This window comes from Streptomyces sp. NPDC051218 (assembly GCF_044455475.1).
GTDB lineage: Bacteria > Actinomycetota > Actinomycetes > Streptomycetales > Streptomycetaceae > Streptomyces.
In genome coordinates this window covers 452,576-510,246 of sequence record NZ_JBITEU010000006.1, presented here as the reverse complement: position 1 = coordinate 510,246, position 57,671 = coordinate 452,576, and the positions used below count along the sequence as shown (strand labels likewise).

The 57,671-nt window shown below is 71.0% G+C and carries 46 protein-coding genes and 2 pseudogenes (2 of these 48 running past the window's edge); 34 read left to right on the top strand and 14 right to left on the bottom strand.

What is annotated here, in order from left to right; translation table 11 throughout:
* Together ACIBCK_RS21045 and ACIBCK_RS21040 are read right to left on the bottom strand one after the other, a co-directional pair.
* Nucleotides 1-820, bottom strand: partial view of a PucR family transcriptional regulator gene (locus ACIBCK_RS21045; protein ID WP_399392247.1) — the 5' portion only. 818 nt of this gene lie to the left of the window's left edge; the window shows 820 of its 1,638 coding nt (coding positions 1-820); the start codon lies at nucleotides 818-820; the stop codon falls past the left edge of the window.
* A 212-nt stretch (nucleotides 821-1,032) separates the two neighbouring features.
* A complete protein-coding gene (locus ACIBCK_RS21040) occupies nucleotides 1,033-2,838 on the bottom strand; it encodes a glycoside hydrolase family 15 protein (protein ID WP_399392244.1) in 1,806 nt (601 codons plus the stop codon).
* Between the two features lie 430 nt (nucleotides 2,839-3,268).
* On the opposite strand from ACIBCK_RS21040, the gene ACIBCK_RS21035 reads away from it, so the two are divergent.
* The 11 genes from ACIBCK_RS21035 to ACIBCK_RS20985 all read left to right on the top strand — a co-directional run bounded on the left by ACIBCK_RS21035 (nucleotide 3,269) and on the right by ACIBCK_RS20985 (nucleotide 16,028).
* Nucleotides 3,269-4,933: a CTP synthase gene (locus ACIBCK_RS21035; RefSeq protein ID WP_399392322.1), complete on the top strand. Its 1,665-nt coding sequence runs from the start codon at nucleotides 3,269-3,271 to the stop codon at nucleotides 4,931-4,933.
* 86 nt (nucleotides 4,934-5,019) lie between these two features.
* The gene (locus tag ACIBCK_RS21030) at nucleotides 5,020-5,646 is read left to right on the top strand and encodes an NUDIX hydrolase (protein ID WP_367040430.1); all 627 of its coding nucleotides are present in this window, start codon (nucleotides 5,020-5,022) and stop codon (nucleotides 5,644-5,646) included.
* A gap of 169 nt (nucleotides 5,647-5,815) precedes the next feature.
* Complete coding sequence (locus ACIBCK_RS21025; RefSeq protein WP_399392242.1) at nucleotides 5,816-7,924, top strand: tetratricopeptide repeat protein; 2,109 nt, start codon at nucleotides 5,816-5,818, stop codon at nucleotides 7,922-7,924.
* Nucleotides 7,925-8,068: 144 nt separating this feature from the next.
* The gene (gene ald, locus ACIBCK_RS21020) at nucleotides 8,069-9,184 is read left to right on the top strand and encodes an alanine dehydrogenase (protein ID WP_399392320.1); all 1,116 of its coding nucleotides are present in this window, start codon (nucleotides 8,069-8,071) and stop codon (nucleotides 9,182-9,184) included.
* Between the two features lie 324 nt (nucleotides 9,185-9,508).
* Nucleotides 9,509-10,711 carry a ParA family protein gene (locus tag ACIBCK_RS21015; protein WP_399392240.1) on the top strand — a complete coding sequence of 401 codons (1,203 nt, stop codon included), beginning with the start codon at nucleotides 9,509-9,511 and terminating at the stop codon, nucleotides 10,709-10,711.
* The gene (locus ACIBCK_RS21010; protein WP_399392238.1) at nucleotides 10,696-11,292 is read left to right on the top strand and encodes a hypothetical protein; all 597 of its coding nucleotides are present in this window, start codon (nucleotides 10,696-10,698) and stop codon (nucleotides 11,290-11,292) included. The genes ACIBCK_RS21015 and ACIBCK_RS21010 overlap by 16 nt, the downstream gene beginning before the upstream one ends.
* A gap of 18 nt (nucleotides 11,293-11,310) precedes the next feature.
* Nucleotides 11,311-12,267, top strand: coding sequence for a segregation and condensation protein A (locus tag ACIBCK_RS21005; protein WP_399392236.1), 957 nt, complete (start codon nucleotides 11,311-11,313; stop codon nucleotides 12,265-12,267).
* The gene (gene scpB / locus ACIBCK_RS21000) at nucleotides 12,264-12,929 is read left to right on the top strand and encodes an SMC-Scp complex subunit ScpB (RefSeq protein WP_399392234.1); all 666 of its coding nucleotides are present in this window, start codon (nucleotides 12,264-12,266) and stop codon (nucleotides 12,927-12,929) included. The genes ACIBCK_RS21005 and scpB overlap by 4 nt, the downstream gene beginning before the upstream one ends.
* 10 nt (nucleotides 12,930-12,939) lie before the next feature.
* Complete coding sequence (locus tag ACIBCK_RS20995; RefSeq protein ID WP_399392232.1) at nucleotides 12,940-14,166, top strand: pseudouridine synthase; 1,227 nt, start codon at nucleotides 12,940-12,942, stop codon at nucleotides 14,164-14,166.
* 129 nt (nucleotides 14,167-14,295) lie between these two features.
* Nucleotides 14,296-15,024 carry an NUDIX hydrolase gene (locus ACIBCK_RS20990; protein ID WP_399392231.1) on the top strand — a complete coding sequence of 243 codons (729 nt, stop codon included), beginning with the start codon at nucleotides 14,296-14,298 and terminating at the stop codon, nucleotides 15,022-15,024.
* Entirely contained in the window at nucleotides 15,021-16,028 is a 1,008-nt protein-coding gene (locus tag ACIBCK_RS20985; protein WP_399392229.1) for an ADP-ribosylglycohydrolase family protein, read from the top strand. Before ACIBCK_RS20990 ends, ACIBCK_RS20985 begins: the two co-directional genes overlap by 4 nt.
* On the opposite strand, the gene ACIBCK_RS20980 is transcribed toward ACIBCK_RS20985, so the two are convergent.
* Nucleotides 16,025-16,564 (bottom strand): DNA polymerase beta superfamily protein, encoded by a 540-nt coding sequence (locus ACIBCK_RS20980; protein ID WP_399392227.1) that lies wholly within the window; start codon nucleotides 16,562-16,564, stop codon nucleotides 16,025-16,027. The two genes, ACIBCK_RS20985 and ACIBCK_RS20980, sit on opposite strands and share 4 nt — an antisense overlap.
* A 337-nt stretch (nucleotides 16,565-16,901) precedes the next feature.
* Between ACIBCK_RS20980 and ACIBCK_RS20975 the strand changes: the two genes are divergently transcribed.
* From ACIBCK_RS20975 to der, 6 genes are all read left to right on the top strand, one after another.
* The gene (locus tag ACIBCK_RS20975) at nucleotides 16,902-17,375 is read left to right on the top strand and encodes a YidB family protein (RefSeq protein WP_399392225.1); all 474 of its coding nucleotides are present in this window, start codon (nucleotides 16,902-16,904) and stop codon (nucleotides 17,373-17,375) included.
* A 143-nt stretch (nucleotides 17,376-17,518) separates the two neighbouring features.
* Complete coding sequence (gene aroH / locus ACIBCK_RS20970) at nucleotides 17,519-17,881, top strand: chorismate mutase (protein ID WP_367040418.1); 363 nt, start codon at nucleotides 17,519-17,521, stop codon at nucleotides 17,879-17,881.
* A complete protein-coding gene (locus ACIBCK_RS20965) occupies nucleotides 17,878-18,963 on the top strand; it encodes a prephenate dehydrogenase (protein WP_399392223.1) in 1,086 nt (361 codons plus the stop codon). The genes aroH and ACIBCK_RS20965 overlap by 4 nt, the downstream gene beginning before the upstream one ends.
* A 112-nt stretch (nucleotides 18,964-19,075) precedes the next feature.
* Entirely contained in the window at nucleotides 19,076-19,777 is a 702-nt protein-coding gene (gene cmk, locus ACIBCK_RS20960) for a (d)CMP kinase (RefSeq protein ID WP_399392221.1), read from the top strand.
* Nucleotides 19,735-20,421, top strand: a complete 687-nt coding sequence (locus ACIBCK_RS20955; protein WP_399392219.1) for a lysophospholipid acyltransferase family protein — start codon at nucleotides 19,735-19,737, stop codon at nucleotides 20,419-20,421. The genes cmk and ACIBCK_RS20955 overlap by 43 nt, the downstream gene beginning before the upstream one ends.
* 70 nt (nucleotides 20,422-20,491) lie before the next feature.
* The gene (gene der, locus ACIBCK_RS20950) at nucleotides 20,492-21,964 is read left to right on the top strand and encodes a ribosome biogenesis GTPase Der (protein WP_399392217.1); all 1,473 of its coding nucleotides are present in this window, start codon (nucleotides 20,492-20,494) and stop codon (nucleotides 21,962-21,964) included.
* Between the two features lie 91 nt (nucleotides 21,965-22,055).
* Here der and ACIBCK_RS20945 read toward each other — a convergent pair whose 3' ends face one another.
* Complete coding sequence (locus ACIBCK_RS20945) at nucleotides 22,056-22,355, bottom strand: hypothetical protein (protein WP_399392216.1); 300 nt, start codon at nucleotides 22,353-22,355, stop codon at nucleotides 22,056-22,058.
* A gap of 181 nt (nucleotides 22,356-22,536) precedes the next feature.
* On the bottom strand, nucleotides 22,537-23,343 hold the full coding sequence (locus ACIBCK_RS20940) for a hypothetical protein (RefSeq protein WP_399392214.1): 807 nt from the start codon (nucleotides 23,341-23,343) through the stop codon (nucleotides 22,537-22,539).
* Between the two features lie 526 nt (nucleotides 23,344-23,869).
* Between ACIBCK_RS20940 and ACIBCK_RS20935 the strand changes: the two genes are divergently transcribed.
* Together ACIBCK_RS20935 and ACIBCK_RS20930 are read left to right on the top strand one after the other, a co-directional pair.
* Nucleotides 23,870-24,517, top strand: coding sequence for a transglycosylase family protein (locus tag ACIBCK_RS20935; protein ID WP_399392213.1), 648 nt, complete (start codon nucleotides 23,870-23,872; stop codon nucleotides 24,515-24,517).
* A gap of 120 nt (nucleotides 24,518-24,637) precedes the next feature.
* Entirely contained in the window at nucleotides 24,638-25,555 is a 918-nt protein-coding gene (locus tag ACIBCK_RS20930; protein ID WP_399392211.1) for a transglycosylase family protein, read from the top strand.
* Here ACIBCK_RS20930 and ACIBCK_RS20925 read toward each other — a convergent pair.
* Genes ACIBCK_RS20925 through ACIBCK_RS20915 form a run of 3 tightly spaced genes read right to left on the bottom strand, consistent with a single transcriptional unit; the run spans nucleotide 25,530 to nucleotide 30,254 of the window.
* Nucleotides 25,530-26,249: an ATP-binding cassette domain-containing protein gene (locus ACIBCK_RS20925; protein ID WP_399392210.1), complete on the bottom strand. Its 720-nt coding sequence runs from the start codon at nucleotides 26,247-26,249 to the stop codon at nucleotides 25,530-25,532. The genes ACIBCK_RS20930 and ACIBCK_RS20925 overlap by 26 nt on opposite strands.
* Nucleotides 26,246-29,713, bottom strand: coding sequence for an ATP-binding cassette domain-containing protein (locus tag ACIBCK_RS20920; protein WP_399392208.1), 3,468 nt, complete (start codon nucleotides 29,711-29,713; stop codon nucleotides 26,246-26,248). Before ACIBCK_RS20920 ends, ACIBCK_RS20925 begins: the two co-directional genes overlap by 4 nt.
* Before the next feature lie 4 nt (nucleotides 29,714-29,717).
* Entirely contained in the window at nucleotides 29,718-30,254 is a 537-nt protein-coding gene (locus tag ACIBCK_RS20915; protein ID WP_399392207.1) for a hypothetical protein, read from the bottom strand.
* 112 nt (nucleotides 30,255-30,366) lie between these two features.
* Between ACIBCK_RS20915 and ACIBCK_RS20910 the strand changes: the two genes are divergently transcribed.
* The 4 genes from ACIBCK_RS20910 to ACIBCK_RS20895 all read left to right on the top strand — a co-directional run bounded on the left by ACIBCK_RS20910 (nucleotide 30,367) and on the right by ACIBCK_RS20895 (nucleotide 34,317).
* Nucleotides 30,367-30,942, top strand: a complete 576-nt coding sequence (locus tag ACIBCK_RS20910; protein ID WP_399392205.1) for a hypothetical protein — start codon at nucleotides 30,367-30,369, stop codon at nucleotides 30,940-30,942.
* On the top strand, nucleotides 30,917-32,197 hold the full coding sequence (locus ACIBCK_RS20905) for an ABC transporter substrate-binding protein (RefSeq protein WP_399392203.1): 1,281 nt from the start codon (nucleotides 30,917-30,919) through the stop codon (nucleotides 32,195-32,197). Before ACIBCK_RS20910 ends, ACIBCK_RS20905 begins: the two co-directional genes overlap by 26 nt.
* 165 nt (nucleotides 32,198-32,362) lie before the next feature.
* Entirely contained in the window at nucleotides 32,363-33,643 is a 1,281-nt protein-coding gene (locus ACIBCK_RS20900; RefSeq protein ID WP_399392202.1) for a glycosyltransferase family 4 protein, read from the top strand.
* Nucleotides 33,640-34,317 (top strand): hypothetical protein, encoded by a 678-nt coding sequence (locus ACIBCK_RS20895; RefSeq protein WP_399392200.1) that lies wholly within the window; start codon nucleotides 33,640-33,642, stop codon nucleotides 34,315-34,317. The genes ACIBCK_RS20900 and ACIBCK_RS20895 overlap by 4 nt, the downstream gene beginning before the upstream one ends.
* Here ACIBCK_RS20895 and ACIBCK_RS20890 read toward each other — a convergent pair.
* Nucleotides 34,272-35,540, bottom strand: a pseudogene (locus ACIBCK_RS20890) (cbb3-type cytochrome c oxidase subunit I); the annotation flags it as partial. The gene ACIBCK_RS20895 and the pseudogene ACIBCK_RS20890 overlap by 46 nt on opposite strands.
* Before the next feature lie 427 nt (nucleotides 35,541-35,967).
* On the opposite strand from ACIBCK_RS20890, the gene ACIBCK_RS20885 reads away from it, so the two are divergent.
* Nucleotides 35,968-36,183, top strand: a complete 216-nt coding sequence (locus tag ACIBCK_RS20885; protein ID WP_367040399.1) for an I78 family peptidase inhibitor — start codon at nucleotides 35,968-35,970, stop codon at nucleotides 36,181-36,183.
* 126 nt (nucleotides 36,184-36,309) lie between these two features.
* Here the strand turns inward: ACIBCK_RS20885 and ACIBCK_RS20880 are convergent, their stop codons facing one another.
* Together ACIBCK_RS20880 and ACIBCK_RS20875 are read right to left on the bottom strand one after the other, a co-directional pair.
* On the bottom strand, nucleotides 36,310-37,323 hold the full coding sequence (locus tag ACIBCK_RS20880; RefSeq protein ID WP_399392198.1) for a phosphatase PAP2 family protein: 1,014 nt from the start codon (nucleotides 37,321-37,323) through the stop codon (nucleotides 36,310-36,312).
* Between the two features lie 238 nt (nucleotides 37,324-37,561).
* The gene (locus ACIBCK_RS20875) at nucleotides 37,562-38,722 is read right to left on the bottom strand and encodes a glycosyltransferase family 39 protein (RefSeq protein ID WP_399392196.1); all 1,161 of its coding nucleotides are present in this window, start codon (nucleotides 38,720-38,722) and stop codon (nucleotides 37,562-37,564) included.
* Between the two features lie 230 nt (nucleotides 38,723-38,952).
* Between ACIBCK_RS20875 and ACIBCK_RS20870 the strand changes: the two genes are divergently transcribed.
* On the top strand, nucleotides 38,953-40,578 hold the full coding sequence (locus ACIBCK_RS20870; protein ID WP_399392195.1) for an MFS transporter: 1,626 nt from the start codon (nucleotides 38,953-38,955) through the stop codon (nucleotides 40,576-40,578).
* 113 nt (nucleotides 40,579-40,691) lie between these two features.
* A complete protein-coding gene (locus tag ACIBCK_RS20865) occupies nucleotides 40,692-41,888 on the top strand; it encodes an acyl-CoA dehydrogenase family protein (protein WP_399392193.1) in 1,197 nt (398 codons plus the stop codon).
* A gap of 13 nt (nucleotides 41,889-41,901) precedes the next feature.
* On the opposite strand, the gene ACIBCK_RS20860 is transcribed toward ACIBCK_RS20865, so the two are convergent.
* A complete protein-coding gene (locus tag ACIBCK_RS20860; protein WP_367040391.1) occupies nucleotides 41,902-42,345 on the bottom strand; it encodes a cell division protein SepF in 444 nt (147 codons plus the stop codon).
* Between the two features lie 290 nt (nucleotides 42,346-42,635).
* On the opposite strand from ACIBCK_RS20860, the gene ACIBCK_RS20855 reads away from it, so the two are divergent.
* The 6 genes and pseudogenes from ACIBCK_RS20855 (at nucleotide 42,636) to adhE (ending at nucleotide 51,235) form a co-directional block, all read left to right on the top strand.
* On the top strand, nucleotides 42,636-43,904 hold the full coding sequence (locus ACIBCK_RS20855) for a DUF5685 family protein (protein WP_399392191.1): 1,269 nt from the start codon (nucleotides 42,636-42,638) through the stop codon (nucleotides 43,902-43,904).
* An 18-nt stretch (nucleotides 43,905-43,922) separates the two neighbouring features.
* Nucleotides 43,923-44,729, top strand: coding sequence for a DUF1684 domain-containing protein (locus tag ACIBCK_RS20850; protein WP_399392189.1), 807 nt, complete (start codon nucleotides 43,923-43,925; stop codon nucleotides 44,727-44,729).
* Nucleotides 44,730-44,985: 256 nt separating this feature from the next.
* Nucleotides 44,986-45,885, top strand: a complete 900-nt coding sequence (locus ACIBCK_RS20845) for a S1 family peptidase (protein WP_399392188.1) — start codon at nucleotides 44,986-44,988, stop codon at nucleotides 45,883-45,885.
* 233 nt (nucleotides 45,886-46,118) lie between these two features.
* A complete protein-coding gene (locus ACIBCK_RS20840) occupies nucleotides 46,119-47,042 on the top strand; it encodes a slipin family protein (protein WP_399392186.1) in 924 nt (307 codons plus the stop codon).
* 274 nt (nucleotides 47,043-47,316) lie between these two features.
* Nucleotides 47,317-48,402, top strand: a complete 1,086-nt coding sequence (locus ACIBCK_RS20835) for a S1 family peptidase (protein WP_399392185.1) — start codon at nucleotides 47,317-47,319, stop codon at nucleotides 48,400-48,402.
* Nucleotides 48,403-48,605: 203 nt separating this feature from the next.
* A pseudogene (adhE, locus tag ACIBCK_RS20830) lies at nucleotides 48,606-51,235 on the top strand (bifunctional acetaldehyde-CoA/alcohol dehydrogenase).
* 18 nt (nucleotides 51,236-51,253) lie between these two features.
* Here the strand turns inward: adhE and ACIBCK_RS20825 are convergent.
* Nucleotides 51,254-52,399: an AAA family ATPase gene (locus ACIBCK_RS20825; RefSeq protein WP_399392183.1), complete on the bottom strand. Its 1,146-nt coding sequence runs from the start codon at nucleotides 52,397-52,399 to the stop codon at nucleotides 51,254-51,256.
* Between the two features lie 67 nt (nucleotides 52,400-52,466).
* Nucleotides 52,467-53,522, bottom strand: a complete 1,056-nt coding sequence (locus ACIBCK_RS20820; protein WP_399392181.1) for a DUF3533 domain-containing protein — start codon at nucleotides 53,520-53,522, stop codon at nucleotides 52,467-52,469.
* A gap of 175 nt (nucleotides 53,523-53,697) precedes the next feature.
* On the opposite strand from ACIBCK_RS20820, the gene ACIBCK_RS20815 reads away from it, so the two are divergent.
* Together ACIBCK_RS20815 and ACIBCK_RS20810 are read left to right on the top strand one after the other, a co-directional pair.
* Nucleotides 53,698-57,141 carry a DNA polymerase III subunit alpha gene (locus ACIBCK_RS20815; protein WP_399392179.1) on the top strand — a complete coding sequence of 1,148 codons (3,444 nt, stop codon included), beginning with the start codon at nucleotides 53,698-53,700 and terminating at the stop codon, nucleotides 57,139-57,141.
* On the top strand, nucleotides 57,138-57,671 hold the 5' portion of the coding sequence (locus ACIBCK_RS20810; protein WP_399392177.1) for a DNA polymerase thumb domain-containing protein. Its footprint extends 441 nt past the window's final position; only the first 534 of its 975 coding nucleotides appear in the window; the start codon lies at nucleotides 57,138-57,140; its stop codon lies beyond the right edge, outside the window. The genes ACIBCK_RS20815 and ACIBCK_RS20810 overlap by 4 nt, the downstream gene beginning before the upstream one ends.

Below are 57,671 nucleotides of genomic sequence, written 5' to 3'. Positions count from 1 at the left end.
GCCTGGCCTGCATCAGGACCACCGCGAGCGAGCCCGCGGCCCGCTCAGCCGCGATCCGGTGCACCGGAAGCAGCGCGGACTCCACGGCGAGCAGCACGAGCCGTGCGCGCACCGAGCCCGAGCCGGGGCCGCCGCCCGGTACGTCGACGAGCAGCGCACCCGCGGGCGGGCCGTCCTTGTGGTGACCCCGCAGCCCCTCCCACACCTGGAGCGGATCGGCACACTCCGTGCCCGCCCCGGCTGCGTACAGGAGCTGTCCGTCAGCCGTCTCCAGGAACACCGGGTTGCCGCTGAACTCCGCCAGGACGGCCAGGACTTGGGGGACGCCGCCCCCGCCGAGCAGTGCCTCCGTGCAGCGTCGGTGGACTTCCTCGGCCTGCTGGAGGAGCGCGTAATGACCGTTGACGATCTCGGTGTGGACCTCTTCGGTGACCGTCACGAAGGGCACCTCGCGGTGCAGCTGCACCAGCGGAAGACCCGCCGCCCGAGCCGTCTCCACTATCGCCGCGGGCAGCCGTGCGAAGCGCGGGCCCAGCTCGACGACGAGCGCCGCGATGCCCCGCTCGGCGAGCTTGCGCACGAAGACACGCTGCTCGGCGGGGCGTGCGCCGAGGCCGAGCCCCGTGGTCAGGAGCAGTTCGCCGCCCTTGAGGAGCGAGGCGATGTTCGGCACCTCGCCCGCGTGCACCCACCGCACCGTGCGCTGCAGCCGCTCGGCACCCGCGACCACCTCCGGGAGCCCGCCGCGCAGACCCGGAAGTTCCAGGGCCCGCTGCACGGTGATGCCGCCCTGAGTGCCCTGCGTGCCCTGACTTTCCATGGGGCGGACGGTACCTGCGCATACGTGCCGGGAACATCTCCGACCCGTTACGGGAATGATCTGATCCGCTCATACCCCGACAACTCGTCGCCCCGGAACGTCAATTGCGTCACGGCCCGCCGCATGTGGCGTACGTCACGCAAAACGGACGGCGACGGGGAACCCGTCGCCGTCCGGACCTGGGCCCTCGCCCAACCGCCAACCGATAACCGCTATCCGCCGTACGCCCCGCTGGCCGTCAGCCGCAGTGCCGTGTCGATCAGTGGCACGTGGCTGAACGCCTGCGGGAAGTTGCCGACCTGGCGCTGCAGCCGCGGGTCCCATTCCTCGGCGAGCAGCCCGAGGTCGTTGCGGAGCGCGAGGAGCTTCTCGAAGAGCTTGCGGGCCTCGTCCACCCGGCCGATCATCGCGAGGTCGTCCGCCATCCAGAACGAACAGGCCAGGAAGGCGCCTTCGTCACCCTCGAGCCCGTCCACGCCCGCGGCGTCGCCGGTGGTCGGGTAACGCAGGATGAAGCCGTCCGACGTCGAGAGCTCCCGCTGGATCGCCTCGATCGTGCCGATCACCCGCTTGTCGTCGGGCGGCAGGAAGCCCATCTGCGGGATGAGCAGCAGCGAGGCGTCCAGCTCCTTGGAGCCGTACGACTGCGTGAACGTGTTCCGCTCCGGGTCGTAGCCCTTCTCGCAGACGTCCCGGTGGATGTCGTCGCGCAGGTCGCGCCACTTGTCCAGGGGGCCGTCCGCGTCACCGGACTCGATGAGCTTGATCGTGCGGTCCACGGCGACCCACACCATCACCTTGGAGTGCACGAAGTGGCGGCGCGGGCCGCGCACCTCCCAGATGCCCTCGTCCGGCTCGTCCCAGTGCGTCTCCAGATAGCGGATCAGCTTGAGCTGGAGCAGTGAGGCGTAGTCACTGCGGGCCAGGCCCGTCATGTGCGCCAGGTGCAGGGCTTCGGTGACCTCGCCGTACACATCGAGCTGGAGCTGGTGCGCCGCGCCGTTGCCGGCCCGGACCGGTGTCGAGCCCTCGTACCCCGGCAGCCAGTCCAGCTCGGCCTCGCCGAGCTCGCGCTCGCCCGCGATGCCGTACATGATCTGCAGGTTCTCGGGGTCGCCCGCCACCGCGCGCAGGAGCCACTCGCGCCAGGCACGGGCCTCTTCGCGGTACCCGGTGCGCAGCAGCGAGGAGAGCGTGATGGCGGCGTCGCGCAGCCACGTGTAGCGGTAGTCCCAGTTGCGGGAGCCCCCGACGTCCTCCGGCAGCGACGTCGTGGGCGCGGCGACGATGCCGCCCGTGGGGGCGTACGTCAGGGCCTTCAGGGTGATCAGCGAGCGGACCACGGCCTCGCGGTACGGGCCGTGGTACGTGCAGTGGTCGACCCACTCCCGCCAGAAGTCCTGCGTGGCCGCGAGGGCGTTCTCGGGCTCGGCGGGCGGCGGCGGCTCCTTGTGCGAGGGCTGCCACGAGATGGTGAACGCGACCCGTTCACCGGGCGAGACGGTGAAGTCCGCGTACGTCGTGAGGTCCTTGCCGTAGGTCTCGGCCGACGTGTCGAGCCATACGGAGTCGGGTCCGGCGACGGCCACCGTGCGCTCGTCGACCTTGTGCACCCAGGGCACGATGCGGCCGTAGCTGAAACGCATCCGCAGGGCGGAGCGCATCGGCACCCGGCCGCTGACACCCTCGACGATCCGCACCAGCTGCGGGGCGTCCGTGTCGCGCGGCGGCATGAAATCGGTCACGCGGACCGTGCCGCGCGGGGTGTCCCACTCGGATTCCAGGATCAGCGAGTCGCCGCGGTACGTGCGCCGCGCGGCGGTCGGCGGTGGTGCGTCGGGGCTGTGAGCGGGCCCGAGACGCCAGAATCCGTGCTCCTCCGTGCCGAGCAATCCGGCGAAGATGGCGTGCGAGTCGAAGCGGGGCAGGCACAGCCAGTCGACTGTGCCGTCCCGGCAGACCAGGGCAGCGGTCTGCATGTCTCCGATGAGTGCGTAATCCTCGATGCGCCCGGCCACGTGCATCTCCAGTCAAACGGCCACGTCGCCCTCTCGGGGGCGCTCGCTCTACGGTCAAGGCTTCGCTGTAAAACGAACTGCGCGAGCCTCTTGTTCCGGGGAACGGTACGGGGGTGATTGCCGTTAGTCGGACCGGCTCGGCAGCGAGTGTCCGAGCAGGATACGACGCACCTAGGTGATCTGCGCGCCGCTCCTGGCAACCAGCCTGCGCCGAACGGGTGAGCACCGGGTGAGGGCCAGGTGAGGGAGGTGTGACGTGGGCACCCGTGCGTGGCCGGAAGCAGCCTCGTCCCGTCGCTGATACCCTGGTAGCCCGTGAGCCGGTGGTCATTGAACCCCCGAACCGCAGCGACGGCACCTCCCCAGAATCCCCGGTGAGGGTGCCGGTACGCACCCTCCAGACCGCGACCACGGGAGCCCCCTCTTGGCCATGCAGCCTAAGTCCACGACGACCAAGCACATCTTCGTCACCGGGGGTGTCGCCTCTTCCCTCGGCAAAGGTCTGACTGCCTCGAGCCTGGGTGCGCTCCTCAAGGCGCGCGGCCTGCGCGTCACCATGCAGAAGCTCGACCCGTACCTGAACGTCGACCCCGGCACGATGAACCCCTTCCAGCACGGCGAGGTGTTCGTCACGAACGACGGCGCCGAGACGGACCTGGACATCGGTCACTACGAGCGCTTCCTCGACGTCGACCTCGACGGCTCGGCGAACGTCACCACCGGCCAGGTCTACTCGCAGGTCATCGCCAAGGAGCGGCGCGGCGAGTACCTCGGCGACACGGTGCAGGTCATCCCGCACATCACGAACGAGATCAAGCACCGCATCCGCCGTATGGCCACCGATGACGTTGACGTCGTCATCACGGAGGTCGGCGGCACGGTCGGCGACATCGAGTCCCTGCCGTTCCTGGAGACCGTCCGTCAGGTCCGCCACGAGGTCGGCCGCGACAACGTCTTCGTCGTGCACATCTCGCTGCTTCCCTACATCGGGCCGTCCGGTGAGCTCAAGACCAAGCCGACCCAGCACTCGGTCGCGGCGCTGCGCAACATCGGTATCCAGCCGGACGCCATCGTGCTGCGCGCCGACCGTGACGTGCCGACCGCCATCAAGCGCAAGATCTCGCTGATGTGCGACGTCGACGAGGACGCGGTGGTCGCCGCCATCGACGCCAAGTCGATCTACGACATCCCCAAGGTCCTGCACACCGAGGGCCTCGACGCCTACGTGGTGCGCAAGCTCGACCTGCCCTTCCGCGACGTGAACTGGACCCAGTGGGAGGACCTCCTGGACCGGGTGCACAACCCGGACCACGAGGTCACGATCGCGCTGGTCGGCAAGTACATCGACCTGCCCGACGCCTACCTCTCGGTGACCGAGGCCCTGCGCGCGGGCGGCTTCGCCAACCGCGCCCGCGTCAAGGTCAAGTGGGTCACCTCCGACGACTGCAAGACCCCGTCGGGCGCCGCCAAGCAGCTCGGCGACGTCGACGCGGTCTGCATCCCCGGCGGGTTCGGCGACCGCGGCGTGACCGGCAAGGTCGGCGCCATCACCTTCGCCCGCGAGAACAAGATCCCGCTGCTCGGCCTCTGCCTGGGCCTGCAGTGCATCGTGATCGAGGCCGCCCGCAACCTCGCGGACATCCCCGACGCCAACTCCACGGAGTTCGACTCCGCGACCTCCCACCCGGTCATCTCGACCATGGCGGAGCAGCTGGACATCGTCGCCGGTGAGGGCGACATGGGCGGCACGATGCGCCTGGGCATGTACCCGGCGAAGCTCGCCGAGGGCTCCATCGCCCGTGAGGTGTACGACGGCAAGGAGTACGTCGAGGAGCGGCACCGTCACCGCTACGAGGTGAACAACTCCTACCGCGCCGAGCTCGAGAAGAAGGCCGGCATCCTCTTCTCCGGCCTGTCCCCGGACGGCAAGCTCGTCGAGTACGTCGAGTACCCCCGCGAGGTCCACCCCTACCTGGTCGCCACCCAGGCGCACCCGGAGCTGCGCTCGCGCCCGACCCGCCCGCACCCGCTCTTCGCGGGCCTGGTGAAGGCCGCGGTCGCGAGGCAGGAAGAAGCACGCCAGACGGGTAAGTAACACAAGAGCGATACGGTTGCCGGGGTACGGGCCTTATGAGGCGCGTGCCCCGGTTTCTGTTTGCACGTGTGGGAGGACAGGGCGACATGACGATCAAGGACACCGCCGAGGAGTGGCAGGTCACGGCGACGAAGACGCCCTTCGTGGGGAACAAGACCTCGGTTCGCACCGACGACGTGGTCATGCCCGACGGGTCCGTCGTCCACCGTGACTACCAGGTGCACCCCGGCTCCGTCGCGGTGCTCGCCCTGGACGACGAGGGCCGCGTCCTGGTCCTGAGCCAGTACCGCCATCCCGTCCGCCACAAGCTGTGGGAGATCCCGGCGGGTCTGCTCGACATCCCCGGTGAGAACCCCCTGCACGCCGCCCAGCGCGAGCTCTACGAAGAGGCGCACGTCAAGGCCGAGGACTGGCGTGTCCTGACCGACGTCTACACCACCCCCGGCGGCTGCGACGAGGCCGTGCGCATCTTCCTCGCGCGCGACCTCTCCGAGGCCGAGGGCGAGCGCTTCGAGGTCTCCGAGGAGGAGGCCGACATGGAGCTGGCGCGCGTACCGCTCGAAGAGCTCGTACGGGGCGTGCTCGCCGGAGAGCTGCACAACAACTGCCTCGTCGTGGGTGCCCTTTCGCTGACCGCCGCGCTGAGCGGTGACGGTGTCGACGCGCTGCGCCCCGCCGACGCGCCCTGGCCCGCGCGCCCCTTCGAGGCCTGACAGGCCGCGCCCTGCGCCATTGGAGTCCCCGGTGTGACGATCTGCTGATCCGATCGGGGGACCTGTGCGCGCCGCTCGCCGGGGGAGGGGGCAGGGCCTGAACTAGGCTCTGGAAGCGTCCCGACCGGATTCCCGGCGGGTTCGCGCGCAGGCGGACGGAGCATGGCCCGTGACGGATCAGGCGGTCGACACGGACGGTTCGGCAGCGGGCGGCGCGGTGCCGCGGCCCGCTCCGGCCCAGACCTCCGAGGGCGGTCAATTCGTCGGCCGTCGCAGGGAGTTGAAAGAGCTCCGGGCCGACATCGACCGCGCGGGGCTCGACACCATCTCGGGCCGCAAGGCGCCTCGGGCACGCGTGCTCCTCATCGCGGGCCGCCCCGGCTCGGGGCGTACCGCGCTCGCCGAGGAGCTCGCGCGGCAGGTCGCCGACGACTACCCCGACGGGGTGTTCCGGGCCCAGCTCACCGAACCCGACGGCGCGCGCGTGCCCACGGAACGCACCGCACGGGAGCTCCTCGACGCCCTCAAGGTCCCGGCGCCTGCGGGAGCCGACGAGGACGAGCTCGCCGAAGTGCTCCGCGAGGCCCTCTCGGGGCGCAGGGCCCTGTTGCTCCTCGACGACGCCGCGGACGCCGAGCAGGTCGACCCGCTGCTCCCGGACGCACCCGAGTGCCTGGTCGTCGCCGTGTCCCAGGGCCCGCTCACCGGCATCCCGGACGTGCGGCCGTGCACGCTGGGCGGCTTGGACACCGCCGCGGGGGTCGAACTGCTCTCCCGCGCGGCGGGCCCGGTGCGCATCACGGTCGACCCGCGCTCGGCGGAGAGCCTGGTCGAGGCGTGCGCCGCGCACCCCGCATCCCTCGTCCTGGCCGGCGGCTGGCTCTCCGGGCGGCCCAAGGCGGCCGTGGCCGACCTCGCCAAGCAGGTGCACGAGCGGCCCGACGACGACTCGGCGCCCGGCGCGCTCTCCCGGATGTTCCAGCTCTCGTACACCTCGCTGCCCGGGGCGGCGGCGCGGATACTGCGCTACCTCTCGCTCGCCCCCGCGGGGTACGTCGACCCGCACACCGCGTCCGCGCTCGCCGGCTGCTCGGTCTCCGCCGCCCGCACGACCCTGGACGACTTCGTGAAGCTCGGCCTGGTCAGGGCCGTGGATTCGTCGCTTCCGCAGTACGAGGTGCCGGCCTGCCTGGTGCCGCTGCTGCGCGCACGCACCGAGAGCCAGGACCGGGCCGCCGAGGTGCAGCTCGCGCGGGCCAGGATGCTGGAGCGGACCGTGCGCCTCCTGCAGTCCTGCCGGGCGATCACGGAGCCGGACAGCTCCGGGGCCCGCAAGAAGCTCGCGGGCCTGCCGCGGGCCCTGCGCTTCCCCCATCCCGGCGCCGCCGCCGAGTGGCTGCACGTCCGGCAGCCCGCCCTGCTGGCCGCGGCCCGCCTCGCGGTCGCCGACGGGGAGCTCGACACCCTCGCGCGACGCCTGATGGCCGCGCTGACGCGGGCCCTGGTGGCCCACCGGGGCACGGAGGACGCGGCTCCCGAGCTGTACGGCATCCACCGCCTCGTCCTGGACGTCGCAGAGCGCCGGAACCTGCCCCGCGAGAAGGCGGCGGCCCTGCTGAATCTCGCGGATCTGGACGCGAGGACGGGACGTACGCACGAGGCGCTGGTGCGCTATCGGCTCGCTCTGGACGCCGGACGGGAAGCAAATGATCCGTATGCGACCGGCCGGGCGATGGAATCCGTAGGCGGTGCCCACCAGGAGCTGGGGGACTGGTCGCGGGCCTCGGACTGGTTCGGCCGCGCCCTCGCCCACCGGCTCGCGCGGGGCGAGCGCACCGACGCCGCACGGCTCCACGGCCGCATCGCGACGGCGCACACCTACGCGGGCCGCTACGGAGAGGCGCTGCGCAACTGGAGCTCGGCCGTCACCGGGTACCGCAAGGTCGGTGATGTGGCGGGCCAGGCAAGGGCGTTGAGCGAGCTGGCGCGGGTGCAGGAGTACGCGGGGCGGCCCGAGGAGTCGCTGCGCACCTGCCAGGAAGCCGGCGAGTGGGCGCGGCAGGCCGATGACGTACGCCTTCAGGCGGCCCTGCAGCTCAGGCTCGCCGACACCCTGGACCGGCTCGGGGACCCGGCGGCCGCCCGGCTGCACCGCAGTGCGGCCGAGCGCATGCTGGGAACGGAGGCCGAGGAGGTCAGGGGCCCCGCAGCGAACGATTCAAAGGAAGGATCCGGGGCTTCCGCCTGCGAAATCCGTAGCGCTTCCGCAGAAGATTGATGCATTGAAAGGCTAGACAGCGAGAAGTCCTTCATTAGACTGGCTCCGCCGCGTACTTCCGTGGTGTCTCCGATGCGCCCTCTTGTGTATCGGTATGTAGCGCATTGCCCGAAGAACCCCTGAGCCAAGAGGACCGTGATCGACGTGAAGGTCGGCATCCCCCGCGAGGTCAAGAACAACGAGTTCCGGGTGGCCATCACCCCCGCCGGTGTGCACGAGCTGGTGCGCCACGGCCACCAGGTCGTCATCGAGCGGAACGCCGGTGTCGGCTCCTCGATCACGGACGCGGAGTACGTCTCCGCGGGCGCGGTCATCCTGGACACCGCCGACGAGGTCTGGGCCACCGCCGACCTCCTCCTGAAGGTCAAGGAGCCCATCGCGGAGGAGTACCACCGCCTCCGCAAGGACCAGACCCTCTTCACCTACCTGCACCTGGCCGCCTCCAAGGAGTGCACGGACGCGCTCCTGGAGTCCGGCACGACGGCCATCGCGTACGAGACCGTCGAGACCGCCAACCGCGCGCTCCCGCTGCTCGCCCCGATGTCCGAGGTCGCGGGCCGTCTCGCCCCGCAGGTCGGCGCCTACCACCTGATGGCCGCCCAGGGCGGCCGCGGTGTCCTGCCCGGCGGTGTCCCGGGTGTCGCGGCCGGCAAGGCCGTCGTCATCGGCGGTGGCGTCTCCGGCTGGAACGCCGCGCAGATCGCCATCGGCATGGGCTTCCACGTGACCCTGCTCGACAAGGACATCAACAAGCTCAAGGAGGCGGACAAGATCTTCGGCACGAAGATCCAGACCGTCATCTCCAACGCCTTCGAGCTCGAGAAGGCCTGCCTCGACGCCGACCTCGTCATCGGTGCCGTTCTCATCCCGGGCGCCAAGGCACCGAAGCTCGTCACCAACGAGCTCGTGTCGCGCATGAAGCCGGGAAGTGTCCTTGTCGACATCGCGATCGACCAGGGCGGTTGCTTCGAGGACTCGCACCCGACGACGCACGCCGAGCCGACCTTCCCGATCCACAACTCGGTGTTCTACTGCGTCGCCAACATGCCCGGCGCGGTGCCCAACACGTCGACGTACGCGCTGACCAACGCGACGATGCCGTACATCGTCGAGCTGGCGAACCGCGGCTGGGCCGACGCGCTGCGCCGCGACAAGGCGCTCGCCCTGGGCCTCAACACCCATGACGGCAAGGTCGTTTACAAGGAGGTCGCCGAGTCGCACGGCCTCGAGCACGTCGAGCTGGAGACGCTCCTCGGCTGAACCTGACCGCTTTCGTCAACGAAAGTCGTCAATCTCACGCCCACGGCCGGACCTTGAGAGGGGTCCGGCCGTATGCGTATGTCCGTGGACATGGTCAACTCGCCTTGAACGTAACCCTTTAACCGATTCGCACACCCCGGAAATGTGCCAACGGCACCCCGCGCGCCCTTGACATGGGGGCGTTCGATTGCCGACACATCGGGCCGGGTCCGGCGGATTGTGTTGCTGCGGACCGGTGACACGCCATAGAGTCGCCAACCGTCGGCATGGTGCCACGCTGACCTATCGAGAAATTTCCTGGTCACCAAGGAGGTAAGACGACTTGTGAATGAGTCGACATTTGCTCCCGGGGGTGGTCAACCAGGAACCTCTGAGCGGGGCCAAGGACCCGTGGGGCTCGAGGCTGTCGGCTCCGTCGCTGTCCGCACCTTCGCAGCCCGCCAGAACCCCCAGCAGGTACAGCCGACGGGGACGACCCAGTCGACATCGTCTGCAACCCAGAGCATGGATGGCCATCACGTGAACGCCATGGCCGGCGACCGGAGTGGCGAGAACACCACCCACACCCAACTCGCCGACTACGAGGAACTGCCCCAGGGGCACTTCTACGACCCTGACGCCGAGTACGAGCCCGATCCCGAGTACGCGGCCACGCTGGCCCCGGACGCGGCCCGTCAGCGCCGTGAGCGCATCGGTCCCACCGGACGCCCGCTGCCGTACTTCCCGATTCCGGGTCCGCTGACCGACCACGGTCCCGCGAAGATCATCGCGATGTGCAACCAGAAGGGCGGCGTGGGCAAGACGACGTCGACCATCAACCTGGGTGCCGCGCTCGCGGAGTACGGACGCCGGGTCCTGCTGGTCGACTTCGACCCGCAGGGCGCCCTCTCGGTGGGCCTCGGGGTGAACCCGATGGAGCTGGACCTGACGGTCTACAACCTGCTCATGGAGCGGGGCATGTCGGCCGACGAGGTGCTGCTGAAGACGGCGGTCCCGAACATGGACCTGCTGCCCAGCAACATCGACCTGTCCGCCGCCGAAGTGCAGTTGGTGAGCGAGGTCGCGCGCGAGTCCACGCTGCAGCGGGCGTTGAAGCCGCTGATGCAGGACTACGACTACATCGTCATCGACTGCCAGCCCTCGCTCGGCCTGCTCACCGTGAACGCCCTGACGGCGGCTCACAAGGTGATCGTGCCGCTCGAGTGCGAGTTCTTCGCGCTGCGCGGTGTGGCCCTGCTCACGGAGACCATCGAGAAGGTCCAGGAACGGCTCAACCCCGACCTGGAGCTCGACGGCATCCTGGCCACCATGTACGACTCCCGCACGGTGCACAGCCGTGAGGTGCTCGCGCGGGTGGTCGAGGCCTTCGACGATCACGTGTACCACACGGTGATCGGACGCACGGTCCGCTTCCCGGAGACCACGGTCGCCGGTGAGCCGATCACGACGTACGCATCGAACTCGGTCGGCGCGGCCGCTTATCGCCAGCTCGCCAGGGAGGTGCTCGCCCGGTGTCACGCCGAGTGAGTCTGCCGGGGGCCGACGAACTGTTCCGTACGACCGGGGGGATGGCGCTGACGTCGTCGTCCCCGCGACGCCAGGCGAACGGCGAGCCGCGGGTGCCCGCGCCCGCGGGCGAGAGCGACGAGACCGCCGCCGGTGACGCACATGGCACCGCTCCGTCGGGAGACGGCGGCGGCGCCGAACACGGCACCGCCGACGCGGAGTCGGGGGAGTCCCGCAGCCGGTCGGCCGGCGCCGATGCCGAGAAGGACGGGCGCCGTTCCGTCCAGGGGCAGGAGGACGCCGCCGCACAGAGTGGCGGCGGCCGGTCCGCGAACTCCTCCTCCACGGCACAGGCGCGGCGACGTGCGCGGGCTGCCAACCGGCGGCCGAGCGGACGCGAGCGGCACGACGAGAAGATCACCGTGTACGTGTCCGCCGAGGAACTGATGGACCTGGAGCACGCGCGTCTGGTGCTGCGGGGCGAGCACGGGCTCGCGGTCGACCGCGGGCGCATCGTCCGCGAGGCGGTGGCCGTCGTCCTCGCGGATCTCGAGTCGCGCGGGGACGCGAGCATTCTCGTACGACGGCTTCGCGGGCGGTAGCGGTAGCGTTCCCGCCTGATGGCCACGACTGACGACTCCGCACCGCCTGCCCCTCGCCGCGCCCTGGGGCGGGGCCCAGGGGCGGCTCCCGCGGAGCCCGAACCGGAGCCTCGGTCGGCCCCCGAGCCGGAACCGGAAGCGCCTCCCGAGCCCGACGACGGGCGGTTCAAGGTCCGGCTCGCCAACTTCGAGGGTCCCTTCGATCTGCTGCTCCAGCTCATCTCGAAGCACAAGATGGACGTCACCGAGGTCGCGCTGTCCACGGTGACCGATGAGTTCATGGCGTACATCCGTGCCATGGGCCCCGACTGGGACCTGGATCAGACCACCGAGTTCCTCGTGGTCGCCGCCACCCTGCTCGACCTCAAGGCGGCCCGTCTGCTGCCGACCGCCGAGGTCGAGGACGAGGCGGATCTCGCGCTGCTCGAAGCGCGGGACCTGCTCTTCGCGCGGCTGCTGCAGTACCGCGCGTACAAGCGGATCGCCGACATCTTCAGCGAGCGGCTCGACGAGGAGGCGCGGCGCTACCCGCGGACCGTCGGCCTGGAGGCCCACCACGCGGAGCTGCTCCCCGAGGTCGTCATCAGCATCGGCGCCGAGGGCTTCGCCCGGCTCGCCGTGAAGGCGATGCAGCCCCGGGCGAAGCCCCAGGTGTACGTCGACCACATCCATGCCCCGCTGGTCTCCGTGCAGGAGCAGGCGGGTCTTGTCGTGGCCCTGCTGCGGGAGCGGGGCCAGGCCAGCTTCCAGGCGCTCGTCGAGGACGCGGGGGACACCCTCACCGTCGTGGCCCGTTTCCTGGCGCTCCTGGAGCTGTACCGCGAGAAGGCCGTGGAGCTGGACCAGGAGACCGCCCTGGGCGAGCTGATGGTGCGGTGGACCGGCGGGGACGGTGACGGGGAGCCGACGGTGACCGACGAGTTCGACCGCGCGCCCGAGGTGACGGGTGAGACGAGTGAGGAGACGGCCACATGAGCCCCGACAGCACGACGAGCCCCGCGGGCGATCTGGCGGGCGCCCTCGCCGATCTGGAGCTGCGGCCCGCCCTGGAGGCCGTCCTCATGGTCGTCGACGAACCGGCCACCGAGGAACACCTCGCCAAGATCCTCGACCGGCCACGGCGGCAGGTCGCCGACGCGGTGCGCGAGCTGGCCGACGAGTACACCGTGCAGAAGCGTGGCTTCGAGCTGCGGCTCGTGGCGGGCGGCTGGCGGTTCTACACCCGGCCCGAGTACGCCGCAGCCGTGGAGCGTTTCGTGCTCGACGGGCAGCAGGCGAGGCTCACCCAGGCGGCCCTGGAGACCCTCGCGGTCGTCGCGTACCGCCAGCCGGTCAGCCGTTCCCGGGTCTCCGCGGTGCGCGGAGTGAACTGTGACGGCGTGATGCGGACGCTTCTCCAGCGGGGTCTGGTGGAGGAGGCGGGCGCGGAACCCGAAACAGGTGCGATCCTGTACAGGACGACGAACTACTTTCTGGAGCGGATGGGCCTGCGTGGCCTTGACGAGCTCCCGGAGCTCGCGCCCTTCCTCCCCGAGGCGGAGGCGATCGAGGCCGAGACGCTGGAGGGTGTTCCGTCGTTCGACCCGGACGCGCCTGATGCGCCGGGTGACGAGTACGCCAAGGGCACGGACGACTAACGGAAATTTGATGCGAAGCAGCAACGGCAGGAACAGCAGCGGAAACAACGGCGGGAGCCGTGGTGGCAACAGCGGCAGCCGTGGCAGCAGCGGTGGACGCCCCAGCGGCGGCGGTCGCGGGAGCGGCGGCGGCCGCCCGACCGGCGGTGGCCGGGGCAGCGGTGGCGGTGGCGGCCGCGATTACCGGGGTTCCGGTAACAGCCCCGACCGGCAGGGTCGCGGCGCCGGTGGCGCGCGCGACGACCAGGCACCCAAGCGCGAGAGCAAGCCTCGTCCCGAGGAGCGTCGCTACGACGTGGGCGGCGACGCCTCCAGGAAGGGTCGCGGCGCGGCTGCTCGTGGTGGCGCCAAGGGCGGCCCCAGGGCGCCTCAGGGCTCCGACCGGGGCACGCGGCGCGGAGCGGGAGCTCCCGCCACGTCCCGTGAGTACGACGCACGGCAGGAAGAGCGCAACCGCGAGCGGTACGCGGGCAAGCCGAAGGCGAGCCCGCCCAAGACCTTCCCGGGCGCCGAGCAGGAGGGCGAGCGGCTGCAGAAGATCCTCGCCCGCGCCGGCTACGGCTCGCGCCGTGCCTGCGAGGAGCTCGTCGAGCAGGCCCGTGTCGAGGTCAACGGCGAGATCGTGATGGAGCAGGGCCTGCGGGTCCAGCCGGAGCGGGACGAGATCAAGGTCGACGGCCTGACGGTCGCGACCCAGTCGTACCAGTTCTTCTCGCTGAACAAGCCCGCCGGTGTCGTCTCCACCATGGAGGACACCGAGGGGCGGCAGTGCCTGGGCGACTACACGAACAACCGCGAGGCGCGGTTGTTCCACGTCGGGCGACTCGACACCGAGACCGAGGGCGTCATCCTGCTCACCAACCACGGTGAGCTGGCCCACCGCCTCACGCACCCGAAGTACGGCGTGAAGAAGGTCTACCTCGCGCACATCGTGGGCCCGATCCCGCGTGACCTGGGCAAGCGGCTCAAGGACGGCATCGAGCTGGAGGACGGGTACGCCCGCGCCGACCACTTCCGCGTCGTCGAGCAGACCGGCAAGAACTACCTGGTCGAGGTGACGCTGCACGAGGGCCGCAAGCACATCGTGCGCCGCATGCTCGCGGAGGCCGGCTTCCCGGTCGACAAGCTGGTGCGGACGTCCTTCGGGCCGATCACGCTCGGCGACCAGAAGTCGGGGTGGCTGCGCAGGCTGTCCAACACCGAGGTCGGCATGCTGATGCAGGAGGTCGACCTCTAGGCCAACCCCTGAGGTCAGCTGAGGCGGCCGGTCCCTGCGGAAGCAGGGACCGGCCGCCTTTTGCGTATTGCCGGTCCGACCCTCCTCCCTTTATAGTCGTACTGACCATTAAGGGAGGGGTGGGGGGTCATGCAGGGCTACGACAAGTACGCCTTCGAACCGTTCGCCGTCACCGTCGACCTCGCCGTCTTCACCGTCCGCGCGGGCCGCCTGCACGCACTGCTCGTGGAGCGCGGCCAGGAGCCGTACGCCGGACGCTGGGCGCTGCCCGGCGGATTCGTGCTGCCGGACGAGTCCGCGGAGACCGCGGCGGGACGCGAGCTCGCCGAGGAGACCGGCCTCACCGGCAGCGCCGGACTCCACCTGGAACAGCTGCGCACCTACAGCGAACCGGACCGCGACCCGCGGATGCGCGTCGTCTCGGTCGCCTTCGCGGCCCTCGTCCCCGATCCGCCCGCGGTCCGCGCCGGCAGTGACGCGGCCCGCGCCGAGTGGCTGCCCCACGGCACTCAGGGGCCGCTCGCCTTCGACCACGACCGGATCCTGGCCGACGCCCATGACCGTGTCTGCGCGAAGTTCGAGTACACCGGCCTCGCCACCGCCTTCTGTCCACCCGAGTTCACGCTCGGCGAGCTGCGGCAGGTCTACGAGACGGTGTGGGGCGCCGAGCTCGACCCGGCCAACTTCCGCCGCAAGGTGCTCGGCACGTCCGGCTTCGTCGAGGCGATCCCCGGTGCCGCGCGCCTGACGGGCGGGCGGGGCAAACCGGCGGCCCTCTACCGGGCGGGCCCGGCCACCGCCCTGCATCCGCCCCTGCTCCGTCCCTCGACCGTTCCCTCGGAAGGAAAGCCCTCATGAAGCGTGCCGCCACCGGATCCCTCATAGGCCTCGCCCTGGGGGACGCGCTCGGCTTCCCGACCGAGTTCAACGACGTGCCGTCGATCCTCGCCAAGTGCGGGCCCTGGCGGGAGATGGGGCTTCCCCGGCCCGCGATCGTCACGGATGACACGCAGATGACGCTGGCGCTCGGCCGCGGCCTGCGTACCGCCATGGACCGAGGACTGCTCGGCCCCAAGCGGCTGGAACGGCCGGTACGCGAGGAGTTCGTGGACTGGTACCAGTCACCGGAGAACAACCGCGCGCCGGGGAACACGTGCCTCGAGGCCTGTTACCTGCTGAAGAGCGGTAAGCCGTGGGAGGAGGCGAGCCAGCTGCACTCCAAGGGCTGCGGCGCCAACATGCGCGTCGCGCCGATCGGGCTCGTCCCGGCTCTGAGCGACGAGCAGCGGGCGGGCGCGGCCCAGTTGCAGTCCGCGCTCACCCACGGCCACCCCACGGCGCTCGCCGCGTCGGACCTCACGGCGCACGCCGTACGGCTGCTCGCGGAGGGCGCCGAGCCGACGGGACTGGTCGGGCTGCTGCGTTCCTACGCCTACGAGAACCGGGAGACGTACCACGGGCGTTGGCTCGGCGAGCTGTGGACGCGGGGTGACGACCCGACGCCGGGGATGTTCATCGCCCGTGGTTGGGACGAATGCCTCGCCGTCCTCGAACGCCTGGAGGCCGCGCTGCGGGACACCAACCCGGAGACGGACCCCTGCCTGGCCACCGGCGCGGGCTGGATCGCCGAAGAGGCGCTCGCCACGGGGCTGCTGTGCTTCCTGCAGTTCGTGGACGAACCCCTCACCGCCCTGCGCAGGGCCGCCTGTACCTCCGGTGACTCCGACTCCATCGCCTGCCTGGCCGGCGCCTTCGCGGGTGCCCACCTGGGCGCGGACGCGTGGCCCGCCGAGTGGGCCGAGCGGATCGAGTACCGGGGGGAGTTGCTGGAGCTGGGGGCGCTCTGGGACGGGGACGCCTAGGCCGCGACTGCCGACGCCCGCCGTACGCGGAACAGGAAGTCCGCCACGCGGTCCTGGTCCGGTTCGGCGGGGAGCGGGGTGCGTGGTGCCGCCTCTTCGGCCTCCGCCGCCAGGCGGCGCATCCAGGACTCGACCTCCCGCCAGGACACCTCGCCGCGCTTGACCGCGAGCAACGGCTCGCGCTGGTCGCCGACATCGAGCGTGAGCTCGCCGGTGCGCAGGAGGTCGCGGCAGCTCGTCAGGAGGCGCAGGAGGTGCATGGCGTGCTTCCAGCGGGGGGCGCCGTGCAGGCGTACGTCCGCCTCCAGCCTCTTGTGCTGGCCGAGCGCGTAGCCGACGAACGTGGTGTGGGCCCGGCGGGAGAGGAAGGCCTCGCGCAAGGCCAGCTCGCAGAAGCGTTCCACCTCCCAGCTGAACTGCTCGTCCGCCGGTCCTTCCACGTGCGTGGGCGGCTTCTCAAAGTGCCAGAAGAGCGGGGTGGGGGCCAGGAAGATGCCCCTGCGGTCGGTGTCGCTGCCGTCCGTGGGGCGGTGCATGCCGGGAGCGTACGGCCGGGGGCTAGCCGCGCGTGATCGAATTTCCGGTGACCTGGATGTTCCGCGGGGCGAGTGGGCGCGGTGCCGGGCCGTCCGCGACCGAGGCGTCCGCCACGCGGTACTTGCTGCCGTGGCAGGCGCAGTTGAACGGCCTCCCCCGAGGCGTGGGCCTTGCCGGCCCCTCCATGCAAGCGGACCCGCGCCCCCGGCGTCCATAGGTGAACGCCCACCAATCGGCCCAAGTGGCGACAGAGGGCGATTCGGGCGACATTGTCATGGTCTGAGGTCCGCGCCCCTCCGAGGCGCCGACCCGGCCACTCACTCGAAAGGCGCGACCATGGCGGGTAACGATCTGGGAAGCCTTCTCGGCGGTCTCCTCGGCGGCGGTCAGGGCGGTCAAGGCGGCTCCGGAGGCGGCAACGTCCTCGGCTCGCTGCTCGGCGGCCTGCTGGGCGGCGGCGCCGGTGGCGCAGGCGGTGCAGCCAGCAGTGGCGGCGGGCAGGGCGGTTCCGCGGGAGGCAACCCGCTGGGCGGCATCCTCGACATGATCAAGAACTCGGGCCTGGTCAGCCAGGACCAGCTGGACTCCTGGGTCGGCAAGGGCGACAACCAGCCGCTGAGCCCGGACCAGGTCAAGCAGTCCGTCCCCGACGAGACCCTGGACAAGGTCGCCACCGACGCGGGCGTCAGCCGCGACGAGGCCGCCGACCAGATCGCCCAGCAGCTGCCCCAGGCCGTCGACAAACTGACCCCGCAGGGGCAGGTACCGACGGGCTCCCTGGAGGACATCATCAAGGAGCAGAAGCTCTGACCCCACGGTGCTCCCCACCCCGGTGAGGCACCCTGAGGCACGCGGCGTCCGTCTCGGCAGGCGGGCGCCGCGCACTCGTCCCCCGGGCCCTGACTACCCTTGTCGGTACATCAGTCGTACGTACGCGAGCGAGGAGCAGCACTGTGGCGGTACGAGCGGTCCGGGGCGCCGTCCAGTTGGAGCGGGACGCGGCCGACCACATGGACGAGCAGGTCAGCGAGCTGCTCACCGCCATCCTTGAACGGAACGCGCTGACTCAGGAGGACCTGATCAGCATCTGGTTCACCGCGACGCCCGACCTGCACAGCGACTTCCCCGCGGCGGCCGCGCGCAGGCTCGGCATCGTGGACGTCCCGCTGATCTGCGCGCAGGAGCTGGAGATCGAGGGAGCCATGCCGCGGGTCGTCCGCGTCCTCGCGCACATCGACTCCCCCAAGCCCCGCGCCGAGATCACCCACGTCTACCTCGGCGCCGCGGCCACCCTGCGCAAGGACATCGCCCAGTGAGAACCGCCCTCGTCATCGGCACCGGCCTGATCGGCACCTCCGCCGCCCTGGCCCTCGCATCGCGCGGCGTGACCGTGCACCTCGCCGACCACGACCCCGGGCAGGCCCGCACGGCCGCCGCGCTCGGCGCGGGCACGGACGAAGCCCCCGAGGGCCGGGTCGACCTGTGCGTCGTCGCCGTGCCGCCCGCGCACGTCGCGGCGACCCTCGCCGACGTCATGCGGCGCGACGTGGCCCGCGGCTACCTCGACGTGGCGAGCGTCAAGGGCGGCCCGCGCCGGGAGCTCGAAGCCCTCGGCATCGACCTCACCCCGTACATCGGCACGCACCCCATGTCCGGGCGCGAGCGCAGCGGCCCGCTTGCCGCCACCGCCGACCTCTTCGAGGGACGGCCCTGGGTCCTGACGCCGACCCGCGACACCGACACCGAGGTCCTCAACCTCGCCCTTGAGCTGGTCGCCCTGTGCCGCGCGGTGCCGGTCGTCATGGACGCCGACGCGCACGACCGTGCGGTCGCGCTCGTCTCGCACATGCCGCACCTGGTCTCCAGCATGGTCGCCGCCCGCCTGGAGAACGCGGAGGAGACGGCGGTGCGCCTGTGCGGACAGGGCATCCGTGACGTCACGCGCATCGCCGCGTCGGACCCGCGGATGTGGATCGACATCCTGTCCGCCAACCCCGGGCCCGTCGCCGACCTGCTGTCCGCCGTCGCCACCGATCTCGACGAGACGGTGACGGCGCTGCGCGCGCTGCAGTCGGCGGACGACGCGAAGCGGCGCGAGGGCGCCTCGGGCGTCGAGAGCGTGCTGCGGCGCGGGAACGCCGGGCAGATCCGGGTGCCGGGCAAGCACGGGTCCGCCCCGACGGCGTACGAGGTCGTCGCGGTGCTCATCGACGACCAGCCGGGGCAGCTGGCCAAGATCTTCGCCGACGCCGACCGGGCCGGGGTGAACATCGAGGACGTCCGTATCGAGCACGCGACAGGGCAGCAGGCGGGCCTCGTGCAGCTCGTCGTGGAGCCCAAGGCGGTCCCGGTGCTCAGCGCCGCGCTGCGGGAGCGGGGCTGGGCGATCCGGCAGTGAAGGCCCGGGGCATCCGGCAGTAAGAGGTGTGCGCGGGAGCCAGTAACCTTGTGCGGGGCGTGTCCGCGCCCCGCTACCCCGCCCCCGCGTCCTGAGAGAGGTTTCGCACCCCGTGGAAACCGTGGAAACCGCCGGTCCGGCGCCCGCAGCAGTGATCGTCGCCATCGACGGGCCCTCCGGCACGGGCAAGTCGAGCACCTCCAAGGCCGTCGCCGCCCAGCTCGGCCTCAGCTACCTGGACACCGGTGCCCAGTACCGCGCGATCACCTGGTGGATGGTGCACAACGGCATCGAGCTGACGGACCCGACCGCCATCGCCGCGGTCGCGGGCAAGCCCGAGATCATCTCCGGCACCGACCCGCTCGCCCCGACCATCACGGTCGACGGCACGGACGTCGCGGGGCCGATCCGCACCACCGAGGTCACCTCGAAGGTCAGCGCCGTCAGCGCCGTCCCCGAGGTGCGCGCCCGCATCACGGAGCTGCAGCGCACCATCGCCGCCTCCGCCGAGAAGGGCATCGTCGTCGAGGGGCGTGACATCGGCACGACCGTCCTGCCCGACGCCGACCTGAAGATCTTCCTCACGGCCTCGCCCGAGGCCCGCGCCGCCCGCCGCAGCGGCGAGCTCAAGGGCGCCGACGTCGCCGCCACGCGTGAGGCGCTCATCAAGCGGGACGCCGCCGACTCGAGCCGCAAGACGTCCCCGCTGGCCAAGGCCGGCAACGCCGTCGAGGTGGACACCACCGAGCTCACGCTGCAGCAGGTCATCGAGTGCGTCGTCACCCTCGTCGAGGAGAAGCGGGCGGCGAAGTGACCGCGGCGCCGTCGGAACGGGGTGCGGAGGTCGGCCGCCGCATCGGCGTCGGCCTCATGTACGGCCTGTGGAAGCCCCGCGTCCTCGGCGCCTGGAAGGTTCCCGTGAGCGGCCCGGTGATCCTGGCCGTGAACCACTCCCACAACGTCGACGGCCCGATGGTGATGGGCACGGCCCCCAGGCCGACGCACTTCCTCATCAAGAAGGAAGCGTTCATCGGCCCCCTGGACCGCTTCCTGCTCGGCATCGGGCAGGTGAAGGTGGACCGTGAGATCGCCGACCGCACGGCGATCACCCGGGCGCTCGGCGTACTCGACCATGGCGGCGTCCTCGGGATCTTCCCCGAGGGCACCCGGGGCGAGGGAGACTTCGCATCGCTGCGCGCCGGCCTCGCGTACTTCGCCGTACGGAGCGGGGCGCCGATCGTCCCGGTCGCTGTTCTGGGAAGCACGGAGAAGCGCGGACGGTTGTTGAAGGGGCTGCCCCCGCTGCGCAGCAGGGTCGACGTCGTCTTCGGCGACCCCTTCGAAGCGGGCGACGACAGCGGTCGGCGTACGCGCAAGGCGCTTGACGAGGCGACCGTGCGCATCCAGGAGCGGCTCACCGCGCACCTGGCGGACGCCAGGCGCCTGACCGGGCGCTGAGCGAGACTTTCAGTAGTGGGCGCCTCCGAGGCGGGCCACCGATCACGAATACGACAGAGGTACGGACTTCATGAACGACCAGATCCAGCCCGAAGGCTCGGCTGAACACGAGCACGGGGCGCTTGGCGACGCCGAGTACGCGGAGTTCATGGAGCTCGCCGCGGAGGAAGGCTTTGATCCCGAGGACGTCGAGGGTGCGATCGACGCGGCGGGCCACGGCCCGCTGCCCGCCCTCGCGGTGATCGGCCGCCCGAATGTCGGCAAGTCGACCCTCGTCAACCGCATCATCGGCCGCCGCGAGGCCGTCGTCGAGGACCGCCCCGGCGTGACCCGCGACCGCGTGACGTACGAGGCCGAGTGGGCGGGCCGCCGCTTCAAGCTCGTCGACACCGGCGGCTGGGAGCAGGACGTCCTCGGTATCGACGCGTCCGTGGCCGCCCAGGCGGAGTACGCGATCGAGGCCGCCGACGCGGTCGTCTTCGTCGTGGACGCCACGACCGGCGCCACCGACACGGACGAAGCCGTCGTACGCCTCCTGCGCAAGTCCGGCAAGCCCGTCGTCCTGTGCGCCAACAAGGTCGACGGCCCTTCCGGCGAGGCCGACGCCACCGCCCTGTGGGCGCTCGGCCTCGGCGAGCCGTACCCCGTCTCCGCACTGCACGGCCGCGGCACCGGCGACATGCTGGACGCCGTGCTCGAAGCGCTGCCCGAGGCGCCCGAGCAGTCCTTCGGCACCGCCATCGGCGGCCCGCGGCGCATCGCGCTCATCGGCCGGCCGAACGTCGGCAAGTCCTCGCTGCTCAACAAGGTGGCGAACGAGAACCGTGTGGTCGTCAACGAGATCGCGGGCACCACCCGTGACCCGGTCGACGAACTCATCGAACTCGGCGGCGTCGTCTGGAAGTTCGTGGACACCGCGGGCATCCGCAAGCGCGTCCACCTCCAGCAGGGCGCCGACTACTACGCGTCGCTGCGCACGGCCGCCGCCGTCGAGAAGGCGGAGGTCGCGGTCATCCTGATCGACGCCAGCGAGTCGATCAGCGTCCAGGACCAGCGCATCGTGACGATGGCCGTCGAGGCGGGCCGCGCCATCGTCGTCGCGTACAACAAGTGGGACGCCCTCGACGAGGAGCGCCGTTACTACCTGGAGCGGGAGATCGAGACCGAGCTCCTCCAGGTCGCGTGGGCCCCCCGCGTCAACGTCTCCGCCGAGACCGGCCGCCACATGGAGAAGCTCGTCCCGGCGATCGAGACGGCACTCGCGGGCTGGGAGACGCGCGTCCCGACGGGCCGCCTGAACGCCTTCCTCGGTGAGCTCGTGGCCTCCCACCCGCACCCGATCCGCGGTGGCAAGCAGCCCCGCATCCTCTTCGGCACGCAGGCGGGCACGAAGCCGCCGCGGTTCGTGCTGTTCTCCTCCGGCTTCATCGAGCACGGCTACCGCCGCTTCGTGGAGCGCAGGCTCCGTGAGGAGTTCGGCTTCGAGGGCACGCCGATCCACATCTCGGTGCGGGTGCGCGAGAAGCGCGGCCGCAAGAAGTAGGCACGGAGGGACCGATGGGCCGGGCCCCGCCTTCGAGGAGAAGGCGGGGCCCGGCCCATCGGCGTGGGGCGCCGGTGGCGCGGGTGTTGGCTCAGAGCCCCCTGCGCGGCCCCGGCGGAAGTGCCGCGGGGAACTGCTGGTGCACCGTGCCGTGCTGCTCGTGGCCGTAGCGGGTGACGTGCAGCTGGCCGAAGGTGTTGTGCCGGGGGTCGTGCCGGTCACCGACACGGTGCATGCCGTAGGGCGAGCTGCCGAACGACATGAACCCCAGATCCTCCTCGCCGGTCCGGTCTCCCGGAAGGGCCTTGAACGACCTGCGGTACTCCGAGTAGAGCGCGTCGTAGATCGGTGTGGCCGAGTGGTCGCCCCCCGTGTCCTGCGGTGAACGCATGGAGGGGATGGGGGTCTGGTAGGCCGGCCGGGGGCGGGAGGGGTCGTATGTGTGCACGTATGTGCCAACGACCCCGTGCTCCTACGGATGCGGGGGCCGCGCCGCTTTCACGGGGCGCCGGGAGCGTGACCGGCGCAGTCGTGCCGCGGAGCGGGGCGGCGGCGCGGCCCCCGCACGGGGCTCAGGTGCCCGCGAGCGGCATTGATGCCGCGACGAGCCGGCCGTGCGTCGCCGCCTTGTCCAGGGCGTCGCGCAGCAGGTCCTCGCGGGGCTGGCGGCCGATGGAGCCGACCGGGCCCGCGAACAGGAGCACCATCTGGAGCTTGTTCGCCGCGGACCGCCAGGCCTCGGTGACCTGGAGCGGGTGGTGCGCCTGCCACCAGGCGACGGGGGCGCCGCCGCCCGCGCCGGGCTGGAGCACGGCGTGCAGCTGGCCCGCGGCGAGCAGCACCGACCAGCCGTGCAGCACGGGGGGCACGGTGTCGAGCGAGGCCGCGGGTGTGAAGCCCTGCTCGACCAGGAGCTGCAGGAAGTCGTCGCCGCCGCCGGGAGCGGAACCCGGGCGCGCGATGGCGCCGGTCGGCTCGACGACGAGGGCGGGCCGCAGCTCACCCTCGATGAGTACGAGACCGCTGGTCACGCCGAGGACCGCCTGGTCGGGCACTCCTTCGCCGGGGCCGGGTCCCGCGACACCGGCGAGGCCGGTGCCCTCCTCACCGGTGATGGAGCGCACGGCACCCTGGAGCTGCTCCTCGGAGACCTGGACGATCTGGGAGGGCAGGCAGGTGGCGTGGGCGAAGGCGAGCACGGCGGTCTCGTCGCCGATGAACAGGACCGTGCTGGTGCGTTCCTGCTCCGTGTCGCCCGGGGTTCGGCAGGACGTGCAGTCGTAACTGCCCGGGGCGTTGTCTCCGGCGAGCAGCCGGTCGGCTTCTTCGTCGCCGATCTCGGCGCGTACGTCGTCGCCGACGTCGAGCATGCGCGGCACGGGGGGCTCCTCGGAATCGTTGCGTGCGGACCGGGGGTGCCCGGCTCATAAGGAGACAACGGGCGATCAGTGGCGCAAGTCACGCGCGAAGGCGAACGGAATCGAACCATCCACAGCGGAGGGTGAGTTGCCCGACGGAACCCGTCACTCCGCGCCAATGTCTTCTGGGTATAGGCAAGTTGGGCCGGTGAGGTGAGTCACAGATCGTCGTGACGACAGGTCGACAAATCATGAAATCAGTGAATTAAGTGGCTGGCCTGAATTCGCTGCTACTTCGGGTAACGCCCAACTAGCCTGGAATGACAAGGAGTTGGTTGTTCTCGGGGCGAGCAGGCACCTAGATTCCACCGCCGTGTGCAGCGAGCACCGCTCGGGTACGTCCGCCGGCCGCACCAGGCAGCCAGCTCAAGCACCACGGCACGAACGTGCCGAACTCCGGCGGACGGGGTGAGCGGGCCTCCGGCGTCAGATGCGCGAGGAGGTCCGGGTCACCTGGGGGAGCCCGGGTCCTTCGAGAGGGATCTACATGTCCGCACATCCCAAGCGCGTTCGCAGGACGGCAGTGATCGGCGGGGCGGCGTTGCTCGCCCCGCTGGGACTGCTCACCGCCACCGGCCAGGCCGGAGCGGCGGACAGCGGAGTGTGGGATCGCATCGCTCAGTGCGAGAGCGGCGGAAACTGGAGCATCAACACCGGGAACGGCTACTACGGAGGACTCCAGTTCTCCGCGTCCACCTGGAGCGCGTACGGCGGAGGCGCTTACGCGGCGACCGCCGACAAGGCGTCCAAGGCGCAGCAGATCGCTGTCGCCACGAAGGTCCAGCGCGCCCAGGGGTGGGGCGCTTGGCCCTCCTGCTCGGCGCGGGCAGGCGCATCCGGCGGCGCGCCGGGGGCGGCAGCGGCTCCGGCGGCTCCCAAGGCTGCCGAGGCACCCAAGGCGGCCAAGGCTCCCAAGGCGGCTGGGCGGCAGCCCGTCGCCGAGCCGCGGAAGCAGGCGCCGGGTCATGCCGACCGGAGCTCGGGGCGCGGTGACTACACCGTTCGGCAGGGGGACACCCTCAGCCGGATCGCCGCCGCGCACGGCGTCAGCTGGCGGAAGGTGTACTCCGCCAACAAGGCGGTCATCGGCGGGGATGCCAACGTGATCCTCCCCGGGCAGCGCCTCGATCTCTGAGCGCCGCGGCATCAGGGGCGCGGTCCCGCTCGGTCGTCCGACCGGGTGGGGCCGCGCCCGTGGCGGCGCGGCACGGCTCCGTGCCGCGACCGGGCTGCCTAGCGTGGCCGGATGTATCCGATGCCGATCAAGAGTCTTCGGTCGCTGTGGCCCGCTGGTCTGGTCGTCGCCGCTGTCTCCTCGCTGCTGCTGCCGGTATCCGCGAACGCCGCTCCGGCCCCACCGCGGCCCCTGCCCGGATCCGTCTCCGGGGCGTACGACTGCTCCAGGACCGAGGGGGCGTGGAGCTGCCTCGCCAAGTGCGAGAGCACGAGCCGGTGGAACGCGAACACGGGGAACGGCTTCTACGGGGGCCTGCAGTTCAAGCAGTCCACCTGGGAGGAGTTCGGCGGGCTCAAGTACGCGCCGCGCGCCGATCTCGCCACCAAGGCGGAGCAGATCAAGGTTGCCGAGAAAGTGCTGCGGGTCCAGGGCTGGAAGGCCTGGCCCGTGTGCTCCAAGAAGATCCCCAAGGAGGTCCGCGAGGGCTGGGGGAACTGGGGGATCGTGCATGTCGTCAAGGCGGGGGAGACGCTGAGCTCCATCGCCCGCCGCTACGACGTCAAGGGCGGCTGGAAAGCCCTGTATCAGGCCAATCGCAAGGAGGTCGGGGGCAAACCCGACCGGCTGGCCATCGGCACGGAGCTGGTCATCCCGAAGAAGGGGGCGAAGGGGTCGGGGGCGGCGGAGGGGAAGAAGCCGTCGAAGCCGTCGAATCCGTCGAAGCAGCCGAATCCGTCGAAGCAGCCGAATCCGTCGCCGTCGCCGGAGTCGTCGAAGCCGCCGGTGACGCCGGAGCCGTCGCCGTCGCCGGAGTCTGCTGAGCCTGGTGAGTCGTCGAAGCCGAGCGCTTCGTCGAAGCCGAGTGCTTCGGCGGAACCTGGTGCGTCGGAGAAGCCGGGTGAGCTGGGTGAGCCGGTTGCGACCGCGGAGCCCGAGGGCTCGGCTGGGCCGGTCGAATCTGGGGAGTCGGCTAAGCCTGTGGCTCCGGTCGGCTGAGTTCGCTTGCCTCGCCGCTGAAGACGACCGCGCCACGGCGCAGTTCGTGCACCACCACTGCCGTCCGGCCCGCGTGTTCGCGCAGGCCGGGCGGCAGTCGTTGTTCCGCGGTCAGGACGCAGGTGGGCCGGCTTCGTGTGCTCAGGGCGATGAGGAGGTCGTACGTCCGGGTCGCGACCGCCGGGGACATGCCCTGGGTGGGTTCGTCGATCAGGATCACCTGGGTGTGAGGGCCGGGGCCGGGGCCGGCCGTCAGGAGGGCGCGGGAGAGGGCGAGCATGCGTTGTTCGCCGCCGGAGAGGGTGCCCGCGGGGCGGGGGAGCAGGGGGCGCAGCTCGGGGTACGCGTCCAGGGCCGGGGTGGTGTCGGGGTGGGGCGCGGGGGCGCAGAGGCGGAGGTTCTCGGCGACGGTGAGGTGGCCGAACACCGCCTGGCCGTCCGGTACGAAGCACAGGCCCCGCCGTGCGCGTTCGTGAGCGGTGAGCCGGGTGACGTCCGTGCCGTCCCAGGTGACGGTGCCGGTGGTGAGGGGGGCTGTGCCGGCCAGGGCGCGCAGGGCGGTGGTGCGGCCCGAGCCGTTGCGGCCCAGGAGGACGGTGAGGCCCGGGGAGGGGGCGGCGAGGGTCACGCCGTGCAGGGCTTCGAGGGGGCCGTAGTGGACCCGGGCCCGGTGGAGTTCGATGCCGGTTCTCATGGGGCCGCCCGGTGGAGGACTTCGGTCGGTGGGCCCGATGTGATGATGCGGCCCGCCGCCATGATGTGCACGGTGTCGGCCAGGTCCGCGATGAGGTCGATGTCGTGCTCGACCACGAGGAGAGCCATGCCGTCGGCGGCCAAGGCGCGCAGGACGCGGGCCAGGGCGGCCACTTCGGCGGTGTCCAGGCCTGCTGCCGGTTCGTCCAGGAGGAGGGTGTGGGGCCGGCCTGCGAGGGCTCGGGCCAGTTCCACGCGTCTGAGGGTGCCGGTGGGGAGGTCCGCGGCGGGGTGGTGGCGGGTTGCGGTGTGGTGCAGGTCGAGGAGGTGGAGGGCTGGGGTGGTGGTGTCCTGGGGGTGCTTCGTGCGGGCTTGTTCCGCGCCCACTTGGACGTTTTCCGTGATGGTCAGTGACGGGAACACAGCCAGTTGCTGGAAGGTGCGGGCCACGCCGAGGCGGGTTCGGGTGTGGGCGGGGGTGCGGGTGATGTCGTGGCCGTCGTAGGTGATGCGGCCCTTGTCGGGCCTGAGGGTGCCGGCGAGGCAGTGGAAGAGGGTGCTTTTGCCTGCGCCGTTGGGTCCTACTACGGCGGTGATGGTGCCTCGGGGGACGGAGAGGTTCACGTCGTCCAGGGCGGTGAAGCCGTCGTAGGTGGCGGTGATGTGGTGGGCCGTCAGGGGGTGCGGGGGTTGGTGGCGGGGTGCGTCTGGGGGCGGGACTTCTGTTGCTGCTGGGTACGGGTACGGGTACGGGTGCGGGTGCGTGGTGCTGTGCTGGGGTTCGGTCTCGCTAGGGTTCGGGGGCAGGTGCGGGTGCGTGGTCTTGCGCCGGGGTTCTGTTGGGGGCGGGGCCGCGCCGGTATGTCCGTCCTCGCTATCGTCCGGTGGCCGCTGGGTTACTTCGGCTCCGGAGCGCCGCGAACCGTGCTCCGGGCAGACATACCGGCACGTCCCCTCAGGCAGCGACGGCGTCTGCACGCCGTCCCCCATTTCGCCGCGGGAAGAGCGTCCGGTCCGCGTTCGCCGACGCAGCAGCCAGGTGAACCTTGCCCGTCGGCTGTGGGGCGAGCGTTCGGCCCCCGCCCGCCAACGCAGCGGCCCGGTGAGTCCTGCCCCTCGGCTGCGGGGCGAGTGTTCGGTCCCCGCCCGCCAACGCAGCAGCCGGGTGAGCCTTGCTCGTCGGTTGTGGGGCGGGCGTTCGGTCCGCGTTCGCCGATGCAGCAGCCGGGTGAGTCCTGCCCGTCGGCTGTGGGGCGAGTGTTCGGTCCGCGTTCGTCGACGCAGTAGCCGGGTGAGTCCTGCCCCTCGGCTGTGGGGCGAGCGTTCGGTCCCCGCCCGCTGACGAAGCGGCCCGGTGAGCCCTGCCCCTTGGCTGCGGGGCAAACGTTCGGTCCCTGCCCGCCAGCGCAGCAGCCAGGTGAGTCCTCCCCCTTGGCTGTGGGACGAACGACCGGACCCCGCCCGCCAGCGAGACAGCCAGGCGGGGCCTACCCTCCCGCTGCTGGGCAACCAAACGGGCCCCACCCACCCGCCACGGGGCAATCGGGTGGGTGGGTGGGAGGGCTTGTTCGGCCAGGGGTGGATGCGGGGTGATCGGGTGGGTGGGCGGGGGAGCGTGTTCGTTGTGGTGAGGGTGCGGGGGGAGCCGGGGGTCAGGACGCTGCGGGTCCGGAGGCCCAGCGGCGTCAGGGAAGGACGGCGTAGGCCCCCGGCGGCAGCCGGCCCGCGGCCCAGCAGGACCGCGAGGACACCGATCAAGGCCGCCGCCACCCCGCCCCGCGCCCCCGCGTCCAGGCCCACCAAAAGCGAAGCCGCAACCAACGCGCCCAGCAGGCTGTCCGCGCCGAGGACCACCACCGCCGCGAACCAGAGCAGCCCCCGCACGGGGTCGTACGCGGCGGGGTCGAAGGCCCGTAGGCCCATGCCCAGCATCCCGCCCCCCAGGGCGGCAAGACCCGCGCCGGCCACGAACACCGTGAGCTTCAGGGAGCGTACGGACACACCCGCGGCCGCCGCCCCCGCCTCGTGATCCCGCATCGCGGCAAGGGCGCGACCCACCCGGCCCCGGCGCATGCTGAACGCGAAGAGCAACGCCGCGGCGAGCAGGACCAGTTCGAGGACGTAGTACGCGCGGTCGCTGTCGAAGCCCGCCGGACGGTCCAGGGCGAGGCCCGACGTGGCGTACGGCTGGGCGAAGACGAACCGGCTGACGCCGACACCGACCGCGAACGTCGCGAGCGCGAGCGCCAGGCCGCGGCGGCTGATCGCGGGCCAGCCGGTGAGGAGGCCGAGGGGAGCCACCAGGAGGACGGCCACGGCCAGGGCGGGGAGATGGGGAAGTTCGGGCAGGCCGGGGAAGCGCCCCGCCGTCAGGAGCGCGGTGAAGAGCGCGCCAAGACCCGCGTACGCCGCCTGGCCCAGGGAGATCTGGCCGCCCCGGCCGGTGACGATCACCAGGGAGAGGAGGATCACCGCGAGGGCCGGGACCTGGACGGATGTGGTGAGGTCGGAGCCCGCGAAGCCCAAGGGGATGAGGAAGAGGACCGCCGCCACTATCCACGCACCCGGCGGTGACGGGAAGCGTGCCGTCACCCTGCGGGGCAGCGTGCTCTGCGAGCCGACGCCCGGTAGCACGAGCGCCGCGACGAGGAGAGCCACCACGAAGAGGTTCGCTCCCAGGGCCTGGAGGAGGGGCTCCGCCCAGCCGGAGGGATGCAGACGGGTCAACTGGCTCTGCGCCACGCCGATGCCGAGGGCCACCGTCACCGCGGCGAACAGGCTGCGCATCCGGGCCGCCACGGCCACCGCCACCACCTCCATCACGAGGAGCGGCATGCCGTACGGGTCAAGGCGTACGAAGGGGGCGAGCAGTACGCCGGTGAGCCCCGCCGTGAAGGCGCCGAACGCCCAGCCCACCGAGGCCACCCGGTCCGCGTCGATACCGCTGAGGACCGCGAGGGGGCGGTTGTCGACCACGGCCCGCAGTTCGCTGCCGAAGCGGGTCCAGCGGGTGACGGCCCAGACCGCGAGAGCGAGGGCGAGCGTCACCGCCAACTGCGCCCAGGGGTCCGCCGATACGAGGACGGGGGCGTCGGCCTTCGCTCCCGGGCCCCAGATCAGCGCGGCGCCGCCGACCAGGAGGACGAACACGCCGATGGACGCCACCAGGGTCTGCGCCGGGTCGCTGCCCAGGACCGCCAAGGGGCGGAAGACCGCCTTCTCCAGGAGCAGGCCGATGGCCGGGGCGATCAGGAGGAGGGTGGCCGCCGTGGCCAGGGGCAGCGGCCAGTTCCACTCCACCGTCAGCTGGCGCAGGACGTACGCGCAGACCATCGCGATCGCGCCGTGCGCGAAGTTGAGGACGCCGGTAGCGCGGTACGTGACGATCAGGCCGATGCCGGTGAGTGCCGCCGCGCTGCCGACCGCGAGCCCGGCCAGCGTCAGGTCGTAGCTCAGGGAGGCCACCGGGTCATCGCTCCGGTGCCGGGGTGAGGGGGGTCGGCTGCGGTTCGCAGATGGGGCAGGGGCTCAGGCCGCCGGTCGCGAGGATGTGGGCGTCGGCGGGGACCGCCTCCGGTTTTCCCGCCACCAGGGGGCAGTCCGCCCGGTGCCAGAGTGTGCCGCCGGGGATCATCAGCAGGTCGCCGCTGGTCGGCACCGTGGCTGCCCGCTCCGTCGGGTCGGCGGGCGATCCCGCCGTCACCAGGAGCTCGTACAGCTCCTCTACGCGGGCCGTGGCCAACGTGCTTCTGCCGTGCGCGTAGAGCACCGCCCCGGCGACGATCAGCGCCGCGCCGGGCACGGTGCACGACGCCAGATACGGGAGTTGCCGTTCCGCGAAGCGTTCGCCGGACGTGCCGTACCAGCCGATCACGCAGAGCACCGCACCCGCGGCGAGTGCGGCGAAGGCCACCCAGAGGACGGGGCGCACGGCACGCAGCCGGGCCGAACGGAGTGTCTGATCCGGTTGAGCCGTCCGCATCTGCGCCCCCTGGGACACGTTCATAGCGTCGGTGGACTGTCCATGTCAGCCGATGGCTTGCACTATGCCTTCTGCAAGCTGACCCTGAAAGCTCCGGGCCCAGGCGGGCCCGGACCGACACCCGGTGGTGAGCCAGATGGTTTTCTGGACCAGCCCCAAGCGGGGGAGCGATCGCAGGCGGGGAAGGGTACGGAGCGCGGCACTCGCGGCAGCCGCGGTCCTGCTGCTCGCGCCGGCCGCCGTGGCATGCGGTGACGACAGCGGCGGGGGCGGCGACAGCGATCCGCCCGAGCCGTCCGTCGAGAAGTCGAGCCAGGACGCCTCTTCGGAGGCGCCCGCGCAGGACGCGCCCGCCGATCCGGCGGCGGCCGAGAAAGAGGTCAAGGAGAACTTCGAGAAGTTCTTCGACCCGGCCGTTTCCATGAAGGACAAGGAGGCCGTCCTCGAGAACGGGCCGAAGATGCGCGCCGTCCTGAAGAGCTTCAGCGGCGACGAGCGGGGCCAACAGGTCAGCGCCGACGTCAACAAGGTCGAGTTCAGCTCGGCGACCGAGGCGGACGTGACGTACGCCCTGACATTGAAGGGTGCCACCGCGCTGCCCGACGCCTCGGGCACCTCCGTCAACCAGGACGACACCTGGAAGGTGTCCGTCAAGACTCTCTGCGCACTGGTGAAGCTGAGCGGCAATGAGTCGCCCGGTCCGGGCTGTTGAGGCCTTCGCCGTAGCCGCGCTGCTCGTGGCGGTGGCGGGGTGCGGCAGCCGGCTGCCCGAGAGCGACTTCGAGTCCAGGGGCACGGCGCCCGCCCCGTCGGGGGCGCCCGTCCGGATCGGCATCATCACCAGTGCGACGAGCCCGGTCGGCGGCTCCGCGTTCACCGGGCCCCGGGACGGGGCCAAGGCGTACTTCGACAGGCTGAACGCGCGCGGCGGGATCGACGGGCGCAAGGTCGAGGTGCGTACGTGTGACGACGGCGGCAGCGGCGTCGGCAACAACGCGTGCGTGCACAAGCTGGTCGACGAGGAGCGCGTCGTCGCGCTCGTCGCGACCAGCTCCCTCGACTACGCGGGCGCCTCCCGGGTCTCGCGCGCACGCGTGCCCGACATCGGGGGCCAGCCGATCGGGTCCGCGTACGACACCTATCCGCATCTGTACGGGATCTACGGCAGCCTCGCCCCGCGGGAGGGGAAGCCCGGCTGGGGCGGCAAGCTGATCGGCGGGACCGAGGTCTACCGCTACTTCAAGCGGCAGCAGGGGGCACGCACCGCCGCCGTCGTGTCCTACAACCAGGCCTCGTCCGCCGCGTACGCCCGTCTCGTCACCCGGGGCCTGAAGGCCGAGGGCTACAAGGTGGTCACCGAGCAGGTCGACTTCGCGCTGCCCAACTTCCGCGCGGTGGCGGCCGACCTGAAGGAGCAGGGCGCCGACCTCGTCTTCGACGCGATGGACACCCACGGCAACGCCCGGCTGTGCGAGGCGATGGACGAGGTGGGCGCACGGGTCACCGCCAAGGTCACCAACGTCCAGAACTGGACCTCCTCCGTGGCCGACGACTACAAGAAGGCGCCGCACTGCCGCAACGCCCTGTGGGCCACCGGCGTGAGCCGCAACTACGAGGACACGGACCAACCCGCCGTACGCGAGTTCCGCGACGCCATGAAGGGCCACAAGGAGCTCTCCCAGTGGCAGTTGGAGGGGTGGGCCGCCGCCATGTGGTTCACGGACGCGGCGACGTCGTGCCGGGGTGACGTCACGCGCGCGTGTGTCGACTCCTTCATGAACCGCGGCGCGCCCTACACGGCGCGTGGACTGCTGCTGCCGGTGACGTACGAGGAGCGGGCCGAGCCGCCCGGAAGCCGTAGGACCTGTGTGTCGGTGGCCCGCTGGAAGGACGGTGAGGGATGGGTCACACAGGGCGACATGGGAGACAACTGTTTCGAGGTGCCGCAGCTCTCCTACCAGCCATGATGCGTGTAACTAGCAGGAAAGTTCCCGAAAGCGCATACCGATGACACAACTGTTCAAGAACAAGACGATGATGAAACCCAACCCTCTGTCCGTAATCCCCGTCTAACCCTGCGGTAGGCGGACGAAGAAGGACTGTCCGCGGGGAAGCGTGGGATACGGGGACGCATGCACATCTCTTTCCTGATTCATAACGCGTACGGGATCGGCGGGACGATCCGGACGACGTACAACTTGGCGAACACGCTCGCCGAGCAGCACGACGTCGAGATCGTCTCCGTGTTCCGGCACCGCGACGACCCTGTGTTCTCGCCCGACCCCCGGGTCAGGCTCAGTCACCTGGTCGACATGCGCAAGGAAAGCCCGGGGTACGAAGGGGGGACCGCCGAAGCTCTGCGGCCGGCCCGGACGTTCCCCAGCGCGGAAGGCCGCTACGACCAGTACAGCGCCCTCACCGACCGGCGCATCGCCGAGCATCTCTCCTCGGTGAGCGCCGACGTGGTGGTCGGCACGCGTCCGGGCCTGAACGTGCACCTCGCCCGCGAGACCGCGCGTGGCCCGCTGCGGGTCGGCCAGGAGCACCTCACGCTGGACAGCCACTCCAAGGAACTGCGCCGCCAGCTGCGCAGCGTCTACCCCCGCCTCGACGTCCTGACCACGACGACCGAGGCCGACGCCCGCGCCTACCGCCGCAAGATGCGCCTGCCCGGCGTGCACGTCCAGGCCGTGCCCAACCCGGTGCCTGCGCCCGGCATCGAGCCCGCCGACGGCAACCAGAAATGGGTCGTCGCTGCCGGGCGGCTCGCCCCCGTCAAGCGGTACGACCTGCTGATCCGGGCCTTCGACCAGGTGCGCGCCGAGCGCCCCGACTGGCGCCTTCGGATATACGGCGGCGGCAAGCAGAAGGACAAGCTGCGCGCCCTGATAGACGAACTGGGCCTCTACAACCACGTCTTCCTGATGGGGCCCGCCCACCCCATCGAGCCCGAGTGGGCCAAGGGTTCCATCGCGGCCGTCACCTCCAGCCTGGAGTCCTTCGGCATGACCATCGTCGAGGCGATGCGCTGCGGCCTGCCCGTCGTCGCCACCGACTGCCCGCACGGGCCGGGCGAGATCATCGACAACGGTGTCGACGGGCGCCTCGTCGAGGTCGGCAACCCGGACGCGATCGCGGGCGGACTGCTCGAACTGATCAACAACGACACGCTGCGCCATCGGATGGCGGGTGCCGCCCTCGAGGACTCGGAGCGCTTCGACCCGGTCCGCATCGCCGAACGCTACGACGAGATGTTCACCGGGATGCTGGCCCGCGGCAGCTCCTTCGGCGGCCGGATGCGCGGCTCACTGCACCGCACCCGCGGCGCGCTCCTGAACGGCGCGTACGCGGTGCGGGACATCGGACACGGGGTACCGACCAGCGGCATACAGACGAAGGGATCCATCGCATGACGGCCTTGGCCACCTCGGACGCCTCATCGCCCTGCGAGACCGGCGGCGATCAGGACGTCGCGGCGGCACCACGCGCCGACTGCATAGCCGACTCCGCGGGAGGCCTCACCTTCGACGTCACCGACCCCGGCGGCAAGGGCGAAACCTATCTGCTGCTGCGCCGCCGCGACGCCGCGTCCGCCGACGAGGACGTACGCCTGCCGCTGTCCCCGGCGGCCGACGGCAGGCTGCGGGCCGCGCTGCCCAGCAGCGTCGAACTGGCCGAGGGGCGCTGGAACGCCTACGCGGAGGTCGGCGGCGGCACCCCGCGCCGCCTCGCGCCCGGCGTCAACGATCTGCGCTCGCTGGTCGACCGCGCCCCCAGCGGCGCCCGCGGCCACATCGCCGTCCGCATTCCGTACGCCACCAAGCAGGGCAACCTCTCCGTCCGCAGCTGGCTGCGCGCCCCGCACGCGGAGATCGGCGAGCTGCGGATCGAGGGCCCCGGGGTGAGCGCGCAGGGCCGTGTCTACGGCACCGTGCTGAGCGGCGCCGGATACGCCGAGGCGTCCCGCCGTGCCGAGCCCGACCGGATCGAGCGCTACGAACTGACCACGGACGGCGTGGAGTTCAGCTTCGGGCTGCGCGGCCTCTCGTCGAGCATCTTGCCGGTGAGCTTCGGCCACCAGAAGTAGAAGCCGCCGAAGGTCGCGAAGACGACGGTGCCGAACACGACGTAGTGGAAGTGGGCCACGACGAAGTACGAGTCGGTGACGTGGAAGTCGAGCGGCGGCGAGGCCAGGATGACGCCGGTGAGCCCGCCGAAGAGGAAGCTCACCAGGAAGCCGATGGCCCACAGCATCGGAGTCTCGAAGGACAGCGACCCCTTGAGCATCGTCCCCGTCCAGTTGAAGAACTTCACGCCCGTGGGGACCGCGATGAGGAAGGACATGAAGGAGAAGAAGGGCAGGAGCACCGCGCCCGTCGCGAACATGTGGTGTGCCCATACGACGACGGAGAGCCCGGTGATGGCCATCGTCGCGCCGATCAGGGGCAGATAGCCGAAGATCGGCTTCCTGCTGAACACCGGGATGATCTCGGAGATGATCCCGAAGAACGGCAGCGCGATGATGTAGACCTCGGGGTGCCCGAAGAACCAGAAGAGGTGCTGCCACAGGAGCGCGCCCCCGTTCTCCGGTGCGAAGATCACGGAACCGAAGCGCCGGTCCGCCTCCAGGACGAGCAGCGCGGCGGCGAGCACGGGGAACGCGAGCAGCACCAGGATCGAGGTGAACAGCACGTTCCAGGTGAAGACGGGCATACGGAACATCGTCATCCCCGGCGCCCGCATCCCGATGATGGTCGTCAGGAAGTTGACCGAGCCGAGGATCGTGCCGAACCCGGAGAGCGCGAGCCCCATGATCCACAAGTCGGCGCCGATCCCCGGTGACCGCTCCATGCTGTTGAGCGGCGCGTAGGCGAACCAGCCGAAGTCGGCGGGGCCGCTGGGCACCAGGAGCGAGCCGAGCACCATCAGGCCGCCGAAGAGGAACAGCCAGTACGAGAGCATGTTGAGGCGCGGGAAGGCCACGTCCGGCGCGCCGATCTGCAGCGGCATGATCTCGTTGGCGAAGCCCGCGAAGGTCGGCGTCGCGAACAGCAGCAGCATGATCGTGCCGTGCATCGTGAACGCCTGGTTGAACTCCTCGTTGGTCATGAGCTGCAGCCCGGGACGGGCGAGTTCGGCCCGCATCATCAGCGCCATCAGGCCCGCGATCAGGAAGAACACGAACGACGTGATCAGGTACAGGTGACCGATTTTCTTGTGGTCGGTGGTGGTCAGCCAGTCCACGAGGAGCCGGCCCGGACTCTTCTGCAAGGCCGGCGCTGCCGCCGCTGCCGCGGTCTCAGTCCCCATCACTCGCCCCTTCGCCGTCGCGCCACCGGTCCTGCTCGAAGCACCCGCCATGATGCTCGCGTCACACCCGGATCCGACAGGGGGCGTACGGGCCCGTTGTGCTGGAATCTTGAATTCCCTATGCGTCGTCACATCTCGCCGAGCGCCCTGGATTCGGAAATGGGGAGGGTGTGTAAAGGCAACTCGGCCCCCTGCCCGCCGCGCTATTTCGGTGGTATCGGGCCCGTCTCGGTGAGCTCTCATGGCGCTCCCGGTAAATCCAGGAATGGCGCCGGAACAACTAAGGAACCGCCCATACGTGTGACGGAGTTAAGGCGAAACGCACGTCGTGATCCTGTGACAGAAGCGTGACCGGAGGGGGACCGGTGACGCATGGTGTCCGGCTACGGCCTTCCCCGGCCGGGCCGCGCCGCCTAACGTGGCGGCCATGGCACCTATTCCGACCCCTCCCGCCGAACCCCAGGACAGCTTGGACGCCTACGTGGGCCTCGCGGCCGACGGCGCCGAGCAGCAGGCCCGCGAGCGTGGCTGGTCCACCGTCAGGGCGCTGCCGCCGGGCGCGATCATCACCATGGAGTACCTCGCGGGGCGGCTCAACTTCGAGGTCAAGGAAGGCTTCGTGACCCGCTGCTGGAAGGGCTGACACCCCCCGGCGACGTACGGCCGTGTCTGCCGACGGCACGGCGAAAGGCCCCGGTTCCGAGACGGAACCGGGGCCTTCGCGATGCGGGGGATGGGTTGTGCGTACCGACCCCCGCTGTCTTCGGGGTCAGCCGCCCGCCACCGGGCGGGGCGACGTCGCCGCGCGCGAGGGGCGCTCGGAGTGTGGCGGGCGCCGGCTGCCCGCCGGGGTGACCGGGCTGCGCTCGGAGCGCGGTGTGTGCGGGCCCGGCGCGAGGTAGGCCGGGGCGCGGGCGGGGCGCGCGGCGCCGACCGGCTCGCGCAGCGGAGGCTCGTCGGCCGGTGCGGGGGTGGGCTGCGGCACCCTCGCCGGGGCCGGGGCGACCGGGGTCGCGAGGCCGGCGCGGCGGGCGCGCCACAGGTCCCGCAGGCTGAAGATCCAGCCCTCGACGCGGTTGATGAGCGGCTCCACCCAGGGCAGCGCGAGCAGGACGAGCAGACCCGCGGCCCAGCCGAGGAAGACATCGCTCAGCCAGTGGGTGCCGAGGTAGACGGTGGTCAGGCCGACGCTGAGGGAGACCACGGCGGAGAGCGCCGAGAGATAGCGGCGGGTGCGCGGGGTGGAGGCCATGTAGGCCAGGATTCCCCAGGTCACGACGGCGTTGGCGGTGTGGCCCGAAGGGAATATATCGCCGCCGAGCCACATCTCGTTGGCGCCGATCGTGGTGGCGTAGTGCGGGCCGAGGCGGCCCATGCCGATCTTGGCGGCGCCGACCGTGATGTTGAGCAGGAGGAGGGCGGCGCCGAACGTCAGGAGCGGGCGGATCGTGTGCTGACGCCAGGAGCGCCAGCCGAGCCAGGCCGCGACCATCACGGCGGTCGGGCCGCGCTGGCCGAGGACCACCCAGTAGTCGAGGAAGGCGTGGATCTCGGGCCACTGCTGGTAGGGCCGGAAGAACATGACCTGCCAGTCGAACCGCACCAGCCACGACGTGGCAAGCACGGCGACCACGATGGCGAGGTAGAAGGCCAGGGTCGCGCTGAAGAGCACGATCCTGTGTCTGCTCATCCTCGGCAGATCGAGGCCGGCCGGTCGCTCCGGCTCCCGGTCGAGACGGGCGAAGACCCGGTCCAGACGGGTGAGGTTTCGTTCGGTACGCACCCAATCGACGTTACAGCGAGTGAGTGAGGGACTAGGCCGAATCAGTGGCTTTGTGATGACGATGTGATGTGGCATTGATCTCAGACGGCAGTTTATTCCTGCCGTTTCCCTATTTCGAGAGTAACCCCTTACCGAATTCGTTGATCATTGGCGCGACGGTTTTATGGTCCTTATGAATTCGTTCACCGGGGTCTTGTGCGGAATTTGCCGTCCGCTCACCGGAGGCGCCCGGAAATGATCATGGCGGACCCGAGCCGTTCAGCCAGAACGCCCCGTACACCGCGCTCGCCGCCGCCACACCGCCGAGCACCAGCGCCGACCTGGAGGTACGCACCCGGGCGAGCGCCACCGCGACCGGCAGGAGCAGGGGGAAGGCGGGCAGCAGGAGGCGCGGCTTCGAGCCGAAATAGCCCGCGGCGCACAGGGCGAGTGCCACGACGATCCCGCAGTAGACGAGAAGTGGCAGTGGCTGCTTCTGCCGTACGCCGATGACGTACAGCCAGACCACCAGGGCGACCCCGACGATCAGGCCTGCCCCCGCGAGGGCCCCAGGGAAGGCGGTGAACTTGTCGCCGACGAAGCGGGCGAAGGCATAACCGAAGTCGAAGCCGTTGCCCCAGCCCGCCTGGACGTCGAGATAACCGAGGATGCCGTCGCCGGTGCGGTGACCGACCCACAGGACGTAGCCCGCGGCGCCGAGCGGGGCCAGGACCACCCCCAGGATCATGCGCGGGCCGGCCTTCCCCTCCCGGCGGATCCGCACGGCCGCCGTCACCCAGAGCGCCGCGACGACCGCGGCGCCCACGGGCCGGGTCAGTCCGGCGAAGGAGGCGAGCGCGCCCGCCCACACCCAGCGGTCGGTGAGCACCGCGTACAGCGACCAGGCCGCGAGCGCGGTGAACAGCGACTCGCTGTACGCCATCGACTGCACGATCCCCACGGGCAGGACCGCCCACAGCGCGACCGCGCAGATCCCCGCCCTGCGCCCGTAGAGATGATCGGCGATCGCGAAGATCCCCGCGGCGGCGCAGAGCGAGGCGAGCCAGCTCACCACCAGGCCGGCATCGGCGTACGACAAGGGACTGATCGCCGAGACGAGCCGCTCGAGCCAGGGAAGCAGCGGGAAGAACGCGAGGTTCGAGTGGACGCTGCCGTCCGGGAGCGTCACCTCCCAGCCGTAGCCGTGCTCGGCGACGCGGGTGTACCAGAGCGAGTCCCAGCGGGCGGTGAGGAGCGTGTGCGGGCTCTTGCCCGCCGCCGCACTCCACACGGCGAGCACCGCGAGCCCCAGGGCGCGCACCCCCGCGTAGGCGAGCAGCGCGGGCGCCGCACGGCGCAGCGCGGCGCCCGCACGGGCGCCGTACGACGGCGGGGGCAGGCGTTGGTCCAGGTCGGTCACGGGCTCGATTATCGGCGCAGGCGGGAACCGGCGGCGCTCCCGGGGGCGTGGTCCATGCGTGGGCAGCGTGGCGTATGCCACACCGTCTCCGTGCAACCGTGAGAGGTCCGCCACGCGCCACAGCCGTGAACTCGCGTACTCTGGCGGCTCACTCGCCTTTCGTTGCCGCCAGCTGGGAGATCACGTCCCGCGGGGCCGCCGATGCGAGGGATCACTGGGAGGTATCGCACATGTCGGGTTCAACCACGGCCACCGCTCCTTCCGGCCGTCGGGTACCCGGGTCGCAGGGCGGCGCCAACCGCTGGCTGGTGCTCGTGGTCCTCTGCGTAAGCCTGTTGCTCGTCGCCGTCGACGCCACCGTTCTGCACGTGGCGGTGCCCGCAGTCACCGAGGACCTGAAGCCCGGTGGCATCGAGCTGCTGTGGATCGTGGACGTCTATCCACTGGTCTGCGCCTCGCTGCTCATCCTCTTCGGCACGCTCGGCGACCGCGTGGGCCGCAGACGGGTGCTCCTCCTCGGTTACGCCCTCTTCGGCGTGGCATCGGCCGTGGCCGCGATGGCGGACAACGCCCAGATCCTGATCGCGGCCCGCGCCCTGCTCGGCGTCGGCGGCGCGATGATCATGCCCGCGACGCTCTCCATCCTCCGCCAGGTCTTTCCCGACCGGCGCGAGCGCGCCGTCGCCATCGGCGTGTGGAGCGCGGTGGCCGGGATCGGCGCGGCGGGCGGACCGCTGCTGGGCGGGTTCCTCCTGGAGCACTTCTGGTGGGGCTCGGTCTTCCTGATAAACATCCCGCTGATGCTGGTCAGCCTGCCCATCGGACGCTGGCTGCTGCCCGAGTCGACGGGCGACCGCGACGGTCCGTGGGACGTCGTCGGCGCGCTGATGGCCGCGGGCGGTCTCTTCGGCCTCGTCTTCGCGGTGAAGCGGGCGGGCGGCGGCGAGTCGCCGTTCGGCATGACGACCCTCCTGTCGTTCGTCCTGGGCGCCGCCCTCCTGGTCGGCTTCGTCCGCAGGCAGCGGCGGCGCAAGCACCCGCTCATCGATCTGTCGATGTTCGCGCGGCCCGCGTTCAGCACATCCCTGGGCTGCATCGTCCTTGCGATGCTCGCCCTGGTGGGCCTGGAGCTGGTCGCCGCGCAGTATCTGCAGCTGGTGCTCGGGCTCTCCCCGCTGGAGACCGGGCTGCGGCTTGTGCCGCTCACCGTCGCCGCGATGGCCGCCGGCCTCGCCGGATCGAAGCTCCTGCACCGCTTCGGCCCGCGCACGATGGTCGCCTCCGGGTTCACCCTCACCGCGGTGGCCGTGCTGGTGCTCACCGGCCTGGGCGACGAGGTCAACGACCCGCTCCTGCTCTTCAGCTTCGTGCTGCTGGGCCTCGGCCTGCAGACCACGCTCTTCGGCTCCTACGAGTCGATGCTCAGCGAGGCGCCCCAGGCGCAGGCGGGCGGCGCCGCCGCGATCGGCGAGACCTCGTACCAATTGGGCGCCGGCATCGGCATCGCGCTGCTCGGCAGCGTCATGAACGCGGCGTACGCGCCGGGCCTCTCGTCCGTGCGCGGCGTGCCGGCCGAGGAGAGCGCCGCCGCGAGCCACTCCCTCGGCGAGGCCTACCAAGTCGCCTCGGGGCTCGGTGGCGGAGCGGGCGACGCGCTGCGCACCGCCGCGCGCGAGTCCTTCGTGCACGGGCTGCACGTGACCCTGCTGGTCAGCGCGGGGCTCCTGCTGCTCGGCGCGCTGATGGCGCTGAAGCTGCCGCGGACCATGGAGTGCGGGACGCCCCCGGCACAGGGTGACCAGGGGGTTCCGGCACCCCGGAGTGAGGCGGAGGTCCCGGCGGAGTCCCTCCGCTGACGTGCTTCTCCGGCCTTCGGTGGGGGAATTCCCCCACTCACTCGCCCTTGGTACCGTCAACGCGAGCCGTAAGTAACTACCACTGCTAGTTTTTGCGCCGCCGGAGGCCCGAGATGTCCGCACGCAGCCGCACCCCCCTGCCGCCCTTCGACCCCACCGACCCCCTCGGCATCGACGACCTCCTGGAACCGGAGGACCTCGCGATCCGCGAGACCGTCCGCACCTGGGCCGCCGACCGCGTCCTGCCGCACATCGCCGACTGGTACGAGAAGGGCGAGCTGCCCGGCATCCGCGACCTCGCCCGGGAGCTCGGCTCGATCGGCGCGCTCGGCATGTCCCTGGAGGGCTACGGCTGTGCGGGGGCCAGCTCCGTCCAGTACGGGCTCGCCTGCCTGGAGCTGGAGGCCGCCGACTCCGGAATCCGCTCGCTGGTCTCCGTGCAGGGCTCCCTGGCCATGTACGCCATCCACCGCTTCGGCTCCGAGGAGCAGAAGCAGCGCTGGCTGCCCGGCATGGCCGCGGGCGAGATCATCGGCTGCTTCGGCCTGACCGAGCCCGACCACGGGTCCGACCCCGCGTCGATGCGCACCTTCGCCAAGAAGGACGGCACCGACTGGGTGCTCACCGGGCGCAAGATGTGGATCACCAACGGTTCGGTGGCCGGGGTCGCCGTGGTCTGGGCGCACACCGACGACGGGATCAAGGGCTTCGTCGTCCCCACCGGGACCCCCGGCTTCTCGGCACCCGAGATCAAGCACAAGTGGTCGCTGCGCGCGAGCGTCACCAGCGAGCTGGTGATGGACGAGGTACGGCTGCCCGCCGACGCGGTGCTTCCCGAGGTCACCGGGCTCAAGGGCCCGCTGAGCTGTCTCTCCCACGCGCGCTACGGCATCGTCTGGGGAGCCATGGGCGCCGCCCGCTCCTCCTTCGAGGCCGCCGTCGAGTACTCCAAGACCCGCGAGCAGTTCGGCAGGCCCATCGGCGGCTTCCAGCTCACCCAGGCCAAGCTCGCCGACATGGCGGTCGAGCTGCACAAGGGCATCCTGCTCGCGCACCACCTCGGCCGCCGTCTGGACGCGGGCAGGCTCCGCCCCGAACAGGTCAGCTTCGGCAAGCTCAACAACGTACGAGAAGCGATCGAGATCTGCCGCACGTCCCGGACGATCCTGGGCGCGAACGGGATCTCGCTGGAGTACCCCGTGATGCGGCATGCGACAAATCTCGAATCGGTGCTCACCTATGAGGGCACCGTCGAGATGCATCAACTCGTGTTGGGCAAGGCGCTCACCGGTCTTGACGCGTTCCGGTGAGCGGCCTCGCCCGCTAGCTCTGGTTGAAGAAACCGTCCGTCGGACGGCTCGTGGCCTCCCCGTTGACGATGTGCGTGTCGGCGGGGGTGAGCAGGAAGACCCGCGTCGCCACGCGCTCGATGGAGCCGCGCAGGCCGAAGGTGAGGCCCGCCGCGAAGTCCACGACGCGCTTGGCGTCGCCGGGCTCCATCGACGTGAGGTTCATGATGACCGGGACACCGTCCCGGAAGAGCTCGCCGATGCCCCGCGCGTCCCGGAAACTGTCCGGGGTCACGGTGCCGATCCGGCGCCCTTCCTCCTCGGCGGCCTCGGCCACCACCCGCACCCGCGGGTCGGTCACCCAGGCTTCGCCGGGCCCCTCGGCCCCGTCGTCGTCGTAGCCGTCGTAGTAACGCTCGTCGTTGTTGTTGTCGTCGACGAGGCCAAGCCAGGCACTCGCCTTGCGCACCGATCCCATGGACGCCTCCTCTCACAGCGGGCTTTCTGCGTTCCGCATCCCCATGTTCGTCCATGATGCGGATAGTGCGCCAAGTGGATAGTCGCCGCGCGGGGTTTTCGTGACGGTACTGGTGCAGAGTCAACACGCCGTACACGCGTGATTCCTCAAGGGTCCTGCTGTGTACGGCTGCTGACAGTGAGTGAAATATGATTGTTCGCGGCGTATGGGTGACGACCGGTGCGTCCGGGTGAACGGACCCCTCGATACGATGCCCGAGTTGATCGTCAACGGGCTCACGGGGGAGTCGTATGTTCGGAATCGTCAGGCCCTGCAGCCATCGTCTGGGAGAAGGCCTCAAGACGCAATGGATGGCGCATCTGTGCGGGCTCTGTCTCGCTCTTCGTGGTGATCACGGACAGTTCGCCCGTGTCGTGACCAACTACGACGGCCTGATCATCTCGGTTCTGACGGAGGCTCAGGCCGCCAGGGCGGCCGGCTGGAGGCGCACCGCGGGGCCCTGCCCCCTCCGCGGAATGCGCACCGCATCCGTCGCGCGGGGCGAGGGCGCTCGGCTCGCCGCCGCGGTCTCGCTGGTGCTCGCGTCGGCGAAGGTGCGCGACCACGTCGTGGACGGGGACGGCCTCTTGGCGCGCAGGCCGGTGGCCGCGGCCGCCCGGAAGGTCGCACGGAGCTGGGACCGGGCGGGTGCCCGCACCGGCGCCGACGTGGGATTCGACACGGCTGTCCTGCTGGATGCCGTCGAACGGCAGGTCGGCATCGAGGGCTTGGCGGGCCCCGGCACCTCCCTGCTCACGGTCACCGAGCCGACCGAGACCGCGACCGCGGCGGCCTTCGCGCACACCGCCGTCATCGCGGGCAGGCCGGGCAACGCCGAGCCGCTCGCCGAGGCCGGGCGGCTCTTCGGCAGGCTCGCGCATCTCCTGGATGCCGTGGAGGACAAGGAAGCTGACGCCGCGTCGGGTGCGTGGAACCCGCTGACGGCCACGGGCACCGGCCTCGCCGAGGCCAGGCGCCTCGCCGACGACGCCCTGCACGGCATACGGCTCGCGCTGCGGGACGCCGAATTCACCGACGGCAAGCTGGCGCATGTGCTGCTCGCGCATGAGCTGGGGCGCTCGGTGGACCGGGCCTTCGGGACCGACGCGTGCGGGCACACACACGAGGTGACGGCGCATCAGGGCGGCTCCTTCGGACCGCCACCGCCGTCCCCGGGGCAGGGCGGGCCGTACGGACAGCAGGGTGGCCCGTACGGGAACAGCAATCCGTACGGAGGCGGGGCACCAGGTGGGCCGGGTGGTCCCGGCGGTCCGGGTGGTCCCGGTGGATTCGGGGGAGGCCACGGGCCCGAGCAGCAGCCGCCGAAGCCGGGCAAGCGGGGCTTCTGGGCGGGGTGCGCGGTCGCCATCGGCCTCTGCTGCACCTGCAAGCTGTGCTGCGCCGATTCGTACGAGGGCCCCTGGTCCCGCAAGAAGCGCGAGGGGTGCTGCAACAACTGCGGCGACAGTGGGTGTTGCTCCTGTTGTGAGTGCTGCTCCTGCTGCGACTGCGGGCTCTAGGCGTCGTAGGTTGATCACATGACGACGGACGCTGCACGGGACTGGAAGCACTGGCACGAGCGGCGGACGGAGACGGTGTCCGCGCCCTACGGCCCGCTCTCGCTCACCGGCACCCACTGGCTCGCGGACTACCCGGATGGTTCGCTTCCGGACATCCCCGGGCGCTGGACCGAGGCGGGCGACGAGACCGTCCTGACCGCAGGAGCCGGCGACGGGCTCACCCTCGACGGGCAGCTGTTCAGCGGCGAGGCCCGCCTCACCGCCGACCCCGGCCCCGTGGGCGCGGCCCGCGTCGGGTGCGGCGACCGGCGCCTGGTCGTCCTGCGCCGCGAAGGGCTCTGGGCGGTACGCGACTTCGATCCTGACTCCGCCGCGCGCCGCGCCTTCCGGGGCATCGAGGCCACGGGGTACGACGCGCGCTGGGCGGCGCCGGGACGTTTCACGCCGTACGCCGCAGAGAGCACCACCGACGGGGTGCGCACCGTGCGGGTCGGCAACGCGGACGGGGTGGAGCGGGGCCTCGGCCTCGGCGGTGAGCTGGCCTTCACCCTGGCCGGAAAGGAGCACACGCTCCAGGTGTCGGTGGAGGGCGACGGCTCCTTGTGGGCGGTGTTCGCCGACGCGAGCAGCGGAGTGTCCAGCTACCGGTTCCGTTTCCTGCGCCCTGCCGCGCCGGACGCCGAGGGGCGCACGACGGTGGACTTCAACCGCGCGCTTCTTCCCCCGTGCGCCTTCGCCGACCACTTCATCTGCCCGTTCCCGCCACCGGGCAACACTCTGGACGCCGAGATCGCCGCAGGAGAGCGGAACCTCATCGGCCGCTGACACGTCAGAAGAAGAGCCGATGACCCAAGCCCCGACGGCGTACGACAGGTACGACAGCCGTCGGGGCCGGTTGCCGTGTATCCGGCTTACGGCCGAAAGGCGCCCTTGTGCGCGGTGTCCGTGGCCCGAATACTCCCGAGCAGCGCTTGTCAGGAGCACGGCTAACCGGAATCCGGCTTGCCCTTTGCTCATGGCTGCGCCTCACGGGTCCGCAACCCACACGGACCCACTGACTTCCCCCCGGGAGGAACAACAAGTGAGGATCAAGCGCACCACCCCCCGCAGCGGCATAGCGAGACACACACGTCTGCTGGCCGTGGCCACCGGACTCGTGGCCGTCGGCGCGCTCGCCGTCCCCGCCGCCAACGCCAACGACGTCACCACCTTCAGCTCGGCGCAGCTCACCAAGGCGAGCGACGCGGTGCTCGACGCGGATGTCGCAGGCACCGCATGGAGTGTCGACAAGGCGACGAACCGCCTGGTCGTCACCGCCGACAGCACCGTCTCCAAGGCCGAGATCGCCAAGATCAAGGAGGCGGCGGGCAACAACGCGGGCGCCCTCAAGGTCGAACGCACTCCCGGCAAGTTCAGCAAGCTGATCTCCGGCGGCGACGCGATCTACGCGTCCAGCTGGCGCTGCTCGCTCGGCTTCAACGTCCGCAGCGGCAGCACCTACTACTTCCTCACCGCCGGTCACTGCACCGACGGCGCGGGCACCTGGTGGGCCAACTCCGCGAAGACCACGGTGCTCGGCAGCACGCACGGCTCCAGCTTCCCGACGAACGACTACGGCATCGTCAGGTACACGAACGCGTCGATCACCAAGTCGGGCACGGTCGGCAGCCAGGACATCACCAGCGCGGGCAACGCCACCGTGGGTCAGAACGTCACCCGGCGCGGCTCGACCACCGGCACCCACACCGGCCGGGTCACCGGCCTGAACGCCACCGTCAACTACGGCGGCGGCGACATCGTCTACGGCATGATCAAGACCACGGTCTGCGCCGAACCCGGCGACAGCGGCGGCCCGCTCTACGCGGGGTCGAAGGCGCTAGGCCTCACCTCGGGCGGCAGCGGCAACTGCTCATCGGGCGGCACGACGTTCTTCCAGCCGGTCACCGAGGCACTGAGCGCGTACGGCGTGAGCGTCTACTGATCCACGACGACTGATCCGCGTACGACTGGTTCACGTACTACTGATTCATGTACGACCTGATCCACGCGCGGCTGACCCACGCACGGCCAGTCTGCAGCCAGCAGCACAGGGGAGCCCTCGTCCGGAAGTCCGGGCGGGGGCTCTCTCCTGTCTCGCGTCTCCCTTTGTGCGCCCTGCGGCGTTACCTTCGAAGTGCACGCCCAACACGCCCAATTCGGACCCTGGGGGCCGGCATGGTCGAGGAGCTGGTGGCGGCGGGAGTAGCCGTCGGGTCTGTCGGAGCGGTCTATGTGATGGCTGCGGCGCGTGTCGTCAAACAGTACGAACGGGGCGTGGTGCTCCGGCTCGGGAAGCTGCAGCGTTCGGTGCGCGGGCCCGGGTTCACGATGGTCGTGCCGTTCGTGGACCGGCTCCGCAAGGTGAACATGCAGATCGTGACGATGCCGGTCCCCGCGCAGGACGGCATCACCCGGGACAACGTCACGGTGCGCGTCGACGCCGTCATCTACTTCAAGGTGATCGACGCCGCCGAGGCCGTCGTTCAGGTGGAGGACTATCGCTTCGCCGTCTCGCAGATGGCGCAGACGTCATTGCGCTCGATCATCGGCAAGAGCGATCTCGACGATCTGCTCTCCAACCGCGAGCAGCTCAATCAGGGCCTGGAGTTGATGATTGACTCCCCGGCCGTCGGCTGGGGCGTGCAGATCGACCGGGTCGAGATCAAGGACGTGTCGCTCCCGGAGACCATGAAACGGTCCATGGCCCGGCAGGCCGAGGCCGACCGTGAGCGACGGGCCCGCGTGATCAACGCGGACGCCGAGCTGCAGGCCTCCAAGAAGCTGGCCCAGGCGGCACACGAGATGGCGGACGAACCGGCAGCGCTCCAACTGCGCCTGCTCCAGACCGTGGTGGCCGTCGCCGCCGAGAAGAACTCCACCCTCGTACTGCCCTTCCCCGTAGAGCTCCTGCGCTTCCTGGAGCGGTCCACGCAGGCGCAGCCGCCGCCCGCGGGCGCGCCCGACCCCGTATCCGCAGGGTCCGAGCCTCCCGCCACCGTGACCGAATCCCCCGCCGTCGCGCTGCCGGATTTCGGTGCTCCGGATTCGGAAGCCGGTGAGCGGGACGCGCCAGGAACGTCGAGAACCGGACAGGACTAGTCCTTACCCGCTGCCGATCACCCGCTCGCACGCGGTGTTTGCAGCGGGGACCGACGTGGTGGGACCGGCGTCGGTGAAGACGCGGGGGGCGCGCGGTGACTGTCGCGTGCGCGTCCTGAAGTAGACCTTGTGTGCTACCGGACGGTATCGGGATAGTGGGCGCACCCTTTGGCATGGACGCGGCTTTCGCAGCGTGAGCGACTCCTTGCCGGTACGCCTTCCGGTCCCCAGGTCCCCACACCGAACGGGCCGACCCCCCACAGGAGGACGTGACTTGAAGCACCGACGCATATCCAAGCGACGTGCAGCCGTGGCAGGTGCGGGCATCACCGCACTGATCGCCGCCGGAATCACCTTCCAGACTGCGAACGCGAGTGAGAGTGCCCCGACCCCCACGCCGGACACCCTCTCGGTCGCGAAGGCCGGAAAGCTCGCCTCGTCCCTCGGCAAGGACCTCGGCCTGGACGCGGCCGGTACGTACTACGACGCCAAGGCCAAGAACCTCGTCGTGAACGTCCTCGACAAGAGCGCTGTCGACGCCGTCGAGTCGGCGGGCGCCAAGGCGAGAATCGTCGAGAACTCCCTCGCCGAGCTGAAGAGCGCCCGCACGACGCTCAGCGACAAGGCGTCCATCCCGGGCACCTCGTGGGCGGTCGACCCGGCCACCAACAAGGTCGTCGTCACGGCGGACCGCACGGTCAAGGACGCCCAGCTCGACAAGCTCGGCGCGGTCGTGAAGGGTCTCGGCGGCAAGGCCGAGCTCCAGCGCAGCAAGGGGGAGTTCAAGCCCTTCATCGCAGGTGGCGACGCCATCTGGGGTGGCGGGAGCCGCTGCTCGCTCGGCTTCAACGTGGTCAAGGACGGCGCTCCGCACTTCCTGACCGCCGGCCACTGCACCGAAGCGGTGACCAGCTGGTCCGAGGAGCAGGGCGGCCCGGCCATCGGTGAGAACGCGGGCTCCAGCTTCCCCGAGAACGACTACGGCATCGTCAAGTACAGCGGCGACACCGCGCACCCGAGCGAGGTGAACCTCTACAACGGCTCGACGCAGGCCATCACCAAGGCGGGCGACGCGACCGTCGGCCAGAAGGTGCAGCGCAGCGGCTCGACCACGCAGCTGCACGACGGCACGGTCACCGGTCTCGACGCCACCGTGAACTACGGCAACGGCGACATCGTCAACGGTCTCATCCAGACCGACGTCTGCGCCGAGCCCGGCGACAGCGGCGGCGCGCTCTTCGCGGGCGACACCGCGCTCGGTCTCACCTCGGGCGGCAGCGGTGACTGCAGCGCCGGCGGGGAGACGTTCTTCCAGCCGGTTCCGGAGGCGCTGTCCGCCTTCGGTGCGGAGATCGGCTAGCCAGGGGCGCCCCCGGCAGGGGGCAACGGGACAGGGGCCGGTCCGCCGCCATGGGCGGACCGGTCTCTTTTCCATGTGTCCTTGTGAAAACATTCACAAGGACCTTTGGCCTGCTCAGAGGGGTCTTCTGCGGCTCCCGCAGACCGGCGGACGGGTGTCGAATTGAGGTATCAGCGAAAAGGTCTCACCGAAGGAGCCCCGCCATGGAGGCCAACGAGATGGTGGACGGACTGGTCGAGGGAGCGCTCACCGCGCTCGGCCGGTTCGCGTCGTACGACCAGGAGCAGGTCGACCACATCGTCAAGAAGGCCTCCCTCGCCGCGCTGGGCCGGCACGGGGATCTGGCGAGGCTGGCCGTGGAGGAGACGGGCCGCGGGCTGTTCGAGGACAAGGCGGTCAAGAACCTCTTCGCCTGCGAGCACGTCGTCAACTCGATGCGCGGCCTGAAGACCGCGGGCGTCATCTCTCGTGACGAGCTGAACGGCATCACCGAGATCGCCGAACCGGTCGGCGTCGTCTGCGCCATGACCCCGGTGACCAACCCGACGTCGACGACCCTCTTCAAGGCGCTCATCGCCCTGAAGACCCGCAACCCGATCATCTTCGCTTCCACCCCAGCGCCCAGCGCTGCTCCGCCGAGGCCGCCCGCGTCGTGCGCGACGCCGCGATCGAGGCCGGTGCACCCGCCAACTGCGTGCAGTGGATCGAGGAGCCCTCGATGGAGGCCACCGGGCTGCTCATGAACCACAAGGGCGTCTCCACCATCCTCGCCACCGGCGGCAACGCCATGGTCAAGTCCGCCTACTCCTGCGGCAAGCCCGCGCTCGGCGTCGGCGCGGGCAACGTACCCGCGTATGTCGCACGCAGCGGCAAGCTGCGCCGCGCGGTGCACGACATCGTGCTCTCCAAGGCCTTCGACCACGGCATGATCTGCGCATCGGAGCAGGCCGTGATCCTCGACAAGGAGGTCTACGACGAGGGGATCGCGGAGTTCGAGCGGCTCGGCGCGTACGTCGTCACGGCGGCCGAGAAGACCAAGCTGGAGGAGTTCGTCTTCGGGACGACGGCCTTCGGCGCCGACTGCGCGGGCGCGAAGCTGAACGCGGCCGTCGTCGGCAGGTCCCCGCGGTGGATCGCCGAACAGGCCGGATTCGAGGTCCCCGAGGGCACGTCGGTCATCGTCGCCGAGTGCGCGGAGGTCGGCGACGGCGAGCCGCTCACCCGCGAGAAGCTCTCCCCGGTCCTTGCTGCCCTGAAGGCCGATACCACCGAGCAGGGCCTCGAACTGGCCGCCCGGATGGTCGAGTTCAACGGCCTGGGCCACAGCGCGGCCATCCACACCGAGGACGATGAGCTCGCCGAGGAGTTCGGCAGGCGGGTCAAGGCGGTGCGCGTCATCGTCAACGCGCCCTCGACCTTCGGCGGCATCGGCGACGTCTACAACGCCTTCCTGCCCTCGCTCACCCTCGGCTGCGGCTCCTATGGGCACAACTCGGTGTCCAACAACGTCTCCGCGGTCAACCTCATCAACGTCAAGCGGATCGGACGGCGCAACACCAACATGCAGTGGTTCAAGGTCCCGCCGAAGATCTACTTCGAGCGCAACTCCCTGCGCTACCTGGGCGAGATGGACGGCATCAGGCGCGTCTCGATCGTGACGGACAAGACGATGTCGACGCTCGGCTTCGTGCAGCGGGTGACCGACATCCTCGCCGCGCGCCCCGAGGCCGTCACCGTCCAGGTCATCGACGACGTCGAGCCCAACCCGGAGCTCGCGACCGTCCGGGCCGGAGCCGCGCGCATGCGGGACTTCGAGCCGGACACGATCATCGGGCTCGGCGGCGGCTCACCGATGGACGCCGCCAAGATCATGTGGCTGATGTACGAGCACCCGGAGGTCGAGTTCGCCGACACCAAGGAGAAGTTCTTCGACATCCGCAAGCGGGCCTTCAAGTTCCCGGGCCTCGGCGAGAAGGCGCAGATGGTGGCCGTCCCGACCACCTCGGGCACGGGCAGCGAAGTCACCCCCTTCGCCGTCATCTCCGACCCGGAGGCCGCGCAGAAGTACCCCCTGGCCGACTACGCGCTGACCCCGAACGTCGCGATCGTCGACCCGGTCCTGCCGATGAAGCTCCCCGCGACGGTCACCGCCGACTCCGGCTTCGACGCGCTGACGCACGCCACCGAGGCGTACGTGTCGGTGTACGCGAACGACTACACCGACGGGCTCTGCCTCCAGGCGATCAAGCTCATCTTCGAGAACCTGGAGCGGTGCGTCGTGAACGGGGCCGGCGATCCCGAGGCGCGCGAGAAGATGCACAACGCCTCGACCGTGGCGGGCATGGCCTTCGCCAACGCCTTCCTGGGCCTGGTGCACGCGATGGCGCACACGCTGGGCAACACCTTCCACGTCTCGCACGGCCGCACCAACGCGCTGCTCCTGCCGCACGTCATCCGGCACAACGGCACCGTCTCCGGCAAGGCGACGCCGTGGCCGAAGGCCGAGGTCTACCGGGCGCCGGAGCGGTTCCAGGAGATCGCCCGGATGCTGGGGCTTCCGGCGGATTCCCCTGAGCAGGGGGTCGAGTCCTACGCCCGTGCTGTCGAGGAGCTGCGGGCCAAGTGCGGTCTTCCCGGCTCGTTCGCGGAGGAGGGCGTCGACGAAGGGGCCTTCATCGAAGCCCTGCCGGAGCAGGCGATGAACGCGTACGCCGATCAGTGCGCGCCGGCCAACCCCCGGATGCCGATGCTCTCCGAGATGGAGGGGCTGATGCGGCAGGCGTACTACGGGGCGCCCCGTAGGGGCGCGGGGAACTGCGCGACCAGCCACTGACGGCCCGCAGGTTCGAACTCAGCGCTTCGGCCAGTACCACAGCGGCTCGTCCAGAAGGCTTTCCCGGCCCGCCACCGTCGTCTGCCCCGACTCCTTGAGCAGTTCTATGGAGTTCACGTCGACGCGGTGGCGTACCGCTCCCTTGGCCACGGCGTCGGCGAGAGGGCGGGCATGGGTCACCAGGACGACCTGGGTGTCCTTCGTCGCCGTGAGGATCAGGTCCGCGAGGGGGCGCAACAGGTCCGGATGCAGGCTCGTCTCCGGTTCGTTCAGGACGAGGAGCGAAGGTGGCCGGGGCGTGAGCAGTGCCGCGGTCCACAGCAGATAGCGCAGTGTGCCGTCGGACAGCTCGGCCGCTCCGAGGGGGCGGTTCAACCCGCGCTGGTGCAGCTGGAGTTCGAAGCGTCCGCCCTGCTCGACGATGTCCACCCGGCTGCCGGGGAAGGCGTCGTCCACCGCCGCGTCGAGCGCCGCCGGGTCGCCGATCTCGCGGATGGTCTGCAGGGCCGCCGCCAGGTCCGCCCCGTCATGGCCGAGGACGGGCGTGCGGGTGCCGATGCGGGCGGCGCGGGCGGGGGCTTCGGCGTCCGTGCGGACGTGGTCGTAGAACCGCCAGGAGCGGATCAGTTCGCGCAGCCTGAGCAGGTCGGGGGCCAGCTGCGGGTCGGCCAGTTCGCTCAGCATGCTGTCGTACGGGCGGATGCCCTGGGTGCGGTGCCAGCCGCCGTCGGCGGTGCGGGTGCGCACGGCGGGGCCCGCGCGGTCGCAGAGCAGTGCGGCGGGGCGCAGGACGGGCCCGGCCCAGGTGCACTCGCGTTTGATCTCCGGGTCGAGGTTGAACATCGAGGGCGCGGCGCCGGATCCCGAGGTGGGGATCGGGTGGCCGAAGTCCACCCCGTACCCGAACTCGTCGCCGGCGAAGCCGAGGCGCAGGCTGGTCGCCTCCGCCTTCGCGGGGCCCGCCCACAGCGCCGATGGGAGCCCGCCCTCGCGGGCGAGGGCGGCCACCGCGCCGCCCCGCGCGGAGTCGGCGAGCAGCCGCAGCGCGCGGTACAGGCTCGACTTGCCGGTGCCGTTCGCGCCCGTCACGACGTTCAGCCGGTCCAGGGGGACGATCAGTTTGCGCAGGGAGCGGTAGTTCTCGACCGCCAGGGTGGTGATCATCGCTTCAGCATCGCACCCGGGTCTGACAACGGCCGGGGGAAGCGGTCCTCCGGGCAGGCCGCCCGGCTCACCGGCGGTGGGCGCCGCTGTCCGTGTCCGGTTCCTCCATGGCGGGGCGCTGCCCCGGCTGGCGGTCCCCGCGCAGCGCGGACATGGCCAGGGTGATGACGGTGCCGAGTACCGCCCAGGCGGCGAGCACCAGCATCGGGCCGGTGATCGCGTTGCCCTTGAAGTACGCGATGGAGCGGGCCACCCAGGTGCCCGCGCCCGGCGGCAGCCAGGGGCCGATCTCCTTCCAGAACGGCGGCAGCATCGGCAGCGGGAAGGCGCCGCCCGCGCTCGGGTTGCCGGCGATCACCACGAGCAGGACGGCGAGGCCGATGCCCACGATTCCGGTGAGCGACTGCAGGGCGAGCGTGATCATGCCGACCGAGAAGACGACGAGCGAGCCGAGGCCCCACAGGCCCATGATGCTGCCGGGCAGGGCGCCCAGGACCGGCCCGATGATGAGCGCGCCGCCCAGGCCGCCCGCGATCGAGTAGAGCGCCATGACGCCGGTCCTGATCAGGGCGCGCTGCCGGTTGGTGGCCCGTGCGCCCGCGCTGATCGCCAGGATCGACGCGCACAGATAGCCGCCGACGCACCAGCCGACGACCAGGTAGAAGGACGAGAGGCCGTCGAAGTCCCTGGCGGAGGCCGGGGCCACGTCCACGGTCTTGACCGTCCGCTTCTCGGCGCCTTCGACCTCGGTGGCGATCTTCTCCAGTGCCGTGGCGAGGACGGTGCCGCCGCCGGAGCCGACCAGGAGGGTGTCGTCGGTGCCCTGGGGGTCGAGGAGCAGGGCGCCGTCGATGTCGCGGTTCATGATCTGGTGCTGGGCCGCGGCCTCGTCCTTGAGCACACGCGGGTCGAGCGGGTCGCCGGGGAGCTTCCCGAGCTTGTCCGCCGTCTCCTTTGCCGCCGGGCCCGGAGCGACGACCCCGAAGGGCACGTCCTTCGGCTTCGGGTCGTGCAGGGCCCCTACGTAGGACGCGATGAACAGCAGCTGCAGGGCCAGTACACCGATGACCAGCAGGGCTGCTCGCGGGGTGACGGCGCTCTTCAACTCATCGGTGAAACTCATGCCCCCACGCTCCGTGTCCCCTGCTGTTTGCGCAGGTGGGCGGGGCCGAATGGGCGAAGAGGGTGCGGTTTCGCTCGGGTATCGCACAATGGTGTCGTACACGCGTTCGAAAGTTGGTCTATGGTGGAGGCGGGGGATGTGAGGTCGGATCGGTTCAGGGTTTCAGGAGGTGCGTGTGCCAGGGTTCACGCATCTGCACACCGTCTCCGGGTTCTCCCCGCGGTACGGGGCCTCGCACCCGGAGCGGCTCGCCGAGCGCGCCGCCGAGCGGGGCATGGACGCCCTCGCGCTCACCGACCGGGACACCCTCGCGGGGACCGTCCGGTTCGCCAAGGCCTGTGCGAAGGCGGGGGTGCGGCCGCTGTTCGGGGCCGAGCTCGCGGTGGGGGAGCCCGCGCCGTCGAGCGGTGCGCGGCGGCGGACCCCGGTGCGCGGAGGTGCCTTCATCGACGAGTCGACCCCGCGCGTGACCTTCCTCGCCCGCGACGGCGCCACGGGCTGGGCCGCGCTGTGCCGCCTGATCACCGCCGCCCACCGGAGCGGCGAGGGGCAGCCCGTGCTTCCGTGGGAGGAGAACCACGGGGACGGCATGACCGTGCTGCTGGGCCCCGCCTCCGACGTGGGGCGCGCGCTCGCCGCCGGGCGCCCCGACCGGGCCGCCCGCCTCATCGGCCCCTGGCGCGAACGCTACGGGGATGCGCTGCGCCTGGAGTCCGTCTGGCACGGCCGCGAAGGCACCGGACCCGGTTCGCTCCGCCTCGCCGCCCGCACCGTCGGCTTCGCCGCCGAGCAGGGTGTGCGCCCCGTCCTGAGCAACGCCGTCCGCTACGCCGACGCCGGCATGGGTCCGGTCGCCGACGTGCTCGACGCCGCGCGCCGCCTCGTCCCCGTCGACCCGACCAAGGAACTCGACACCGGAGAGCGGTGGTTGAAGGGCGCCGACGCCATGCTGGGCAACGCCGAGCGGATCGTGGAGGCGGCGGGCTTCCGCCGTGACACCGCCCACCGCCTCGTCGAGCAGACGCGGACGGCCGCTGCCGAGTGCGTCGTCGACCCCGAGGACGACATCGGCATCGGCTCCGTGCGCTTCCCCGAGCCGCATCTTGTCGGCGCCGGACGCCGCAGCGCCCAGCGCGTGCTCGCCTCGCGGGCGGCGGCGGGAATGGTGCGGCTCGGGTACGACCGCGGCCCGGAAGCCCGTGGCTACTGGGAGCGCATGCACCATGAGCTGGACATCATCGCGTACCACGGCTTCGCCTCCTACTTCCTCACCGTGGCCCAAGTGGTCGACGACGTACGCGACTTGGGCATCAGGGTGGCGGCGCGCGGCTCCGGCGCCGGGTCCCTGGTCAACCACCTCATCGGCATCGCGCACGCCGACCCCGTCGAGCACGACCTGCTCATGGAGCGGTTCCTGTCCACGCGGCGTGCCGTTCTGCCGGACATCGACATCGACGTGGAGTCGGCACGCCGCATCGAGGTCTACCGCGCGATCATCGGCCGCTTCGGCACCGACCGGGTCGCGACCGTCGCCATGCCCGAGACCTACCGGGTCCGCCATGCCATCCGCGATGTGGGCGCCGCGCTCTCCATGGACCCGGCCGAGATCGACAAGATCGCCAAGGCTTTCCCGCACATCCGCGCGCGGGATGCCCGCTCGGCGATGGAGGAGCTGCCCGAACTGCGGGAGGTGGCGGGACAGCAGGAGAGGCACGGCCGTCTGTGGGAACTCGTCGAGGCCCTGGACGCGCTGCCGCGCGGGGTCGCCATGCACCCGTGCGGAGTGCTGCTCTCCGATGCCTCGCTGCTCGCGCGTACGCCCGTCATGCCCACCAGCGGCGAGGGCCTGCCCATGTCCCAGTTCGACAAGGACGACGTGGAGGACCTCGGGCTGCTCAAGCTCGACGTCCTCGGTGTGCGGATGCAGTCGGCGATCGCGTACGCGGTGGGGGAGGTCGAGCGGGCCACGGGTGAGCGGGTGGACGTGGACGCGGCGCCGCCGGACGACCCGGCGACGTATCAACTCATCAAGTCCACCGAGACCTTGGGCTGTTTCCAGATCGAGTCGCCGGGCCAGCGGGACCTGGTCGGGCGGCTGCAGCCCGCGACCTTCCACGACCTGGTCGTCGACATCTCGCTCTTCAGGCCGGGCCCCGTCGCCGCCGACATGGTGCGGCCCTTCATCGAGGCCCGGCACGGCCGCGCGCCCATCCGCTATCCGCACCCGGACCTGGCGGGCCCGCTCAAGGAGACGTACGGCGTCGTCGTCTTCCACGAGCAGATCATCCAGATCGTGGACATCATGACCGGCTGCGGGCGCGACGAGGCGGACCGGGTGCGGCGCGGGCTCTCCGACCCCGAGTCGCAGGGGCGGATCCGGTTCTGGTTCGCGCAGCAGGCTGCGGCCAAGGGCTACGACGCCGAGACGATCGGCCGGACGTGGGAGATCATCGAGGCCTTCGGCTCGTACGGCTTCTGCAAGGCGCACGCGGTGGCCTTCGCGGTGCCGACGTATCAGTCGGCGTGGCTGAAGACCCATCACCCGGCCGCCTTCTACGCGGGGTTGCTCACGCACGACCCCGGCATGTACCCGAAACGGCTGCTGCTCGCGGACGCGCGGCGGCGAGGGGTGCCGATCCTTCCGCTGGACGTGAACCGGTCCGCGGTCGCTCACCGTATCGAACTGGTGTCTGGTTCTGATACGGCTCCGGACCGCTGGGGCCTGCGCCTCGCCCTCTCCGACGTCCACGGCATCAGCGAGGCCGAGGCCGAGCGGATCGCCGACGCGCAGCCCTACACCTCGCTCCTCGACTTCTGGGAGCGGGCCAGGCCGAGCAAGCCGGTCGCGCAGCGGCTCGCACAGGTCGGCGCGCTCGACGCGTTCGGCGCCAACCGCCGCGACCTGCAACTGCACCTGACGGAGCTCCGGCGGGGCTCGCGAGGGGTCGCCGGAGCCCAACTCCCGCTGTCCGGCGGCCGGAAGACGGCGCCCGCCGGGCTTCCCGACCTGGACGACGCGGAGCGGCTCAGCGCCGAGCTCGGCGTCCTCGGCATGGACTCCTCACGCCATCTCATGGGCGACCACACCGAGTTCCTCCGGGAGCTCGGCGTGCAGAGCGCCCGCCGTCTGCGGGAGGCCGAACACGGGGCGACCGTCCTGGTCGCGGGCGCCAAGGCGGCCACCCAGACCCCGCCGATCCGCTCCGGGAAACGGGTCATCTTCACCACCCTGGACGACGGCACGGGCCTGGTCGACCTGGCCTTCTTCGACGACGCCCACGAACGGTGCGCGCACACCGTCTTCCACTCCTGGCTGCTCCTGGTCCGCGGAGTGGTGCAGCGGCGCGGGCCGCGCAGCCTCAGCGTGGTCGGCGCCGCCGCGTGGAACCTGGCGGAACTGGTGGAGCTGCGGCAGGAGGGCGGGCTCGAAGCGGTAGGGGCGCGCCTCGCCGAGCCGGGCCCCGACGGGGAGTCCGACGGGGCCCCGGCGGACGACGGCCGCCGCATCCGGATGTCCACGGGGTACGAGATGCACCCCTGGGCCGACCTCCAGCCGCCCGGTGAACGGGCGGCGACGGGACGGAAGTTGTGGCACCAGAGCCCGGGGAGCGCGGGATGAGCACTCTGTGCGTACGGTTCCTCCTGCCGCCCCTGTACGAGGCCGCCATGCCCCGGCTGCTCACGCTGCTCGGCGAGTTCAGCCCGGTCGTCGAGGCCCTGCCGCCGGACTCCGCGCTCGTCGACGTACGGGGAGCGATGCGCTACTTCGGGCGGGACGCCGTCGAGCTCGCCTCGGTGATACGGGTGCGGGCGCTCGCCCACCACGGCGTGGACTGCGTGATCGGCGCGGGCCCCGGCCCGATGCTCGCGCGGATGGCCGCCCGGGAGGCCGCGCCCGGCGTGACCCGGGTCGTGGGCGCGGACCCGGACGCCGTCGCGGAGTTCCTCGGACCGAAGCCGGTCGTCGAACTGCCGGGGGTCGGCCGCGCCACCGCCCGCACCCTGTGCTCGTACGGGCTCGACTCCGTCGGCAAGGTGGCCGCCGCGCCGCTTTCCACGCTGCAGCGCCTCGTCGGCGCCCGCGCGGGCCGCGAGCTGCACGAGAAGGCGCACGGCGTGGACCGCGCACGCGTCGTGCCGAACGCCGCC

Coding starts and splice junctions, on each gene's coding strand:
- ACIBCK_RS21035 (WP_399392322.1), top strand. CDS start 3,269: ATGCAGCCTAAGTCCACGACGACCAAGCACATCTTCGTCACCGGGGGT.
- ACIBCK_RS21030 (WP_367040430.1), top strand. CDS start 5,020: ATGACGATCAAGGACACCGCCGAGGAGTGGCAGGTCACGGCGACGAAG.
- ACIBCK_RS21005 (WP_399392236.1), top strand. CDS start 11,311: ATGGCCACGACTGACGACTCCGCACCGCCTGCCCCTCGCCGCGCCCTG.
- scpB (WP_399392234.1), top strand. CDS start 12,264: ATGAGCCCCGACAGCACGACGAGCCCCGCGGGCGATCTGGCGGGCGCC.
- ACIBCK_RS20995 (WP_399392232.1), top strand. CDS start 12,940: ATGCGAAGCAGCAACGGCAGGAACAGCAGCGGAAACAACGGCGGGAGC.
- ACIBCK_RS20990 (WP_399392231.1), top strand. CDS start 14,296: ATGCAGGGCTACGACAAGTACGCCTTCGAACCGTTCGCCGTCACCGTC.
- ACIBCK_RS20985 (WP_399392229.1), top strand. CDS start 15,021: ATGAAGCGTGCCGCCACCGGATCCCTCATAGGCCTCGCCCTGGGGGAC.
- ACIBCK_RS20980 (WP_399392227.1), bottom strand. CDS start 16,564: ATGCACCGCCCCACGGACGGCAGCGACACCGACCGCAGGGGCATCTTC.
- ACIBCK_RS20975 (WP_399392225.1), top strand. CDS start 16,902: ATGGCGGGTAACGATCTGGGAAGCCTTCTCGGCGGTCTCCTCGGCGGC.
- der (WP_399392217.1), top strand. CDS start 20,492: ATGAACGACCAGATCCAGCCCGAAGGCTCGGCTGAACACGAGCACGGG.
- ACIBCK_RS20945 (WP_399392216.1), bottom strand. CDS start 22,355: ATGCGTTCACCGCAGGACACGGGGGGCGACCACTCGGCCACACCGATC.
- ACIBCK_RS20935 (WP_399392213.1), top strand. CDS start 23,870: ATGTCCGCACATCCCAAGCGCGTTCGCAGGACGGCAGTGATCGGCGGG.
- ACIBCK_RS20930 (WP_399392211.1), top strand. CDS start 24,638: ATGCCGATCAAGAGTCTTCGGTCGCTGTGGCCCGCTGGTCTGGTCGTC.
- ACIBCK_RS20925 (WP_399392210.1), bottom strand. CDS start 26,249: ATGAGAACCGGCATCGAACTCCACCGGGCCCGGGTCCACTACGGCCCC.
- ACIBCK_RS20915 (WP_399392207.1), bottom strand. CDS start 30,254: ATGAACGTGTCCCAGGGGGCGCAGATGCGGACGGCTCAACCGGATCAG.
- ACIBCK_RS20910 (WP_399392205.1), top strand. CDS start 30,367: ATGGTTTTCTGGACCAGCCCCAAGCGGGGGAGCGATCGCAGGCGGGGA.
- ACIBCK_RS20905 (WP_399392203.1), top strand. CDS start 30,917: ATGAGTCGCCCGGTCCGGGCTGTTGAGGCCTTCGCCGTAGCCGCGCTG.
- ACIBCK_RS20900 (WP_399392202.1), top strand. CDS start 32,363: ATGCACATCTCTTTCCTGATTCATAACGCGTACGGGATCGGCGGGACG.
- ACIBCK_RS20895 (WP_399392200.1), top strand. CDS start 33,640: ATGACGGCCTTGGCCACCTCGGACGCCTCATCGCCCTGCGAGACCGGC.
- ACIBCK_RS20885 (WP_367040399.1), top strand. CDS start 35,968: ATGGCACCTATTCCGACCCCTCCCGCCGAACCCCAGGACAGCTTGGAC.
- ACIBCK_RS20870 (WP_399392195.1), top strand. CDS start 38,953: ATGTCGGGTTCAACCACGGCCACCGCTCCTTCCGGCCGTCGGGTACCC.
- ACIBCK_RS20865 (WP_399392193.1), top strand. CDS start 40,692: ATGTCCGCACGCAGCCGCACCCCCCTGCCGCCCTTCGACCCCACCGAC.
- ACIBCK_RS20860 (WP_367040391.1), bottom strand. CDS start 42,345: ATGGGATCGGTGCGCAAGGCGAGTGCCTGGCTTGGCCTCGTCGACGAC.
- ACIBCK_RS20855 (WP_399392191.1), top strand. CDS start 42,636: ATGTTCGGAATCGTCAGGCCCTGCAGCCATCGTCTGGGAGAAGGCCTC.
- ACIBCK_RS20850 (WP_399392189.1), top strand. CDS start 43,923: ATGACGACGGACGCTGCACGGGACTGGAAGCACTGGCACGAGCGGCGG.
- ACIBCK_RS20840 (WP_399392186.1), top strand. CDS start 46,119: ATGGTCGAGGAGCTGGTGGCGGCGGGAGTAGCCGTCGGGTCTGTCGGA.
- ACIBCK_RS20825 (WP_399392183.1), bottom strand. CDS start 52,399: ATGATCACCACCCTGGCGGTCGAGAACTACCGCTCCCTGCGCAAACTG.
- ACIBCK_RS20820 (WP_399392181.1), bottom strand. CDS start 53,522: ATGAGTTTCACCGATGAGTTGAAGAGCGCCGTCACCCCGCGAGCAGCC.